The organism is Alkalihalobacillus sp. NPDC127517 (assembly GCF_050276055.1).
Lineage (GTDB): Bacteria > Bacillota > Bacilli > Bacillales > Bacillaceae_D > Alkalicoccobacillus.
In genome coordinates this window covers 205,639-261,184 of record NZ_JBNNQX010000006.1, presented here as the reverse complement: position 1 = coordinate 261,184, position 55,546 = coordinate 205,639, and the positions used below count along the sequence as shown (strand labels likewise).

General features: G+C 40.4%; 61 protein-coding genes, 5 tRNA genes, 1 other RNA gene and 1 riboswitch (1 of these 68 cut by a window edge). Of the genes, 52 read left to right on the top strand and 15 right to left on the bottom strand.

The window, feature by feature from the left end:
* The 6 genes from dnaG to ACQKKO_RS10430 form a co-directional block, all read left to right on the top strand.
* A protein-coding gene (gene dnaG / locus ACQKKO_RS10455; RefSeq protein ID WP_498646880.1) for a DNA primase crosses the window boundary here: on the top strand, positions 1-1,179 show its 3' portion. 624 nt of this gene lie to the left of the window's left edge; the window shows 1,179 of its 1,803 coding nt (coding positions 625-1,803); its start codon lies off the left edge, out of view; it ends in the stop codon at positions 1,177-1,179.
* 49 nt (positions 1,180-1,228) lie between these two features.
* Positions 1,229-2,344: an RNA polymerase sigma factor RpoD gene (rpoD, locus tag ACQKKO_RS10450; protein WP_203086455.1), complete on the top strand. Its 1,116-nt coding sequence runs from the start codon at positions 1,229-1,231 to the stop codon at positions 2,342-2,344.
* A gap of 64 nt (positions 2,345-2,408) precedes the next feature.
* Positions 2,409-2,936 (top strand): hypothetical protein, encoded by a 528-nt coding sequence (locus tag ACQKKO_RS10445; RefSeq protein WP_498646878.1) that lies wholly within the window; start codon positions 2,409-2,411, stop codon positions 2,934-2,936.
* 129 nt (positions 2,937-3,065) lie between these two features.
* On the top strand, positions 3,066-3,449 hold the full coding sequence (locus tag ACQKKO_RS10440; RefSeq protein ID WP_498646876.1) for a c-type cytochrome: 384 nt from the start codon (positions 3,066-3,068) through the stop codon (positions 3,447-3,449).
* Between the two features lie 113 nt (positions 3,450-3,562).
* Positions 3,563-4,276: a tRNA (adenine(22)-N(1))-methyltransferase gene (locus ACQKKO_RS10435; RefSeq protein WP_498646875.1), complete on the top strand. Its 714-nt coding sequence runs from the start codon at positions 3,563-3,565 to the stop codon at positions 4,274-4,276.
* Positions 4,269-5,390, top strand: coding sequence for a Nif3-like dinuclear metal center hexameric protein (locus ACQKKO_RS10430; RefSeq protein ID WP_498646873.1), 1,122 nt, complete (start codon positions 4,269-4,271; stop codon positions 5,388-5,390). Before ACQKKO_RS10435 ends, ACQKKO_RS10430 begins: the two co-directional genes overlap by 8 nt.
* 43 nt (positions 5,391-5,433) lie before the next feature.
* Here the strand turns inward: ACQKKO_RS10430 and ACQKKO_RS10425 are convergent, their stop codons facing one another.
* The 3 genes from ACQKKO_RS10425 to vrrA form a co-directional block, all read right to left on the bottom strand.
* Complete coding sequence (locus tag ACQKKO_RS10425) at positions 5,434-6,375, bottom strand: 4-hydroxy-3-methylbut-2-enyl diphosphate reductase (protein ID WP_498646871.1); 942 nt, start codon at positions 6,373-6,375, stop codon at positions 5,434-5,436.
* Positions 6,376-6,479: 104 nt separating this feature from the next.
* Positions 6,480-6,968, bottom strand: coding sequence for a CarD family transcriptional regulator (locus ACQKKO_RS10420; RefSeq protein WP_498646868.1), 489 nt, complete (start codon positions 6,966-6,968; stop codon positions 6,480-6,482).
* Between the two features lie 131 nt (positions 6,969-7,099).
* On the bottom strand, positions 7,100-7,717 hold the full coding sequence (vrrA, locus tag ACQKKO_RS10415) for a VrrA/YqfQ family protein (protein WP_498646866.1): 618 nt from the start codon (positions 7,715-7,717) through the stop codon (positions 7,100-7,102).
* A 156-nt stretch (positions 7,718-7,873) separates the two neighbouring features.
* Between vrrA and ACQKKO_RS10410 the strand changes: the two genes are divergently transcribed.
* Both ACQKKO_RS10410 and ACQKKO_RS10405 read left to right on the top strand, forming a co-directional pair.
* Positions 7,874-9,193, top strand: coding sequence for a DEAD/DEAH box helicase (locus ACQKKO_RS10410; protein WP_498646864.1), 1,320 nt, complete (start codon positions 7,874-7,876; stop codon positions 9,191-9,193).
* Between the two features lie 23 nt (positions 9,194-9,216).
* Positions 9,217-10,110: a deoxyribonuclease IV gene (locus ACQKKO_RS10405; protein ID WP_498646862.1), complete on the top strand. Its 894-nt coding sequence runs from the start codon at positions 9,217-9,219 to the stop codon at positions 10,108-10,110.
* A 5-nt stretch (positions 10,111-10,115) separates the two neighbouring features.
* Here the strand turns inward: ACQKKO_RS10405 and ACQKKO_RS10400 are convergent, their stop codons facing one another.
* A complete protein-coding gene (locus ACQKKO_RS10400) occupies positions 10,116-10,382 on the bottom strand; it encodes a DUF2624 family protein (RefSeq protein WP_498646860.1) in 267 nt (88 codons plus the stop codon).
* 184 nt (positions 10,383-10,566) lie between these two features.
* Between ACQKKO_RS10400 and ACQKKO_RS10395 the strand changes: the two genes are divergently transcribed.
* The 6 genes from ACQKKO_RS10395 to ACQKKO_RS10370 all read left to right on the top strand — a co-directional run bounded on the left by ACQKKO_RS10395 (position 10,567) and on the right by ACQKKO_RS10370 (position 14,884).
* Entirely contained in the window at positions 10,567-11,712 is a 1,146-nt protein-coding gene (locus ACQKKO_RS10395) for a two-component system sensor histidine kinase NtrB (RefSeq protein ID WP_498646859.1), read from the top strand.
* 145 nt (positions 11,713-11,857) lie between these two features.
* A complete protein-coding gene (locus ACQKKO_RS10390) occupies positions 11,858-12,550 on the top strand; it encodes a lytic transglycosylase domain-containing protein (RefSeq protein WP_498646857.1) in 693 nt (230 codons plus the stop codon).
* Positions 12,525-12,653 (top strand): hypothetical protein, encoded by a 129-nt coding sequence (locus ACQKKO_RS10385; RefSeq protein WP_498646934.1) that lies wholly within the window; start codon positions 12,525-12,527, stop codon positions 12,651-12,653. The genes ACQKKO_RS10390 and ACQKKO_RS10385 overlap by 26 nt, the downstream gene beginning before the upstream one ends.
* Before the next feature lie 115 nt (positions 12,654-12,768).
* Complete coding sequence (locus ACQKKO_RS10380) at positions 12,769-13,512, top strand: metal ABC transporter ATP-binding protein (RefSeq protein WP_498646854.1); 744 nt, start codon at positions 12,769-12,771, stop codon at positions 13,510-13,512.
* The gene (locus tag ACQKKO_RS10375) at positions 13,509-14,384 is read left to right on the top strand and encodes a metal ABC transporter permease (protein WP_498646852.1); all 876 of its coding nucleotides are present in this window, start codon (positions 13,509-13,511) and stop codon (positions 14,382-14,384) included. Before ACQKKO_RS10380 ends, ACQKKO_RS10375 begins: the two co-directional genes overlap by 4 nt.
* Before the next feature lie 71 nt (positions 14,385-14,455).
* Positions 14,456-14,884, top strand: coding sequence for a Fur family transcriptional regulator (locus ACQKKO_RS10370; RefSeq protein WP_479823724.1), 429 nt, complete (start codon positions 14,456-14,458; stop codon positions 14,882-14,884).
* Positions 14,885-15,049: 165 nt separating this feature from the next.
* Here ACQKKO_RS10370 and ACQKKO_RS10365 read toward each other — a convergent pair whose 3' ends face one another.
* Positions 15,050-15,628: a 5' nucleotidase, NT5C type gene (locus tag ACQKKO_RS10365; protein ID WP_498646850.1), complete on the bottom strand. Its 579-nt coding sequence runs from the start codon at positions 15,626-15,628 to the stop codon at positions 15,050-15,052.
* A gap of 142 nt (positions 15,629-15,770) precedes the next feature.
* On the opposite strand from ACQKKO_RS10365, the gene ACQKKO_RS10360 reads away from it, so the two are divergent.
* The gene (locus ACQKKO_RS10360) at positions 15,771-16,169 is read left to right on the top strand and encodes a hypothetical protein (RefSeq protein ID WP_498646848.1); all 399 of its coding nucleotides are present in this window, start codon (positions 15,771-15,773) and stop codon (positions 16,167-16,169) included.
* A gap of 69 nt (positions 16,170-16,238) precedes the next feature.
* On the opposite strand, the gene ispG is transcribed toward ACQKKO_RS10360, so the two are convergent.
* On the bottom strand, positions 16,239-17,351 hold the full coding sequence (gene ispG / locus ACQKKO_RS10355; RefSeq protein ID WP_498646846.1) for a flavodoxin-dependent (E)-4-hydroxy-3-methylbut-2-enyl-diphosphate synthase: 1,113 nt from the start codon (positions 17,349-17,351) through the stop codon (positions 16,239-16,241).
* Positions 17,352-17,459: 108 nt separating this feature from the next.
* Positions 17,460-17,807: a protein YqfZ gene (gene yqfZ / locus ACQKKO_RS10350; RefSeq protein WP_498646845.1), complete on the bottom strand. Its 348-nt coding sequence runs from the start codon at positions 17,805-17,807 to the stop codon at positions 17,460-17,462.
* Positions 17,808-17,896: 89 nt separating this feature from the next.
* Between yqfZ and ACQKKO_RS10345 the strand changes: the two genes are divergently transcribed.
* The 3 genes from ACQKKO_RS10345 to ACQKKO_RS10335 all read left to right on the top strand — a co-directional run bounded on the left by ACQKKO_RS10345 (position 17,897) and on the right by ACQKKO_RS10335 (position 20,859).
* Positions 17,897-19,072: an MFS transporter gene (locus ACQKKO_RS10345; RefSeq protein WP_498646844.1), complete on the top strand. Its 1,176-nt coding sequence runs from the start codon at positions 17,897-17,899 to the stop codon at positions 19,070-19,072.
* A 150-nt stretch (positions 19,073-19,222) separates the two neighbouring features.
* Positions 19,223-20,071 (top strand): DUF1002 domain-containing protein, encoded by an 849-nt coding sequence (locus ACQKKO_RS10340; protein WP_498646927.1) that lies wholly within the window; start codon positions 19,223-19,225, stop codon positions 20,069-20,071.
* A 134-nt stretch (positions 20,072-20,205) separates the two neighbouring features.
* Entirely contained in the window at positions 20,206-20,859 is a 654-nt protein-coding gene (locus ACQKKO_RS10335) for an NfeD family protein (RefSeq protein ID WP_498646842.1), read from the top strand.
* Positions 20,860-20,866: 7 nt separating this feature from the next.
* Here the strand turns inward: ACQKKO_RS10335 and ACQKKO_RS10330 are convergent, their stop codons facing one another.
* Positions 20,867-21,640 (bottom strand): DUF1189 family protein, encoded by a 774-nt coding sequence (locus tag ACQKKO_RS10330; protein WP_498646840.1) that lies wholly within the window; start codon positions 21,638-21,640, stop codon positions 20,867-20,869.
* Between the two features lie 221 nt (positions 21,641-21,861).
* Between ACQKKO_RS10330 and ACQKKO_RS10325 the strand changes: the two genes are divergently transcribed.
* The 6 genes from ACQKKO_RS10325 (at position 21,862) to ACQKKO_RS10300 (ending at position 24,166) form a co-directional block, all read left to right on the top strand.
* Positions 21,862-23,484, top strand: a complete 1,623-nt coding sequence (locus ACQKKO_RS10325; protein WP_498646838.1) for a Na/Pi cotransporter family protein — start codon at positions 21,862-21,864, stop codon at positions 23,482-23,484.
* Positions 23,485-23,704: 220 nt separating this feature from the next.
* Positions 23,705-23,779, top strand: a tRNA-Asn gene (locus ACQKKO_RS10320).
* A gap of 6 nt (positions 23,780-23,785) precedes the next feature.
* Positions 23,786-23,862 (top strand) — tRNA-Met (locus ACQKKO_RS10315).
* Between the two features lie 33 nt (positions 23,863-23,895).
* Positions 23,896-23,971: transfer RNA gene (locus ACQKKO_RS10310), tRNA-His, on the top strand.
* Between the two features lie 4 nt (positions 23,972-23,975).
* Positions 23,976-24,049, top strand: a tRNA-Ile gene (locus ACQKKO_RS10305).
* A 27-nt stretch (positions 24,050-24,076) separates the two neighbouring features.
* Positions 24,077-24,166: transfer RNA gene (locus ACQKKO_RS10300), tRNA-Ser, on the top strand.
* 539 nt (positions 24,167-24,705) lie between these two features.
* On the opposite strand, the gene ACQKKO_RS10295 is transcribed toward ACQKKO_RS10300, so the two are convergent.
* Positions 24,706-24,873 carry a hypothetical protein gene (locus tag ACQKKO_RS10295; RefSeq protein WP_498646837.1) on the bottom strand — a complete coding sequence of 56 codons (168 nt, stop codon included), beginning with the start codon at positions 24,871-24,873 and terminating at the stop codon, positions 24,706-24,708.
* A gap of 224 nt (positions 24,874-25,097) precedes the next feature.
* On the opposite strand from ACQKKO_RS10295, the gene ACQKKO_RS10290 reads away from it, so the two are divergent.
* From ACQKKO_RS10290 to ACQKKO_RS10270, 5 genes are all read left to right on the top strand, one after another.
* Positions 25,098-25,706, top strand: a complete 609-nt coding sequence (locus ACQKKO_RS10290) for a superoxide dismutase (RefSeq protein ID WP_498646835.1) — start codon at positions 25,098-25,100, stop codon at positions 25,704-25,706.
* 113 nt (positions 25,707-25,819) lie between these two features.
* Entirely contained in the window at positions 25,820-27,112 is a 1,293-nt protein-coding gene (locus ACQKKO_RS10285; protein WP_498646833.1) for an MFS transporter, read from the top strand.
* 47 nt (positions 27,113-27,159) lie between these two features.
* Positions 27,160-27,339: non-coding RNA, 6S RNA (ssrS, locus tag ACQKKO_RS10280), on the top strand.
* 97 nt (positions 27,340-27,436) lie between these two features.
* Positions 27,437-29,548 (top strand): peptidoglycan D,D-transpeptidase FtsI family protein, encoded by a 2,112-nt coding sequence (locus ACQKKO_RS10275; RefSeq protein ID WP_498646830.1) that lies wholly within the window; start codon positions 27,437-27,439, stop codon positions 29,546-29,548.
* Positions 29,549-29,741: 193 nt separating this feature from the next.
* Positions 29,742-31,070, top strand: a complete 1,329-nt coding sequence (locus tag ACQKKO_RS10270; protein ID WP_498646829.1) for a CitMHS family transporter — start codon at positions 29,742-29,744, stop codon at positions 31,068-31,070.
* Positions 31,071-31,164: 94 nt separating this feature from the next.
* On the opposite strand, the gene ACQKKO_RS10265 is transcribed toward ACQKKO_RS10270, so the two are convergent.
* Together ACQKKO_RS10265 and ACQKKO_RS10260 are read right to left on the bottom strand one after the other, a co-directional pair.
* Positions 31,165-31,695 (bottom strand): hypothetical protein, encoded by a 531-nt coding sequence (locus ACQKKO_RS10265; protein ID WP_498646828.1) that lies wholly within the window; start codon positions 31,693-31,695, stop codon positions 31,165-31,167.
* On the bottom strand, positions 31,688-32,074 hold the full coding sequence (locus ACQKKO_RS10260; RefSeq protein WP_498646925.1) for a hypothetical protein: 387 nt from the start codon (positions 32,072-32,074) through the stop codon (positions 31,688-31,690). The genes ACQKKO_RS10265 and ACQKKO_RS10260 overlap by 8 nt, the downstream gene beginning before the upstream one ends.
* A gap of 305 nt (positions 32,075-32,379) precedes the next feature.
* On the opposite strand from ACQKKO_RS10260, the gene ACQKKO_RS10255 reads away from it, so the two are divergent.
* The 10 genes from ACQKKO_RS10255 to ACQKKO_RS10210 all read left to right on the top strand — a co-directional run bounded on the left by ACQKKO_RS10255 (position 32,380) and on the right by ACQKKO_RS10210 (position 42,611).
* A complete protein-coding gene (locus ACQKKO_RS10255) occupies positions 32,380-32,928 on the top strand; it encodes a DUF4912 domain-containing protein (protein WP_498646826.1) in 549 nt (182 codons plus the stop codon).
* A gap of 19 nt (positions 32,929-32,947) precedes the next feature.
* The gene (locus ACQKKO_RS10250) at positions 32,948-35,710 is read left to right on the top strand and encodes a 1,4-alpha-glucan branching protein domain-containing protein (RefSeq protein WP_498646824.1); all 2,763 of its coding nucleotides are present in this window, start codon (positions 32,948-32,950) and stop codon (positions 35,708-35,710) included.
* Positions 35,711-35,726: 16 nt separating this feature from the next.
* Positions 35,727-36,488 carry a hypothetical protein gene (locus tag ACQKKO_RS10245; RefSeq protein WP_498646821.1) on the top strand — a complete coding sequence of 254 codons (762 nt, stop codon included), beginning with the start codon at positions 35,727-35,729 and terminating at the stop codon, positions 36,486-36,488.
* 101 nt (positions 36,489-36,589) lie between these two features.
* Positions 36,590-36,739: a 50S ribosomal protein L33 gene (gene rpmG, locus ACQKKO_RS10240; protein ID WP_054712094.1), complete on the top strand. Its 150-nt coding sequence runs from the start codon at positions 36,590-36,592 to the stop codon at positions 36,737-36,739.
* Between the two features lie 59 nt (positions 36,740-36,798).
* Positions 36,799-37,362: a 5-formyltetrahydrofolate cyclo-ligase gene (locus ACQKKO_RS10235; protein ID WP_498646820.1), complete on the top strand. Its 564-nt coding sequence runs from the start codon at positions 36,799-36,801 to the stop codon at positions 37,360-37,362.
* Positions 37,359-38,147, top strand: coding sequence for a DUF92 domain-containing protein (locus ACQKKO_RS10230; RefSeq protein WP_498646818.1), 789 nt, complete (start codon positions 37,359-37,361; stop codon positions 38,145-38,147). The genes ACQKKO_RS10235 and ACQKKO_RS10230 overlap by 4 nt, the downstream gene beginning before the upstream one ends.
* Before the next feature lie 29 nt (positions 38,148-38,176).
* On the top strand, positions 38,177-39,187 hold the full coding sequence (locus ACQKKO_RS10225; protein ID WP_498646923.1) for a ThiF family adenylyltransferase: 1,011 nt from the start codon (positions 38,177-38,179) through the stop codon (positions 39,185-39,187).
* Between the two features lie 8 nt (positions 39,188-39,195).
* Positions 39,196-39,453 (top strand): protein YqgO, encoded by a 258-nt coding sequence (gene yqgO / locus ACQKKO_RS10220; RefSeq protein WP_498646816.1) that lies wholly within the window; start codon positions 39,196-39,198, stop codon positions 39,451-39,453.
* A 116-nt stretch (positions 39,454-39,569) separates the two neighbouring features.
* Positions 39,570-41,081, top strand: a complete 1,512-nt coding sequence (locus ACQKKO_RS10215; protein WP_498646814.1) for a rhomboid family intramembrane serine protease — start codon at positions 39,570-39,572, stop codon at positions 41,079-41,081.
* A 69-nt stretch (positions 41,082-41,150) separates the two neighbouring features.
* Positions 41,151-42,611 carry a spore germination protein gene (locus ACQKKO_RS10210; protein ID WP_498646812.1) on the top strand — a complete coding sequence of 487 codons (1,461 nt, stop codon included), beginning with the start codon at positions 41,151-41,153 and terminating at the stop codon, positions 42,609-42,611.
* On the opposite strand, the gene ACQKKO_RS10205 is transcribed toward ACQKKO_RS10210, so the two are convergent.
* On the bottom strand, positions 42,608-43,015 hold the full coding sequence (locus ACQKKO_RS10205; RefSeq protein ID WP_498646810.1) for a YueI family protein: 408 nt from the start codon (positions 43,013-43,015) through the stop codon (positions 42,608-42,610). The genes ACQKKO_RS10210 and ACQKKO_RS10205 overlap by 4 nt on opposite strands.
* 97 nt (positions 43,016-43,112) lie before the next feature.
* Between ACQKKO_RS10205 and ACQKKO_RS10200 the strand changes: the two genes are divergently transcribed.
* The 12 genes from ACQKKO_RS10200 (at position 43,113) to ACQKKO_RS10145 (ending at position 52,938) form a co-directional block, all read left to right on the top strand.
* On the top strand, positions 43,113-43,625 hold the full coding sequence (locus ACQKKO_RS10200) for a hypothetical protein (RefSeq protein WP_498646806.1): 513 nt from the start codon (positions 43,113-43,115) through the stop codon (positions 43,623-43,625).
* A gap of 17 nt (positions 43,626-43,642) precedes the next feature.
* Positions 43,643-43,834, top strand: a complete 192-nt coding sequence (locus ACQKKO_RS10195) for a YqgQ family protein (RefSeq protein ID WP_498646804.1) — start codon at positions 43,643-43,645, stop codon at positions 43,832-43,834.
* A 5-nt stretch (positions 43,835-43,839) separates the two neighbouring features.
* Complete coding sequence (locus ACQKKO_RS10190) at positions 43,840-44,817, top strand: ROK family glucokinase (protein ID WP_498646802.1); 978 nt, start codon at positions 43,840-43,842, stop codon at positions 44,815-44,817.
* Positions 44,818-44,880: 63 nt separating this feature from the next.
* A complete protein-coding gene (aspA, locus tag ACQKKO_RS10185) occupies positions 44,881-46,293 on the top strand; it encodes an aspartate ammonia-lyase (RefSeq protein ID WP_498646800.1) in 1,413 nt (470 codons plus the stop codon).
* 130 nt (positions 46,294-46,423) lie between these two features.
* Entirely contained in the window at positions 46,424-47,497 is a 1,074-nt protein-coding gene (locus tag ACQKKO_RS10180) for a YqgU-like beta propeller domain-containing protein (protein WP_498646798.1), read from the top strand.
* Positions 47,498-47,552: 55 nt separating this feature from the next.
* Positions 47,553-47,657: riboswitch (TPP riboswitch) on the top strand.
* Between the two features lie 65 nt (positions 47,658-47,722).
* Complete coding sequence (gene thiE / locus ACQKKO_RS10175; RefSeq protein WP_498646795.1) at positions 47,723-48,349, top strand: thiamine phosphate synthase; 627 nt, start codon at positions 47,723-47,725, stop codon at positions 48,347-48,349.
* A complete protein-coding gene (thiS, locus tag ACQKKO_RS10170; RefSeq protein ID WP_498646791.1) occupies positions 48,346-48,543 on the top strand; it encodes a sulfur carrier protein ThiS in 198 nt (65 codons plus the stop codon). Before thiE ends, thiS begins: the two co-directional genes overlap by 4 nt.
* A gap of 1 nt (position 48,544) precedes the next feature.
* Positions 48,545-49,324 carry a thiazole synthase gene (locus ACQKKO_RS10165; protein ID WP_498646789.1) on the top strand — a complete coding sequence of 260 codons (780 nt, stop codon included), beginning with the start codon at positions 48,545-48,547 and terminating at the stop codon, positions 49,322-49,324.
* A 15-nt stretch (positions 49,325-49,339) separates the two neighbouring features.
* Positions 49,340-50,449, top strand: coding sequence for a glycine oxidase ThiO (thiO, locus tag ACQKKO_RS10160; protein ID WP_498646786.1), 1,110 nt, complete (start codon positions 49,340-49,342; stop codon positions 50,447-50,449).
* A gap of 13 nt (positions 50,450-50,462) precedes the next feature.
* Entirely contained in the window at positions 50,463-51,263 is an 801-nt protein-coding gene (thiD, locus tag ACQKKO_RS10155) for a bifunctional hydroxymethylpyrimidine kinase/phosphomethylpyrimidine kinase (protein ID WP_498646785.1), read from the top strand.
* Positions 51,264-51,347: 84 nt separating this feature from the next.
* Positions 51,348-51,917: a hypothetical protein gene (locus ACQKKO_RS10150; RefSeq protein WP_498646783.1), complete on the top strand. Its 570-nt coding sequence runs from the start codon at positions 51,348-51,350 to the stop codon at positions 51,915-51,917.
* A gap of 31 nt (positions 51,918-51,948) precedes the next feature.
* On the top strand, positions 51,949-52,938 hold the full coding sequence (locus ACQKKO_RS10145) for an MTH1187 family thiamine-binding protein (RefSeq protein ID WP_498646779.1): 990 nt from the start codon (positions 51,949-51,951) through the stop codon (positions 52,936-52,938).
* A 160-nt stretch (positions 52,939-53,098) separates the two neighbouring features.
* Here the strand turns inward: ACQKKO_RS10145 and ACQKKO_RS10140 are convergent, their stop codons facing one another.
* The 3 genes from ACQKKO_RS10140 to ACQKKO_RS10130 are packed head-to-tail and all read right to left on the bottom strand — an operon-like array spanning position 53,099 to position 54,831.
* Positions 53,099-53,557 carry a GNAT family N-acetyltransferase gene (locus ACQKKO_RS10140; protein WP_498646777.1) on the bottom strand — a complete coding sequence of 153 codons (459 nt, stop codon included), beginning with the start codon at positions 53,555-53,557 and terminating at the stop codon, positions 53,099-53,101.
* A 5-nt stretch (positions 53,558-53,562) separates the two neighbouring features.
* The gene (locus tag ACQKKO_RS10135) at positions 53,563-54,075 is read right to left on the bottom strand and encodes a 2'-5' RNA ligase family protein (RefSeq protein ID WP_498646776.1); all 513 of its coding nucleotides are present in this window, start codon (positions 54,073-54,075) and stop codon (positions 53,563-53,565) included.
* Positions 54,076-54,102: 27 nt separating this feature from the next.
* Entirely contained in the window at positions 54,103-54,831 is a 729-nt protein-coding gene (locus ACQKKO_RS10130) for an alpha/beta hydrolase (protein ID WP_498646774.1), read from the bottom strand.
* 132 nt (positions 54,832-54,963) lie between these two features.
* Between ACQKKO_RS10130 and ACQKKO_RS10125 the strand changes: the two genes are divergently transcribed.
* Entirely contained in the window at positions 54,964-55,515 is a 552-nt protein-coding gene (locus ACQKKO_RS10125) for a phosphatidylglycerophosphatase A family protein (RefSeq protein WP_203086502.1), read from the top strand.
* The last annotated feature ends 31 nt before the right edge of the window (positions 55,516-55,546 follow it).

Sequence of the window (55,546 nt, the reverse complement as noted above, 5' to 3'; positions counted from 1 at the left end):
CCCATATGGGATGCGCAGGGTAAAGTGGTTGGATTTAGTGGAAGACAAGTAGGCGAAGGAAAGCCGAAGTACTTAAACAGTCCAGAGACACCCATCTTTCAAAAAAACAAGCTTCTGTACGGCCTTCATTTAGCAAGGGCGCATATTCGAAAATCGAATGTAGCTGTTTTATTTGAAGGAGCAGCTGATGTGGTGGCTGCCTGGGGAGCAGGGGTAACAAACGGCGTGGCAACACTTGGTACGGCACTAACGCCAGAACATGCTAAGCTCCTTAGGCGAAATGCAGAAACCGTGTTAATTTGCTACGACTCAGATCAGGCTGGTCAAAGTGCGGCCTTCCGTTCTGCCGGCGTCTTAGAGCAGGCTGGATGTATGGTGAGTATAGCAAACATGCCGGTAGGACTTGATCCCGATGACTACATCAAAAGTTATGGTGCCGAGCAGTTCCAAGCAGATGTAATAGGGAACGGTCAAACAGTGATGGCATTTAAGATGAGGTATCTTCGTCAGGAGAAAAATCTCCAGGATGAAGGAGAACGAATGGTCTATATCGAAGAAGTATTACAAGAGCTTGCAAAACTTCCTCGAGCCATAGAGCGAGATCACTACTTAAGACAGATTGCTGACGAGTTTTCTTTATCCTTAGATGTTCTTAAACAAGAGCAATATCGACTGTATAAGGAATCCAAAACCACGTATACGGCTAATGAGAATCTTGAAAAGCAAGTCATTCGCAAGCCTAGGCAGCTCAAACATAAAAAGCTGTTACCAGCTTATCAAAACGCAGAGCGTATGCTGCTCGTTCATATGATGAATGATGAAGAGCTTGCTTGGCGAATACAGGAGCGTTTAGGTTCTGCATTTAATGTGGATGAACATCAAGCTCTTTACGCGTACTTGCTTGCTTATTATGGAAAAGGGAATGAGGCAAGCCCTAGAGAGTTTCTGCAAAGTATCGAGGATCCTGGGATTGTTCGATTAGCATCGGAGCTTTCAGCCATGACTGTTAATGTCGATTGTTCTGATGAAGAATTGGAAGATTACGTTAAACAGATTGAGAACTATCCAAAAAGGGTATTAATAGAGCAGAAAGAAGTCGAATCAAAGCTTGAACATGATCCGATCGCACAAGCCAGGTTATTAATTGAAATTCAGCAGCTAAAGAGAGAGCTTTCATAGAAAGCCAACAAATGATGTTACGTTTTGAACAATGGAAGGAGGGGATCGCATGGCAGATAAACCATTACGTCCTGTTACGGAAGGTGAATTATCCATCGATCAAGTGAAAGAACAATTAGTGGAGGTAGGCAAAAAGCGTGGAGTTTTAACGTATGCTGAAATCACAGAAAAAATGGCGAGCTTTGAGCAAGATGCTGAACAAATGGATGAGTTTTTTGAGTATCTCGGTGAGCAAGGAATTGATTTGCAAAATGAATCCGATGAAGGTCCAAGTTCTCCTGAAGCAGCCAAAGAAGAAGAGTTTGATCTAAATGACCTAAGTGTGCCTCCTGGCATTAAAATAAATGACCCTGTACGTATGTACTTAAAGGAAATTGGTCGCGTACAGCTCTTATCTGCAGCTGAAGAAATTGAACTAGCTAAACGAATTGAACAAGGTGATGAGGAAGCGAAAAGACGCCTTGCAGAAGCAAACCTTCGTTTAGTTGTTTCCATTGCCAAGCGTTATGTTGGTCGAGGAATGCTTTTCTTGGATTTAATTCAAGAAGGGAATATGGGTCTTATCAAAGCTGTTGAGAAGTTCGATTTCCAAAAAGGCTTTAAGTTTAGTACGTATGCTACGTGGTGGATTCGTCAAGCAATCACTCGTGCTATTGCTGACCAGGCACGTACGATTCGAATTCCTGTTCATATGGTTGAAACCATTAACAAGCTGATTCGAGTTCAAAGACAACTTTTACAGGACTTTGGACGTGAACCAACTCCTGAAGAAGTAGCTGAAGAAATGGAATTAACGCCAGAGAAAGTGCGTGAAATCCTTAAGATTGCTCAAGAGCCAGTTTCGCTTGAGACGCCAATTGGTGAAGAAGATGATTCTCATTTAGGAGATTTTATTGAAGACCAAGAGGCATTAGCTCCTTCTGATGCTGCTGCATATGAACTTCTAAAAGAACAGTTGGAAGACGTTTTAGATACGCTAACAGACAGAGAAGAAAATGTCCTACGTCTGCGTTTTGGACTTGATGACGGACGTACAAGAACGCTTGAAGAAGTAGGAAAAGTCTTTGGTGTTACGCGTGAGCGTATTCGTCAGATTGAAGCAAAAGCCCTGCGTAAGCTTCGTCACCCAAGCAGAAGCAAACGTCTAAAGGACTTTTTAGAATAGGTTGTATCTAAAAAGGGTTTACTCCAATGGGGTAAGCTCTTTTTTTTAATGGTAGGAGGCGTACATGGACAAACAACGAAGAGAAATTATCATCAATGAGATTCACTACTGGCAAAAAACAAAGCTTTTACCAGAACAGCAGTGTCATTATTTACTCGCCTTGTATAGTGAAGGGGAAGATGAACTGCCTAAGCCGCGTGAACCAAAACGAGTAACAATGGTTTTATTCATGATATTTACTCAATTTTGTTTCTTGGCCTCCGTCTTTATTCTATATTTTACTGATTTTGAAAGTCGTTTGCAAATAGGCATCATATTTATGCTGTTCTTTTTAACGATATTCACTTGGTTCAAAAGGCGGAACCATGCAATAGAATCGGTTTTTCACATGCTTATGCTAACGATGATTTTATTTATTTTACTTTTGTATTATTCATTTACAATGTGGTCTGAGATTCCATCACAAGCTGTCATTATCTTATTTACGGGGATTTGGTTCTGGCTTGGATGGAGAAAAAAGCAAAAAGTCTTTTATTTCGTAGCCACTTTTATGCTGTTGTTGACCATGATCATTTTCTTTTTTTATCAATAATGACCAGTTTTTAAAACTTGTCCTTTTCAGATATACGCTTTTCAAGTAAACTATAAGAGACGCATGTGAAAAGGTTGTACATAAGCTAAGCTAGAATTGTAAACGTCATCTTTTGGGAGGGTCCGCATTATGAAAGGAAGTCCACTTATACCTTTTGCACTTATTGCTTTAATCGGTATCGTTTTAATGGCAGTGATGTCGGCTTACGGAGTATTTGAACGAAATGCTCTTGAAGAGGAAGAGAATGGAACAGGTGAACAAGAAACAGTTGAAATTGATGATCCAATCGCTGCAGGGGAAGAGCTTGCTCAGCAATCCTGTATCAACTGTCATGGTGGTGACTTAGCTGGTGGTTCTATTGGACCTGCAATTAATGGTCTTGATGGTGACTATTCAGTTGAGCAAATTTCAGAAATCATTCAAAATGGAATTGGCTCCATGCCACCACAAACGCAATATAGTCCAGAAGAAGCTGATGCGATTTCTGAGTATTTACTATCGATTTCTGAATAATTCTCTTCAAACTTCCTTTCGTGCTGTTCAGGCCGCGTGAGGAAGTTTTTTCGTTAGGATGAAATATGATATGATGGGTAACGGTAAACCAACAATGTAAAGGTGATAAACAGATGAATGAACATAAATTATCAAATCGATTAATGGCCGTAGCAGGCTATGTAAACCACTTAAAAAGCTTTGCTGACATCGGATCAGACCATGCCTATCTTCCAAGTTATCTTTGTCTTTCGAATGCCTCGATTCACGCTATAGCAGGAGAGATTGTTGAGGGACCATTTCAAGCGGCTAAGAAACAAGTGAGAGAAGCCAAATTAGAAAGCCGTATTGATGTACGCAAGGGTTCTGGTTTAGAAGTGATTAAACCGAATGAGGTAGAAGGCATCACGATTGCTGGAATGGGAGGATCGCTGATCGCGTCCATTCTTGAAGATGGAAAAGAGAAGCTCGAAGGCGTGAAACGATTAGTCCTTCAACCTAATAATTCAGCCCGAGCTGTTCGAATCTGGCTACTTGAGAACAACTGGAAATTAATCGAGGAAGACATTTTAGTAGAAAATGAAAAATTCTATGAAATTCTGGTGGCCGAACCTGGGAATGATGAAGAGAGATATGAGGAAAACCGTGAGAAAAAGCTTATGCTTGGACCCCATCTAATTAAAGAACCTAGTGAGGTTTTTATAAAAAAGTGGGCAAGTGAACAAAAAAATTGGGAGCGCGTGTTAAAGGCTTTAAAGCAGGGTAAGGAACAAGAGTCTCTTACTGAAAGAAAAACTCAGATTGAGATGAAAATCAAACATGTACAGGAGGTTTTAGCAAATGTCTAATGCTCCAACAGGTCGTGAGGTAATACGGATTTTTGAAGAATGGTCCCCACCATCATTAGCTGTAGAAGGAGATCGAATTGGGTTAATGGTAGGAAACCTTGATAACCGAGTCAATCGAATTTTAACGGCACTTGATGTAACAGAAGCTGTTCTTGACGAGGCTATTAAACAAAAGGCCAACTTTATTCTGGCTCACCACCCATTGTTATTTCGTCCGCTAAATACCATTGATCTACAAACTACTCATGGACGAATCATCCATAAAGCACTGACGCATGGAATAACTATTTATGCTGCCCATACGAATTTAGATATTGCTCGTGGGGGAGTCAATGATCTACTGGCTGATGCATTATCATTAACCAATCAAGCAGTACTCGCAGAAACATATACTGAGGAGCTTAAAAAGCTTGTTGTTTACGTTCCTAGAACACATGCACGCTCTCTCCGAGAAGCATTGGGAGATGCTGGAGCCGGGCATATAGGCGCATATAGTCATTGTTCGTATAGCTCAGACGGAACAGGGTCATTTAAACCTCTTGAAGGATCAAATCCGTACATAGGTAATAGTGATGTTCAGGAAATTGTCGAAGAAACAAAGATTGAAACGATTGTTCGTGCAACACAACTCACGAATGTAGTTGATGCAATGAAACAGGCACATCCTTACGAAGAGGTAGCCTACGATGTCTATACGCTTAAGCAAAAGGGCGAAAGCTATGGACTTGGCCGTATAGGAGAGCTTTCTCAACAAATGTCGCTGAGAGAACTTGCAGAGCTGGTTAAAAAAGCGTTTGACGTTCCAACTCTACGTTTGATAGGGAATCCAGATAAGATTGTAAGTCGGGTGGCTGTCCTTGGTGGGGATGGGAACAAATACATCCAAACCGCAATGAAGAAGGGTGCAGACGTCTTTATTACTGGAGATATTTATTATCATTCAGCAGTTGACGCAATTGAGGACGGTTTTTCACTATTGGATCCAGGTCATAATATCGAGAAAATCATGAAAAAAGGTGTTTCAAAGAAACTGAACCAGCTTTTAGCAGATTCGGGTCATACCATTGAAACCATTCCATCAGAAGTAAACACAGATCCATACCAATATGTATAAATAAAAAAACGATCGCCCCACTGAGGGACGATCGTTTTTGTTCTTATTTAACTTTTACTTTTGGTAAAAGCTTTTCAAGATTTATTGTACGTTTAAGTGGCCATGTGGTTGGATCATTCTGGTCAAATTGAGTGAGGTAGTTAATAACCTCTTTCGTAATAGGAGTTGGTGTAGAAGCGCCAGATGTAACACCAACGACTTCAACGCCTTTTAACCATTCTAAATCGAGCTCTGTAATATCACCAATGCGATATGCGGTTGTTCCTGCAATTTGTTCAGAAACTTGAGCCAATCGGTTAGAGTTATTACTCTTTGGATCCCCAACTACAACCACTAGATCACATTCTTTTGCTTGTTCTGCAACGGCTTCTTGACGGACTTGAGTAGCTAGGCAGATTTCATTATGAATTTCTGCGTGAGGATAACGTTCCATAGCGCGTTTCATAATATCTGACACATCCCACTGACTCATGGTTGTTTGGTTTGTGATGATAATCTTATCTGTTGTTAAGTTAAGGTTCTCAACGTCCTCAGTGTTTTCAACAAGGTGTACGGCTTCTGGTGCGACACCAATTGCGCCTTCAGGCTCAGGGTGCCCTTTTTTCCCAGCATAGATGAATTCATAGCCTTCGCTATGCTTGTCTCTAATTAAATCATGTGTTCTTGTCACATCTGGGCAAGTGGCATCAACAACAGTTAAGCCTTTTTCTTTTGCAAGAGTACGTACCTCAGGTGAGACACCATGTGCAGTGAAAATAACCGTTCCCTTATCAATTTCTTTTAAGATATCAAGACGGTTCGGTCCATCTAACGAAATAATTCCATCTGTTTCAAATGCATCAGTAACATGCTGATTATGAACAATTTGTCCAAGTATATAAACCGGACGCGGTAGATCAAGGTTTTGCGCAGCCTGCCTTGCTAAAACCATTGCGTCTACAACGCCATAGCAATAACCGCGTGGCGAGATCTTTTTTACATTCATGTAACTTGTCCTCCTAGAGAAATGCTTCCCAACCAAACAAAAGGTGAGAAGCAGTCTGATACCATCATTGTAATGGAGATGGAGGTCGTTGACAATCGTTGTGCTTAAGACAATTCAAGCAAATTGTTATCGATAAACTCATAAGCCTGTTCTTCAGACATATTGTTAACGAGTACAAGCTCACTTGCAATCATCTGTTTTGCCTTTTGAAGGTGGTTTCGATCTTGTATATGAAGACCGTTTGAACGACCAGCCTGTTTCTTGGAAAGGGAAGAAATGAGGTGAGCTGCATCAAAGATGCTCCCGCTCTTTAACAAGTTTTCCGTTTCTTTTGAGAAGTGGCTAGTAGAAGGTGGAAGCTCAGGTCCGTTTTTCAATGCTTCAATTACATTGTCTAATTCATCTTGCTCAATGACCTTACGCAAGCCTGAATTATCAATTTTACTCTCAGGGAGCATTAATTTCACATCTACTAGTGGGAAATGAAGAACAAAATAAGAGTGGGTTTCACCTAAAACGTCTTTCTCTTCAATGTCTCGTATTGTTCCAGCCCCATGATAAGGATAAACAACATGATCACCGACTTTAAACATGAGCATTCCTCCATTCGAGTTGTCAGTATTTAGTATAACACAAATGGAGCAAAATTTGAAATTATACTATTCCACTATAAAGCTTGTCAACTATTTAATTAAAAATCACGAGTATTTTCTCGTGATTTTAATCAAACATATAACTTAGGAGCAGGTGGTCCAACAACAGGCTTTGAAACAGATTGAATTGTTGCCAATTGAGGTTGAATAGGTACACTTGATGCTGGCGCAGATGGTGTAGGAGAAATGGGCTGTGGCGCTACACTTGTATCTTGATCGGTAGGGATGGGGATAGTAGATGCTGTGAGATCGCTTGCTGTTTCTTCTACGTCCGAACTTGGTTGGCTACGCATGATTCTCCACAAAGCCGGCGCATTCCGAATAATCGGTCCGTATTGCTGTACCATTGGCATCACCTGTTGAGTAATCCCCATTATCCGTTGTGTATTTTGAAGAATTGAAGTGAAATTAATGCCAGAAAGAAAGCTTCCGCCACTGGCGCCTGCTGTAGGGAATGCTGCTCCGCTCATTGCACTAGCCCCACCGCCACCACCAAACAGTCTTGCAAGTAAGCCGACTCTACCCCCAGTAGCTTGCATAAAACCAGATGCAGCTTGAGGTCCTGGGCCACCTAGAAAGGCTGATGGGGGAACCATTCCTGCTCCCGGTCCAGGTCCGAACATAAAAGGACTTCTAGCTAACGGTTGAATTGGTGTTGGACCAGCTGGAGGTCCAAAGATTCGTTGCATGGTCGTTCTCCCTTCAATATATGTCCATTTACTTGTTTATATGCAAAATGAATACGTGATGTGAGCCCGGTTTTCCGAAGTACGTCGTGTTTAGTGTCATTCTGTGGTAAAATAAGCTACTGTAAATACCTAAAGTTCAGAGAGTAGGAAATAAACATGATTTCAGAGAATTTCAAACGGTTTGGACTCCATCCGTTTTTATTAGAAGCACTTGATGCACAGGGCTTAAAAAAGCCTACGGAAATACAGGAACGACTTATTCCTGCAATTATTAATGGCAAAGATGTCATTGGTCAATCGCAAACAGGAACAGGAAAAACATTGTCGTTTCTACTTCCGATCTTACAAGTGATCAAACCAGAGAAACAAGAAGTACAAGCCATTATCACAGCACCAACAAGAGAACTTGCCACCCAATTATTTGACGAACTTAAGTTGCTTCTTGAGCACGTTTCAGAAGAGCAACCAATTGTCAGTCAATTGCTTGTTGGTGGAACAGATAAAAGTCGTGCCATTGATCGACTAAAAACGCAACCTCATATTGTTGTAGGTACAGCTGGAAGAATTGCAGACCTTATTAAAGACCAAGCGCTAAAAGCTTACTCAGCAACCATTTTAGTTGTAGATGAAGCGGATCAAATGCTTGATATGGGCTTTATTGATGATGTTGACCGTACGGCGTCTCGCATGGCCGAAAATCTCCAAATGCTTGTCTTTTCAGCAACGATTCCTGAGAAGCTTCAACCTTTCTTAAAGAAATATATGAATGATCCAAGACATGTAAAGGTTGAGCCAGAGCACGCAACGGCCACATTAATTGAACACAAGCTTCTTCCTATAAAACACCGTGATCGTCTAAAGGTTGTTGTGGAAATTGCCGAGTCCATTAATCCATTTCTTGCTGTTATTTTCACGAATACAAAAGATGAGGCAGATGAAGTTTCACAAGCCCTACTAGATGCTGGATTAAACGCTGAGCGAATCCATGGCGGTTTACAACCGAGAGAACGCAAACAAATCATGAAGCAAGTTCGTGACATGAAGATTCAATACCTTGTAGCAACGGATCTAGCAGCAAGAGGAATTGATATTAAAGGGATTACTCATGTTATCAACTATAACCTTCCAAAGGATCTAGACTTCTACGTTCATCGGACAGGTCGCACGGCGCGCGCAGGGATGAGTGGTGACGCGATTACGTTATATGCTCAAACGGATCAGCAGGCGATCGAGCGTTTAGTGAAAAAAGGAATTACCTTTACGTACGTTGACCTGAAAAAAGGAGAGTGGATTAAGCTTGAGAAGCCGCCACTTGGACTTGGCCGTTCACAACATCGTAAGTCTGATTCCTCTGGATCAAAAAAAGCAGTGGCTAAACCGAAAAAAGTAAAGCCGGCGTATAAGAAAAAAGCAAGATATCGTGCAGCAAAAGAAGAACAAAGACAACGCAGAATTAAGGGACGTTCAAAAGGATAATCATTGAGTAACGAGGTGGAATGATGACATTAAAGATAGGTTCACATGTTTCAATGAGCGGAAGTAAAATGCTTCTTGGAGCAAGTGAGGAAGCAGCTAGTTATGGTGCGAATACCTTTATGATCTATACAGGAGCGCCGCAAAATACAAGGCGTAAAGCGATTGAAGATCTAAATATTGAAGCGGGTCAGGAACATATGAAGGCTCACGGAATGTCTGATATTGTCGTCCATGCCCCGTATATCATTAATATTGGAAACACGGAAAAGCCGGCAACGTTCCAATTAGGTGTTGATTTTCTCCAATCTGAAATCGCTCGTACGGAAGCACTTGGAGCAAAACAAATTGTTTTGCATCCGGGTGCACATGTAGGAGCAGGTGCCGAAAAGGGAATTGAGCAGATTATCAGAGGTCTGAATGAAGTTTTAGAAGTTAAGAATGACGTTCAGATTGCACTTGAGACGATGGCTGGTAAAGGAACAGAATGTGGTCGTAGCTTTGAAGAGCTTGCTGCCATTATCGATGGAGTGAAGCATAACGAGCGGTTATCCGTTTGTTTTGATACATGCCATACGCATGATGCCGGTTATAATCTGATTGAGGATTTTGACGGTGTGCTTAACGAATTTGATAAGATCGTTGGTGTGGACCGGATAAAAGTCCTTCATATTAATGATAGCAAAAATGTACAAGGTGCACGTAAAGACAGACATGCGAACATTGGCTTTGGCCACATTGGGTATGAGGCACTTCATTACATTGTGAAACATGATCAGTTAATGGCTGTACCAAAAATCCTTGAAACTCCTTATGTAGGCGAGGATAAAAAAGACAAAAGACCTCCTTATAAGCATGAAATTGCCATGCTGAAAGAAGGCCAGTTTGACGAAGGTTTATTAGAGGGTATTATGCTCTAAATACGTTACGGAAGCAGATGGCTATATTGCTTGAGAAGTTGCTCAATGGTGTTTGCAACGTGGCTATCTGTTTCTGTTTGTAGTTTATGAATGAGTCTTTCTACTTGAGCCGCATTCCCTACATCAATTTTCTCTGTTTTCAAAATAGAAATAACTTGCTCGGCTTGATGATTTGTAATGGAAATATTATTTTTTTCGGCTTGTTTGATTAGTTCAGAAACGGTTAACGAATTAATTTTTTGATTAATTAACTGCTGGATAAAAGCGTTCATGTGTACCCCTCCCAAGACTTTTGCCTATCTACTTATACCTATGAGAAGCGGAAGATTTTGTGCAGAAAAAAAGGAAATACGTAGCAAATCACGAATACGTTTAGTATCTGTAAGTCCTGTGTAAAAGTCATATTGACTTTAGTTATATGTCAGAGCACTCGTATAAATTAAAGGAGGGGCTACTATGTTTGATCATCAACAAGATAACAAATCAGCCTCTGAAAAAGGGAGCCGTAGTATGACGAATAATTCCAGCTCAGCACTACATTCAGCATTCGCCCTACCAACAGCACATTATTCTCAGAACCTACCACAAAGACCATACATAGAAGATTTAGGATTTCCCTTCCTTAAAATGGATTGCCAATATAATGTACTTGGCTGGAATCAAGCGTTTATTAAAACGTGTCAACTTGATGAAAGAGAACTTGAAAACGCCTCCTTTCTAGATTTAAGTGAACGCTACCACGTATTAAAACTAGCTAAAGAAGTGATGGCTGTTACAACACTGACAATGAGTGTGGAGGAACAAATATATGAGGACGAAGATACATTAATACGGGTTTGTGTCTTTCCGTATTCGTACTTCAATTGCCAATATATTGTCTTTGAGGACCTTTCATACCAAAAAAAATTCGAACATTTATTAACGTTTCATCATCAGATGGAGGCCGTTTCTCACATTGCGGCAGGAGTCGCACATGAATTACGCAACCCGCTATCTGTAATTAAGGGGTTTCTTCAGTTAGCTAAGTTAACGGACGATTTTCATAAATACTACGATACGATTTTATCTGAATTAAACCGTATGAATTTAATCATTGAGGATTTTTTATCTGTATCAAGAAAAAAAATGACTCGAAGCTGGCAATCTCCTAATCAAATTATTGAATCTCTTGTACAAATTTTAAAGTCTGAGTGTTTGCTGCATGATGTGAATCTTGATCTTCAACTAACAGCAACAAAATACAATGTAACCGTTCATGTGAATGAATCGATGATTAAGCAAGTAATTTTAAATCTTTTACGAAATTCTGTAGAAGCATATGGTTCGTCTAATGTAGATCGACGTTTTATTGTTAAAACAGAAATAGAAGACGACAGGTTTCTTTTAACTCTAAAAGACAATGGAAAAGGGATGCCTGATGAGGTATTAAACCAATTAGGAAAGCCATTTTTCACAACAAAGGAAAAAGGGAATGGAATAGGCATTCCGCTTTGTAAAAAAATTATAGAGGATCACGGTGGGATCTTTACCATAACAAGTGAATACAACGTCGGAACAGAAGTGAACATTTCATTGCCACTTGACGAATATGCAACTGGATAATATGTCCTGTGTAGGAAACAACAAATAGTAGCTGGTCTAAATCGCTTCATGATACACTCATTAGCGCAAAACGCGTTTAAAAACAATAACTTAGGGTATCCACTAGTTGGGTGGAAACGACGTTATTACAAAGGAGTGTTGACGAATGGTACGACGTTTTCTAGTTGGAAGTTTAGTCGCAATCATCATGCTTGCAGGTTATTTCGCAATTGAAGTCAACAGCTTAAAGCAAGCTGTTAAAGATAGACAGAATGAACTAACTCGTCTCGAAATTGAAAAGGATGGGTTAGAGCTTTCGAGTAATACAGAGCTCTCTGAATCAAGTGTACCGAGCTACTCACAGTGGATACAATCAAGTGAATTGGCCGAGCAATTATACAAAGAGAGTGAAGGACGCTTTAAGCGAGAGTGGGGTTTATTTCTTGGTGAGTTAACTCAACAAAAAGGAATGGATCCTTATATTGTGTATGAGCTGCTTAAAGTAGAGACAGGAGGAAGCTTTGATCCGACCGTAGTAGGACCAGAAACGAGGTTTGGTGTAGCTTACGGAATGGGACAGTTTATGACGAACACGGCGCCCTGGATTGCGGACAGAGCAAACCTTGATTACAAACAGGAGTATCTGTTTGAGCCTCTGTATTCAATCCAGTTATCTGTGGAATATTTAGATTATCTATATGAGGAATATGAAGATTGGGACTATGCGTTAACAGCTTATAACCGAGGAATGACTGGTTTAAAGAAGTACGTTGAAAAGAACGGGAACGCGAAAAGCGAATACGCTGTAACGATTCAGCAAGGCGTTATGCAGCATGATGCGATTGCATTTAACCAATAATCGTATGATAAAACGAGAAAACCGGGTGACTCTTGAAGAGGATTCATTCGGTTTTTTTGTTGTTTTACAAGATATCAAGGTCTTTATCACAACGATTATCTAAGAATTAGGCTACTTGGGTGGACAGATAGATAAAAAGCTTTATAATAGGGTAAGTCAATTAAATCGTAATCATTCTTAAAAAATGATTGAATACAAACGAAAAGGGGAGATCGTCTTTGTCCAATCAGACGATTTTAGCGGAATTAAAAAACGTACATTTCTATTATGATCATCGACATGTATTAGAGAACGTGTCACTTAAGCTTGAAAAAGGATCTTTTCTTGGTTTAGTGGGACCGAACGGCTCAGGTAAATCAACCCTCATCCGATTGCTGCTTGGACTCATTAAACCTGTTCAAGGAGAGGTTGAAATCTTTGGAGAGCGTGTGAGCCAATTTCAAAGATGGGATAAGGTCGGTTTCGTTTCACAAAAAGCGAGTAGCTTTAATTCAGGGTTCCCGGCGACTGTGTTTGAAGTCGTATCCATGGGCTTATGTGGAAAACTCGGTCTATTTCGCTTTATGACAAAGAAAGATAAGCTAAAGGTGCATGAAGCGATTGCACAGGTAGGTATGCAGGAGTATACAAAACAAAACATAGGGGAGCTGTCAGGTGGTCAGCAGCAGCGTGTCTTTATCGCAAGAGCGCTAGTAAGTGAGCCTGAGCTTCTGATCCTAGATGAGCCCACTGTTGGGGTAGATGTGGCTAGTGTGCAGACATTTTATGAATTGCTTAAAACATTAAACGAAGAAAAAGGCTTAACTCTTCTATTAATTACACACGATACAGGTGTGATGACTAAGTATGTAACAGAGGTAGCCTGCCTCAATCAGTCCATACATTTTCATAAGCCAATTGACTTTGAAAAAAATCAAGATTTACTACACGTTTATCGAGTAAATGAGGAAGTGCACGTATGATTGAAACATTTTTAAGGTTTGATTTTCTTCAATATGCATTGTATACCGGCATGATGATTGGTTTATTAGCACCAATACTTGGTGTGTTTCTTGTTGTAAGAAGAATGTCCCTGATTGCCGATGCGCTTTCTCATATTACATTGTCAGGCATTGCATTTAGCCTACTGATGGGCAAGTATGTTGGCTTCTTTGCGGGACTGAACCCATTATATATGGGAATGGTTTTCTCTGTAGGAGGGTCACTACTGATTGAACAGCTGCGCCGAGTGTACACATTCTATAAAGAAATTGCCATTCCAATCATTTTATCTGCCGGAATTGGAATTGGTGTTATCTTCATATCGCTTGCCAATGGCTTTAATAATGATTTGTTTAACTATTTATTTGGTAGTGTAATTGCTGTTACGCAGTCAGACTTCATTACAATTAGCATCATTACAGTCGTTATTATTATTGTTCTTGTACTTTTCTATAAAGAATTATTTTTTCTTTCGTTTGATGAGGAACAAGCCGTTATTTCTGGAGTGAATCGAAAGTTAGTAAATATGATATTTGTTGTACTTGTTGCTTTAGTTATTGCAGCAGCCATGAGAGTCGTAGGAATTCTGCTTGTTTCTGCCTTAATGACCTTGCCTGTTGCTAGTGCAATGAGGTTTGCAAAAGGATTTAAGCAGTTGTTTTTCTTCTCAGTTATACTCGGAGAAATAGCTGTGGTAGGTGGGTTAATCGCAGCATTCCAACTTGATTTAGCACCAGGTGGAACCATCGTCATGATTTCTGTTGTATTATTACTTCTATCGATCTTGTTCGGCCGTAACCGCAAAATGAAATGGATGCGAAAGCCAAAGCCAAGTTCAGTAATTGAACAGTAAGTGACGCAAGTGTTGTGAATCGTTTATAATAAGAGGAACAATTTACTCGGGTGACGGAAGGGTGTCAGCAGATGAACGTATCTGATGCATTAGATGTACTAAAAAAAGAAGGTTACAAATATACAGGTAAACGGGAAATGATGATTCAGTTGTTTGCCGACGAAGATCGCTATATTTCAGCTAAAGAAGTGCTGGAGCATATGCAAAAGGATTATCCGGGGTTAAGCTTTGATACCATCTATCGAAATCTTTCACTATTTCAAGAATTAACGATTCTTGAAGAAACAGAGCTTGAGGGAGAGAAGCGATACCGGATTACATGTCAAACACATTCTCATCACCATCACCTTATTTGCTTAACATGTGGGCGTACGGAGCATTTTCATACATGTCCAGTGAGTGAAGAGGCGATCGCTAAGCAATTCCCTGCTTTCCAAGTAGAGGGTCATAAATTTGAAGTGTACGGAACATGTGAATCGTGTTCCATGCAAAAAGCATGAGCAAAGGGCTCATGCTTTTTTTAGTGCGCGTCTCTCGGCATATTCAAGACATTTCTCGCAAACCTTTATGCGTTTACCTTGATCTGAGAGATAGGTTTGCATAAAAGGGGTTTTCTTATGACAGAAATGACAGCCTTTCTTCTTAAACCAACGGAACACGCGTGATCACCTCTTTTTATCTTGAATCCAACTCTCGACCCATTGTTCAGCAGAAAGCCAGTCCTTCACTCGAATGACGCCTTCTGGATCGTCCCCTTGATTGTACGGAGTATTAAGCAAAAGAACCGGGATCCTACAATGAGTGGCAATCTCTACGGCGTTATCATGTTTATCTTCTAAGAAAAGATCAATCTGGTGCTCCGTAATCGACTCAATCTTATTATGCTGGCCAAGAAGTTCAATATGATGGTGAGGAACGCGGTTTGCTTTAAACCATGTACGAGTGACTTCCTCAAGATAGGAGCCTCGAGCTGTTACATAATAAAGCTCAAATGATTGCTGCCATTTCTCTAAAACGTGGCTGGCATGCTCTGCCATTTCAACATTTGCATAGATTGTTGCTTCATTCGTTTTCATCCACACCATAAATTCGTCGCGTGTAATTCCTAGCACGCCTGTTAAATCATAAGACGTTAAATCGTCTAATGTTAAATTTTTTTGAAATGATTGATTTAAAGCTGGCACAAATGCTGCAGGATCTGTAACAGTTCCATCAATATCTAAACCAATTCGAATCGTGTTCAATGTCATCATCCTCTCACGCTTATTGTAGCATCTAATGGAGACGGATTTAAAACAAAGAACAACTTCTATACTAAACGGGTCATCTAAGGTCATTTGGGTACACTAATAAATGCTCTCTGCAGGATAGAGTGGAGGGATTCACATGGCGATTGATAAACACCCAGAGCAAGAACCCGTACGCTTAGTAGATCCTCGGGATCAAACGGTCTTAGATACGGACTTGGATCTTACTGAACATAAAGCAGATTATAAAGAGGAAACAGCGGCAGAGTTTCATGCTGCCGAGCCAATATCCTTTTCAACTGATGATCGTAACTCTGGTGAGCCTGTCGAACAAATGATGAACGGACGAGCAATGGGAATTTTTTCTCTCGTTTTATCCATTCTGTCTTTGTTTATCTTGCCGATTCTATTAGGCGCTGCGGGCATTATTGTTGGCTTTGTAGCGAGGAAAAGTCTTTCAAAATCGATCGGTAATTGGGGGATCGGCATTGGAATTGTGTCCATTCTTACGTCATTGTTTTTCTCAGCGTTTATTTAACTTCAAGTAATCATCTATGCAGAGAGCAAAAAAAGGATCCCGTAGTCTATTCGACTAACGGGACCTTCTTTACATGCTGCTTTCAAGCTCGGCAGCTTTTTGTTTTTTGTAATGCTCCTCAGCAATGATATCAATTTCTTTTTTCAGTTCTTCAACCATTGTTTCCTCAGGAACCTTACGAACGATCTCTCCGTGACGGAATAGGAGACCTTCTCCGCGTGCTCCGGCAATACCAATATCTGCTTCACGAGCTTCACCAGGTCCATTCACCGCACAACCAAGTACAGCGACTTTAATAGGAGCTTTAATAGAAGCAATGTATTCTTCTACTTCATTGGCAATACTAATCAAATCAATCTCAATTCGACCGCATGTCGGGCATGAGATAAGCGTTGCCGCATTTGCTGCCAGACCAAAGGATTTCAGAAGCTCACGAGCAACCTTTACTTCCTCAACAGGGTCTGCGCTTAACGAGATACGAACCGTATTCCCAATTCCCATATTAAGAATGGCACCTAATCCAGCAGCACTTTTAACTGTACCAGCAAAAAGCGTTCCTGACTCTGTGATTCCTAGGTGAAGTGGGTAGTCAAATGCTTTAGCCGCTTTTTCATACGCTTCAATCGCTAAATGTACATCAGATGCCTTCATGGAGACGATAATGTCATGGAAATCAAGATCTTCTAAGATTTTAATGTGATGAAGAGCACTTTCCACCATACCATCTGCTGTTGGGTATCCGTATTTCTCTAGGATTTTACGTTCAAGTGACCCTGCATTAACACCAATACGAATTGGAATACCTTTAGCTTTAGCAGCTTTAACAACCGCTTCAACCTTTTCGCGACGCCCGATATTACCTGGGTTAATGCGAATTTTGTCTGCTCCATTTTCAATGGCTTTTAATGCCAGCTTGTAATCAAAATGAATATCAACAACTAATGGAATAGAAATTTGCGCTTTAATATCTTTAATTGCTTCTGCAGCTTTCATATCAGGACAAGCTACACGAACAATTTGACACCCTGCTTCAGCAAGTCGATTAATCTCAGCAACCGTCGCTTCGACATCATGCGTTTTTGTTGTTGCCATACTTTGAATGACGACTTCATCATTGCCGCCAATCGTTAAATTACCGACCTTAACCGGACGGGTTTTTGTACGATGAGTAATTTCGGTCATTGACCAATCGCTCCTTTATTCAACAAGTAACGTTCACTAGTTGTCTAGTCTCTCATTTAGAGATACGACTTCATTTTATCAATGACCTCCTCGATTTGGCAAGGAAATTCACTCTTTCTTATAAATTGGGAACAAATACGTCTCACCTGTTTGAATCATATCAGGTTCAAGTGATTGGTTTAAGGATTTAAAGTCGTCTATGATCTGCGCAATACTTACAGGAATAGGGCCTTCGTTTAAATGTTCTACCACGGACAAAACGGTATGACCCGGTTCAACAATGACTTCTTGAGAAGCTAGTGTAGGAGAGGAATCTACAGGTGCTTCAACCTTTTTAGGGGGAGCGGATTGATTTAGTTGTTTAACCGATTGATCTGGAAGTGATCCAGTACGAAGATCTGAAACAATCCCTGCTAAAACTAGGATAAGAGCAACACAAATAAACAAGCGCTTCATAGCTTGTCCTCCTCGCGGAAATCTAGATAGTAAGAGTGTATGCGAGAGTAAGCGAGTTTATGACTATTTTTTTTGAAGGAGAGAATTAGATGAACATGCAAGAGGGCTTGACGAAAATAGGACTAGCCACCTTTACGATGATTATGGTCATTGGAAACGGACTCTTTATCCCAATTATGCCAGCAATTCAAGATGATCTATTATTAACTTCTAACCAAACAAGCCTGTTACTAAGTGTTTTCTCGTACGCAGGAGCATTGATGATTCTTTTAAGCGGGTGGCTCTCAGGGAGATATGGAAGGCGATTCGTTTTAATTGTAAGCTTGTCTGGATTGATTCTTGGCTGTGTTCTTGCATCTTTAGCAGGATTTACAACGGATTCTACCCAAGCTTATTACGTAATCCTGTTAGGGAGGATCCTGCAAGGGATCGGAGCGGGGGCAACAGCTCCGATGGGTATGATTCTAGCTTCTGAACGGTACCCAAAAGAACTGCAGGCGAAGGTGTTTAGCTTCTTGGAGATCGTGAACGGGTTAAGTAAAACGGCAGGCCCAATCCTTGGTGGCTTAATCGTACTATACCACTGGCAAGCGGGATTTGTTTGGTACCTTGCAATCGCACTTGTTGCTCTTGCTGCTACATTCAGTTTGCTAGGAAGCGAGGGTATGCCTGTTCAAAGCCGAACAAATGAAAAGCTTTTTAGATACTTCCGAGTGTTTCTTCCAGTGTTGTCTATTGGCTTTTTAGTGATGTTCTTTTTATATGGACTCCTTTTTGTCATTTCAACGCTTGTTGAAGATTCGTTTACTCGCTCCATGTTCATTTCTTTGCCACTTGCTATTCTAGTACTGATGTCCTATCTTTATGGCAGGTTGTCATTGCAGTCTTTTAAACAAATACAATGTGTATTAAAGGCTGGCATACTTGTCCTTTTTATAGCAACTGTTATTGTAAGCTTCTTTTACATACATGTCTCGCTTCTACTTGTTAGTGCTTGTATTGTTGGAGCGGTGTCTGGTGTGATGCTGCCGGCTTCAACAAGTGCCCTCGTTTATCTTATACCGGAACCAATCAGAGAAAAGGCAATCTCATGGCTATCGATGATCCGCTTTATCGGGGTGGCGAGTGGCCCCATTTTGTTCTCAGCTTGGATGGAAAATTGGACGACCTATCGATTTATTTTTATCTATGTGACAGCGATTATTGGGTTACTTGTGTTTAGTTTATGGAAAGAAAAGGGTGTAATTAAGATAGGAATGAGTTAAAATTAGGTCTAAAGTAACTTTTCATTTATTCGTAAAAAAGGTTACCTAATGTGAAGGGTATTAGAAAAATAGAGGATACCTTACTAAGCAATGTGGTTTTACAACCATAAAAGGGGTCGTTAAAAATTGATAAATACACTTAAAAAATCTATGGTCATTACGTTTATTTTTCTCTTGTTCATTCCAACGATTGCAAAAGCAGATGCAGTCCCAGGTGATGTCATTGTAACACTCGGAGCCGATCTGTCTCCAGCACAGAGAGAAGACCTACTGAAAGAGATGGATGTCACGGATCAGGTTGAAACGTTAGAAGTAACAAATGAAGAGGAACATGTTTATTTAGGAGATTATATTAGTAAGACAAACATCGGAAGTCGAGCATTGTCTTCTTCAAAAATTACAATGACACAGTCTGGTGAAGGCATTAATGTAGAAACAAATAATATTACATGGGTATCAGATAAAATGTATGCGAATGCACTTGTAACAGCTGGAGTTGAGGATGCCGATATCTACGTTACGGCTCCATTTGAAGTGTCAGGGACGGCCGGATTAACTGGTTTAATTAAAGCGTATGAGGTTGCCGCAGGAGTAGATATACCCGAAGAACAGAAGCAAGTGGCAAATGAAGAAATGGTTCGGACAGCAGAATTAAGCGAATCAATCGGTGTTGATGAAGCGACAGAATTAATTAACCGGATTAAAGAGGAGATAGGAGATACACCTGTTGAATCTGAAGAAGACTTACGAGCATTAATTCAACGAATTGCGAACGAACTTGGAATTACTCTATCTGAAGAAGAAATGAATGGACTAGTTTCACTGTTTATGCGAATGAAGGATCTAGATATAAACTGGGATCAAGTACAAGATCAAATTTCAAAGGTTCGTGATAACTTAGGTGAATTTTTAAATAAAGATGAAACACAATCCTTTCTAAGCAGCTTTTTAGATTTTATCAATCAGATAATTGAATCGATTAAAGGTTGGTTTAAATAAGTTTAAGAGAGAAGGAATTTCTTTATTCCTTCTCTCACTTTGTTTTGTGAAATGACACCGTTTTAATTTAAAAAAAGTGAAACCGAGTGGTATGATTATACGTATAGATTATTGTAGAAAGGGGAGATGACGACATGGATTGGCTTGATAGCGCAAGTATCGGCTTTATCGTGATCTTTTTAGGGACATTATTTTTATTCGGTGAATTACTCGTTAAAGCGCGTGGATTATTCGCCTTGCTTGGAGTAGGACTAACGGCTGCCTATTTCTTATATCATCTAACTGGAGATGCAGGATTTTGGATTGTTATTCTTTACTTAATTGGAATCGCACTGATTATCTTGGACGGGAAGCTCTTTTCAGATGGGACGGTTGGATTAATTGGTGTAATCCTAATGGTAGTTGGGCTAGCAATTCCCGCACCAAACTTAGTTTACGGAATTTTAGTAGGGATGGCCTTTATCCTAGGCGCACTTAGCTCATTATTCTTCTTAAAGGTTTTTACACGAAGACAAATGTGGGCAAAGCTTACTTTTAAAGATCGATTAACAAGCGATCGAGGCTACAATTCCATTAATGAAGGCTACAAAGATTTAGTTGGAAAGAAAGGTAAGGCATTAAGTTCACTTAGACCAACGGGTACGATCGTAATAGAAGGCCAGCCATATAGTGCTACAAGTGGAGGTCAATGGATTGAACAAGAAAAAGAAATTGAAGTGTTATCAGTTGATGGAACAAGGATTTTAGTGGCAAAAGTTGAAGGATTACAAGCAACGAAAGAAGAGTAGAAAAACGTTAAACCGTTTTTCTACTCTTCTTTTTTTGTGGAAGTCGAACAACTAAATAACCATATAAAGCAATGACAAGTCCAACCCAAAGTAAGAGCGGAATAAAGTCAGCAATAACAATTGCCCATGCAAAAAGAATGACTGGAAGGGTTATCGTATGGGCTGCTATTTTCCATAAATGCACATATGTAATGGAAGGGTTTTTCCATTGTAGGAATCGACCCACAAATGCAAGAACTGAAACGCCTAAAAAGGCAAGTCCAATCATCACAGTTAAAATAATGATTGAAATAATCACCAGCAAAATAGGTAAAAAGGATTTACTGTCGGACAATTGATCAAGAATATCCGTTTTTGTAAATACACCATCTCCAAGTAATGTATAAGGGAGGGACTGATTTACATTCGCCGTGTGGAACACAACAGATTGTTTTTGCAATAAAATCACTTGGGAATTTAAACGATCAACTGTAAATTCATCGGATGGATCAATGATCAGTTGATGTGATGGATCAAGGTTCACTATATAAGGGCTCGATTCAACAGAAGTGTGAAGGACTCCTTCACGTATGGTGAAATCAATCTCTTCCTCTACCAACGTATGTTCAATGTGTGTAATTCCTGACCAAATGGAGACACTTAAAACAAGACAATAAGGAATAAGAGCAATGAAAATCGTGAAGCAAACATGTCCTAATATATGGATTGTTTGACGAAAACGAGAAGCGAGAATGGATTGCCGATGGTATAAGCTCTTTAGAAACCAATTAAAAAAACGCATAAAGCCTCTCCTGTATGATTTTTATTTTCATGATAGCGGAAGCGGATTCATTCAGCAATAGCAACACACAACGTTCACAAAAAAACGCTTGTGAAATAGATAACTTGTTCTCATTTGTAAATTGTGGTTTACATTTAATTAATAAATGTTTAATAATAGACACGTATGTGCGTGATTCATGTCGAATAAACGTATTTTTGTAGATGAAGGGATGAGATTGTGTGGATGTTCAATCGCTTGTATTTACGTTTCTTGGAGGCATAGGAATCTTTCTATTTGCTGTAAAGTTTATGGGGGATGGCCTTCAAAAAGCAGCCGGCGACCGTTTGAGGGATATGTTAGACAAATTTACAACAAATCCTTTTATGGGTGTTTTAACAGGTATTATAGTTACAGCACTTATTCAAAGCAGTACAGGTACTACAGTTCTCACAATTGGACTTGTTAATGCTGGGTTTATGACGCTCAGACAAGCAATTGGAGTTATTATGGGAGCTAATATTGGTACAACAACAACTGCATTTATTATTAGTATTAATCTGTCTCAGTATGCTCTTCCCGTGATTGCATTAGGGGCGTTTCTACTTTTCTTTTTTAAATCTCCGAAAGTTACTAATATAGGACAAGTAATATTTGGTTTAGGAGCTCTTTTTTACGGATTGAAATTAATGGGGCAAGGACTTGCGCCTCTAAGTGATCTTCCTGCCTTTACAGAATGGACTGTCACATTAAGTAATAATCCTTTATTGGGTGTTCTCATCGGAACTGTGTTAACTGTGTTAATTCAAAGTTCTTCTGCTGCCATTGGAATAATTCAGCAGCTTTATGCTCAAGGGGCTATTGATTTACAAGCAGCACTTCCAGTTTTATTTGGAGATAATATTGGAACAACAATTACGGCTGTTATTTCTGCAATAGGTGCTACTGTGGCAGCAAGACGAGCAGCTTTAACTCATGTTATGTTTAACTTAATTGGTACAACAATTGTGTTATTGATTCTACCCGTATTCACAAGATTTATTGAGTTTCTAGCAGTACAATTCAATCTAAACCCAATGACTCAGATTGCCACTGCTCACGGGGTATTTAACGTGACTAATATGCTGATTCTATTTCCGTGTATTGGAATTTTAGCTTGGATTGTAACTAAGCTGATCCCAGGAGAGGATGCTACAGTTGAATTCACATCTAAGCACCTTGATGCGAGGTTTATTGGTAGTTCTCCGTCGATTGCACTTGGACAGGCTCAACAAGAAGTTCTAAGAATGGCTGAGTATTCATACGAAGGACTAGTTAATGCAGCTAATTATCTTGCAACAGGTGATAAGAAATCAGCAGAAAAGACAGTACAGTACGAGCAAGCAATTAATAATTTGGACAAAGAAATAACAAACTATTTAATACAAGTCTCATCACAATCTCTGTCTGACTTAGATTCCAAAAAGCATTCAACCCTTTTAGACTCCATACGTGACATTGAGCGCATTGGTGATCATATGGAAAATATCGTAGAGTTGAAGGACTATCAGAAATCAAATAAGGTTTCTATGTCCGAAACGGCATTATCGGATTTAAATGAGATGTTTGAATTAACAAAAGAAACATTAGAAGCAGCAATCTCTGCACTTGAACATCATGACGTTGTTAAAGCGAAAGGTGTACTTGAGAAGGAAGAACTAATAGATAAAATGGAACGTAGGTTAAGAAAGCAACATATTGCTCGTATGAACGACGGAAGCTGTTCCGGTGGTTCTGGTGTGGTATTTGTTGATATAGTGAGTAACTTAGAACGTATTGGTGATCACAGTGTGAACATTGCGGAAGCTGTAATAGGAGAATATTAATTTCAATCTGTGCTGGGAGAGAATTCTTATCGAATTCTTATCTCGGCACTTTTCTTTTTAATTATCTCACGTATGTGCTTGTCCACCAAAAACGCATGTGGTAAAGTATTTCTTGCAGGTTTTATTACTCCGAAAAAATAAATAAACTTTTTTTCGTGAAAAGTATTGCGCACTTTAAAATATCGTGATAAGATAGTTCTTGTCTTGAGGGACACAATGTTCCACAGTAGCTCAGTGGTAGAGCAATCGGCTGTTAACCGATCGGTCGTAGGTTCGAGTCCTACCTGTGGAGCCATAATATGGCGGTGTAGCTCAGCTGGCTAGAGCGTACGGTTCATACCCGTGAGGTCGGGGGTTCGATCCCCTCCGCCGCTACCATAATTACATAAGTTGGATTTGATGACTGACATGGCGGTTGTGGCGAAGTGGTTAACGCACCGGATTGTGATTCCGGCATTCGTGGGTTCAATTCCCATCAGCCGCCCCATCTTGGACCCTTAGCTCAGTTGGTTAGAGCACTCGGCTCATAACCGATCGGTCGTAGGTTCGAGTCCTACAGGGTCCACTCTTATCCGCACTTATCTTACAATCTGGAGGAATACCCAAGTCTGGCTGAAGGGATCGGTCTTGAAAACCGACAGGCGGGTCAAACCGCGCGGGGGTTCGAATCCCTCTTCCTCCTTCCAAAAAAGAAAAACTCTGAACGCTTTGTCGTTCAGAGTTTTTTTGTGCGTAGGAAAAGGAGTATTTAGAACAAACCCTCCAACACAAAGAACTCTGAGAAAGGTGTTAAAGGGGATGGGAATTTATCCAAGAACCCCAGCTGTGCCTAGAGGGTGGGGAGGAATACCAAGACCAAGGAGCCCCTCAACCAAGCTAAAATCAATTTTGACCAAGAAACAAGAAGCCTTAACAAGAAAAACGAGCCTTGCACCAAGCCGAGAGCAGGTTCCACCAAGAAACAGGTGCTGATAACAAGGAGAAAGTGATGTGCACCAAGCCCGTAACCTCCAAACTAAGAACAAATCCGCTCTCACTAAGAACCTTGATAGTGGCATCAAGAGGAATAGGCACTCAACCAAGAACCCCAGCTGTGCCTAGAGGATGGGGAGGAATACCAAGAACAAAGAGCTCCCAACCAAGCTAAAATCAATTTTGACCAAGGAACAAGAAGCCTTAGCAAGAAAAACGAGCCGCGTACCAAGCCGAGAGCACATCCCACTAAGAAACAGGTGCTGATAACAAGAAGAAAGCGCCTTGCACCAAGCCCGTTACCTTCAAACCAAGAACAAACCCTCCCACACCAAGAACCTTCAGAGTAGAATCAAGAAGAACAGGGACGTAACCAAGAAACTCCAGTACTAATAACAAAAACGCAGCACGATTCATTCCTCATCCTATGCAACGCAACAATGCCTACCGAAATAATTCAAATGAATTCCACGTTTAGTCCTTCGATACATGTGGAAACTATATGATTAGAACCGTTTTGAGGCAGAGTCGTTTCATTTGCATATATCATTTTTATTTGATAACTTAAAATGGAAGACTTAAGAAACATTTTTGTTTCAAAAGTTCTGAAACTAGGTACTCATTCAAGGAGGAGAATTAACATGGCATACGAATTACCACAATTACCTTACGCAGCAAACGCACTTGAACCTCACATCGATGAGCAAACAATGAACATTCACCATGACAAGCATCATAATACTTATGTAACAAAGCTAAACGCAGCTCTTGAAGGTCATTCTGATCTTGCAAGCAAATCAGTGGACGAGCTAATCAGCGATCTTGACGCTCTTCCTGAATCTGTTCGTACAGCAGTACGTAACAACGGTGGCGGACACGCTAACCACACATTCTTCTGGGAGCTTCTAACTCCAGGTGGAAGCACTGCTCCAACTGGCGAGCTTGCTGACAAAATTACTGGAGAATTTGGTAGCTTTGACAAGTTCAAAGAGGAATTTGCTAATGCAGCAGCTAATCGTTTTGGATCTGGCTGGGCTTGGTTAATTGTTGACGGTGGGAAACTTGCAATTACAAGCACACCAAACCAAGATACTCCTGTAATGGAAGGTAAAACTCCTGTTATCGGATTAGATGTGTGGGAGCACGCATACTACTTAAATTATCAAAATCGTCGTCCTGACTACATCAACGCTTTCTGGAATGTAGTAAACTGGGATGTTGCAGCTAAGAATTACGAAGCAGCAAAATAAGGTATATTTTAAACCATCGCACAATTGTTGTGCGGTGGTTTTTTTATTGCAATTGAAACTTCCTGCATAACCCGAACCGAGAGTGACAAACTATCTCGGAGGGGGGTGACTTCATGCAGAGAAAAACCCTGAATCGCTTTATTGGTCAAATTGATCTTACACGGGACCTCGTCATGCTTCTAGTTATTGGAGGATTGTATGCGTTAAGCATTGCACTCTCAAACACATTTGTGAATGTATACCTCTGGAAGCAGTCAGGTGAATTTCTCCATTTAGCTTTATATAATTTAGCGGCTGTGATTTGTCAGCCTATCGCTTTTTACTTAGCAGGTCGATTATCCAAGAAAATAGACCGAGTGTACGTACTGAGAATTGGTGTGGCTGTTTTGTCACTCTTTTATTTCTCTGTTCTCTTTATTGGAGGAGGATCTATTCCGGCGATTCTCCTTCTTGGGGCACTTGTGGGATTTGGACTCGGCTGTTATTGGCTTGCATTTAATGTGTTAACATTCGAAGTGACTGAGCCAGAAACACGAGATTTCTTCAACGGGTTTCTAGGATTACTCACTTCGTTTGCTGGAATGGTTGGACCGCTTTCTGCGGGTGTGATTATTACAGCAATGAACAAAACAACAGGCTATCACGTGATTTTTAGCATCTCCTTATTTATTTTCATTGTCGCTGTGTTCTTAAGTATGTCATTAAAAAAACGTCATGCGACGGGTCAATTTAATGTTAGGCGTGTTTTGAAAGAAAAGAAAAATAATCATGCATGGGGCCGAATTCTTTACGCGCATTTCTTTCAAGGGTTAAGGGAAGGAACATTTGTATTTGTTATTGTCGTGTGGGTGTACACCGTAACCAGTAGTGAGTTGGCTCTTGGTACGTACGGTTTAGTCACATCAGCAACTCAGTTGATCGTATATTATGCTGCAGGACGACTGATTAAAGAAAAGTTGAGAAAAAAAGCAATTCTCCTCGGTGGATTGCTGTTATATGGAGCGATCTTTTTAATTCTGTTTAACGTAACATTCCCAAAGTTAATCACGTATGGGATCCTGATCTCAATCGCTTATCCAATCTTGCTTGTTCCATATGTATCCCTAACATATGATGTGATTGGAAAAGCGTGGAAAGCTGCAGAGTTGCGTGTAGAATACATGGTTGTTCGTGAGCTTTACTTAAACTTTGGTAGGATCGTTTCGGTCCTTGCCTTTATTGCAGCCATCTCCTTTTTCCCAGAAGCAAAATCGATTCCGATCCTTTTATTAGTATTAGGTGCAGGGCATTCATGTATCTACTGGTTTGTTCGGACAATTTCATTTTCAAATCAACCAGTAAAGCCAGCACCTGGGCTTACCCCACAAACAGAAGAAGAAGGGGGCACAGGTGGATCGAATGCTTAAGGAAGAACTTCCTTTAACACCAAGACTGAATATGTTATAATTAATCTATTCACCTGCCATGTCCGTGAGCTTCATTTTTGTTTTGAACCTTAATCAAGAAAAGGGAGCCTTAAATCGACCTTTGGACAGTATGCCATTTATTGGACACTGGAAAAAGCTCTGCGGGCACCCACCTGCGAAACGTAGGTTCTTGAACGATGGGAGCAACGGCATTACGTGGGGAATTTCTTAAAAATGTGACTAACTTGTGAATGCAGACACCCTAACTAAGGTGTCTATTGGTGTGTGTATACATAGAAATTTGTTTCTAAAAGGAGAGGTACGATGGGGAAAAAGAATAAAAAGCGTAAACATGTTCCAGTTCGGTTAAACGTTCTGTTTATCATTGTCTTTCTACTATTCTCAGCCTTAATTCTTCGTCTGGGAGTTGTTCAAATTGTCCAAGGGGAAGAGTATGAAAAGGAACTAACACAAACAGCTAATCAAACTGCACGTATTGATGCACCACGTGGTGTGATGTATGACAGATTTGGCCATACCGTTGTTGATAACGAGATGGAGCTATCTGTTACCTACACAAACCCAAGCGAACAATCTTCAACAAAGAAAACAGAAGAAATGCTCCGGATTGCAAATGAATTAGTTAAAATGATTGATGTCGATACAGAAAAGATTACAGAACGAGATAAAAAAGATTATTGGTACGAAACCACACCCGCTGAAGAAAGAAAAGAATTACTTAAGAATGTTGAAGGCGATCTAAGTGGGGCGGAAGAATACCAAGCAATTATTGATCAAATTACAGATGAACAAATTAATTATAGTGATGACGAATTGAAGGTCATCGCGATCTACCGCGAAATGACCCGAGGCTATGCAGGATCACCTCAACGCATCAAGCGTGCAATTACTGAAGAAGAGGCACATAAAGTGTCTGAGCATTTAGATAAGCTTCCAGGAGTGGATATTCTTCGTGATTCGCGTCGTAGTTATACCTATGGAGATACATTTAGAAGTATTCTTGGAAATACAAGTACGATTCCGGCTGAAAGTATTGATGCATATTTAGCAAAGGGCTACGACCGTTCCGATTTAATTGGCAGAAGCTTTTTAGAAGCACAATATGAAGATGTTTTGAGAGGCCAAAAAGCAGAAATTAATCGAAGTTCTACCCGTAACGGTTCTCATACAGAAAACACTGTGGACGAGAAGCCGGGAAGTCGTGGAAATGATTTAGTCTTAACCATTGATATGGAAATGCAACAAAAGCTTGGAGAGACACTTGAAACAGCAGTTAAATCGAATTTTGGTGCGTATTTAAAGGAAAGGCAAGCATACGCTGTAATGATGAATCCACAAACAGGCGAAATTATTTCAATGGCTGGTTATAATGATGATCCAGCAAGACCTAAAGCAGGTAAGGTTAATGATGCAGGTGTATTGAACAATCAATTTGAAATGGGGTCATCAGTAAAGGCTGCTTCTGTACTTACTGGATTTCAAACAGGAGTGATGACACCTAACACAGTTATTCAAGATAAAACATTGGAGTTACCAGGTGGAGGTACTAAAAGCTCCGTGGGTAAAGCGATGGGGCCAGTCAATTATTTATCAGCACTTGAAAGATCTTCAAACGTTTATATGTTTTATATTGCAATGAGAATGGCAAATTATGAATACGCTCCTAGAAAATCGTTCAGTAATCTAAATGATATAAATAATGCCTTTGATGAGGCAAGATATCATTTTAGCCAATTTGGGCTGGGCGTAAATCCAGGAATTGATTTACCAAGTGTTGCCACTGGATATGAAGGTGGCTATGGTGATCCTGGTGTTTTACTAGACTTATTTATTGGACAGTATGACACATACACGCCACTTCAAATGGTGCAATACATTTCAACTATTGCTAATGATGGTGCACGTATGAGACCGCATCTAGTGTCAGAAATTCGTGAACCATCCACAAATGGTGAAGAGGGAAATGTAGTCACGCAAGTTTCACCAGAGGTGTTAAATCAAGTTGATATGAGCAAAGAAGATATACAACTCGTTAAGAATGGTTTAAAACGCGTAGTATATGGTGAAAGAGGCACTGCAGCCAGAATGAGACAAGGAAGAGATGGCGTTGAAAAGGTTAACTTTAACTCAGAATTCCCTGACATGGCTGCAAAAACTGGAACAGCACAGGTAAGCATTTATTCAACAAACGACGGAAATAACCAAACTCTTGTTGGCTATATGCCTGCTGACGACCCACAGGTTGCATTTACTGTTGTAGTTCCAGGAGTATCTAAAACGTATAAGACGAATGTTGCTCAGCAGATCGGTTCAAAAATGCTCAATGCATACATCGACATCAACGAAAACCGAGAAGGACCAGAAGACGTAGACACAGTCCTAGAAGATGTAGACACAGATCCAGAATTAGAATAATAGATTAAATGATTCTTAAGAAGCAGACTCCGCGTCTGCTTCTTTTTTCTATCTTTTCCCTGGAGTTAATAACTTTTATGATTTTTATCGGCGTAAATTGTATTAACAATGTGAAATCGGTTACAGTGATACAAAGATTAAATAAAGCGCTTCCATTAAAGTGCAGCTGAGAATGAGAGTAGGAGGGTTTTATATGTTAACTGTAATCGGACTTTTAATTATTATAACGATTGTTGGTTTATTGATGTGGGGAAAAATAAGTCCCGTAGTAGGAATGGTTCTGATTCCAATTATCGGGGCATTTGCAGCTGGTTTTGGACCTGCCGATATTTCGGCATTCTTTGAATCTGGTATTAATTCCGTAATGAATGTTGTCATTATGTTCATTTTTGCCATTTTATTTTTTGGGATTATGCAGGATACGGGTGTATTTAATCCACTTATTTCAGGTCTAATCAAAGTTTCAAAAGGGAATGTTGTGACGGTTGCGGCTTGTACAGCTATTGTTGGTGCTGTGGCCCACTTAGATGGTGCGGGTGCGACGACATTTTTATTCACTATTCCTGCATTGCTTCCTCTATACAAAAAGCTACACATGAGTCGTTATTTATTGCTATTAATTATTGCAACAAGTGCATCTGTAATGAATATGGTGCCTTGGGCTGGTCCGACTGGTCGAGTCGCGTCGGTAATAGGGGGGCAAGCCTCCGATGTCTGGAGACCATTAATCCCTATACAAATTATTGGTTTAGTAATGATTATTCTTTTAGCCATTTTTCTTGGTTTCCGAGAGAAACGTCGAATTGCACGAAAATTTGCGAATGGTGAAATAAAAGAATCGCATTCAAGTGATCTGGCTCTGCAAGAACAAGCTGCTAGTGTAGAGGAAAGCAGTGAAGCATCGTTACTTCGCCCAAAATTAATATTTGTTAATATAGCCATTATGGTACTAACTGTCTTTGCATTGCTTGAGGCGACATGGGAGCCACCACTCATTTTTATGGTCGCTTTAGGTGTAACTCTTTTAATTAACTATCCGAATGTAAAAACACAAATGGAACGAATTAAAGCTCATTCACCTAGTGCGCTTTCCATGGCTTCTGTTATTCTTGCTGCTGGCGTATTCTTAGGTGTCATCAGGGAGTCTGGAATGCTTGAGGCGATCGCTTTATCGTTAATTGATGTCTTACCATCAGCGGTCATTCCGAATTTGCATATTATTATCGGTTTACTTGGTGTACCGTTAGATCTATTAACAAGTACAGATGCTTATTATTTCGCTCTTCTGCCAATTGCTCAAGAGATTACTTCACAATTTGGAGTGTCTGCAGCTTCGACGGCATACGCCATGCTGATTGGTAATGTCATTGGTACTTTTGTTAGTCCTTTTTCACCAGCACTTTGGTTAGGAATTGGGCTCGCTGGTGCAGAAATGGGTAAGCACATCCGGTATTCTTTTTTATGGATGTGGGGTTTTAGTATCGTTCTAGTTTTAGTAGCTGTGGCAATAGGGGTTATTTAATATAAAAAAAGCTAGCGAAGTCATTTCGCTAGCTTTTTTTAGAAAGATAGAGGGATATATAGAACGATGACGAATAATAAGGTATGGTACCGAATTACGTAATAAGATCAAAGATTTCAGCAGTAGACATACCACTTGTAATTTCGTACGCTCCTGGTTTTAAGAAACCTGCTAGGTTTTGTTGCTCAGCTTGTCTGACAAATTCTTGCTTATCGTCAATAATGTTGCCGCGAACGAGTTCATCTGCAACATTAAAGCTTGTCATTCCGTTACGAATAATCAACAGGAATACTTCTTCCGTTTCCTGCTCAGGTTCTTCTTCTTGTTCTTCCTCTTCGGATTCAGGTTCTTCTTCGGATTCCTCTTCCTCTCTGGCAGCATATTCTGCTTCTACCTCAAGTCGAGTCGTATCAATCACCGTATTCACTTCGTTTTCCCATTCCTCTGAGTTTCGAACCAAATATCCTTGTTCTTCTAGTTGTTCAATCATTTCATCATCAGTAAGTAAGGATTCAGCTTGTGCTTCTGCATCCGTTTCATTGGAGGTGTTCGTAAAATAAACCGCTCCACACGCTACGGAGGCTACAATTAAGCCAATTGAGAAACTTCTTAACGAATTAGCCATGGGTATACACCCTCTTACCTTCTTCAGGGCGGTCTAAGAAGGGAGCAAGAACTTGATCAACTTCCATTGCATTTAAACCAGTTTCAGATGCGATTCCTTCTGTTGAATAGCCTCTTTTATGCAAATCAAGAACATCCCTCATAATTTGAACCTGCGTTTCTGAGCGAGTAGCAAGAGGGGTATGCTGCGCTACAATCTCTGCATCTAGTTCTAATGTACGAATTTGCTTTTTTAACTGGTAGATTTCCTGCATGAACGAAATTGACATGTTCTCAATTTGCTGTTCATACTTCGAGTTTCTCTCTTTTCGAAAAAATGAAAGTAGTATAAGTAACACCGCTACGCCAAGTAGGATCGCTAGTGTCCATTCCATTGTCATCAAACAAATGCCTCCTTAATTAAATTGATCGTTTTTTATTATACATGTGTTTTCGAGACATTTCGATCGAATCAACGATTTTTTTAAGGAAAAGAGTGATATTTAGTTGAAATGTCACATATTCATGATGCAAATGAAGGTGTTCTTAAAAGTCATTTACTTTTTTTGTAGACCTAGCTTTACTTACAAGACTTAAGACAAATTAAGACAATTTACCCTTCTTGTACCGAATCCACGCAGGCGATATGATTTAGGAACTACCAATTAAAAAGGTTCGGTTCTTAACGAGAAGGGGGATGGATCGCTTGTCTGGTCAATTCAAACGCTCAGTGTCTTTTTCATTACAATCAACTAGCAAACCCTTCCTATTTAAGCGCAAAGGGACTAACGATTCCTCAAAGAGCAAACCGCTTTTATGGGTTCACTCGGATCAAGCTTTTTTATTAGTACAAAGTCCAACAAGTGTTGTAATGAATTGGGTGATTCAAAAGGAAACAAGAGATATAGTAGCTCTTCATTTTAATGAATCTTGGAGACGACTCCATAAGAAAATCCGATTACATGATGTAACGAAACTTATCTTTTTAAATGGATATTCGAATCGATTTATTGAAATTAAAGTGCCGGAGATGACCGATAACTGGCATTTTCACCAGTTAGACTCGGGGTGCTCCTATTTAGCGGAATTTGGAGTGGGACAAGACGATGAGCAGTTTCTGCCTCTGTTTCGAACCAACACAATTAATACACCCATATTGAGCAAAAACGAGCCAAGCCCACTTGAGTGGAAGCAAGTAAACCTCGGAACTGACCAATGGCAGGATCAATTTAGCGCCTATACAATCTACGAGTAATAAAGAGAGGAGAGCTGCAATGACTAAAGGGTATTATTCACTTATTCTTCATGCCCATTTGCCTTATGTTAGGCATGAAGAGGATCATCGTTTAGAGCAAAATTGGCTATTCGAAGCTATAACTGAATCTTATATTCCACTTATCCATTCAATTGACCAAGCAGGTCATGCTCATGCTGTTACGCTCTCACTCTCGCCACCACTTATGGAGATGCTAGCAGATCCATTATTGCAAAAACGATATCTAAGCTATTTAAAGAATGTAGAGAGATTATTAAAGAAGGAAACTCGTTTTCAGAAGCAGCATCAGGTTCCAGATGACTTATTAGTGTTTTACAAACGTAGATATTCACTTATTCGCGACTTTCTTAAAAAATGGAATGGACAATTACTTAAAGCTTTTAAAGATCTTCACTTCAGAGGACTGATTACATGTATAACATCCTCTGCAACACATACATTCCTTCCATACTTATTAACAGAGGAAGGGGTAAGACTACAGATTCAAGAAGGAATACGTTGTTTTGAAAAGCACTTTCAATTCCGACCTAAAGGATTTTGGGTTCCTGAATGTGCCTTTAATGATCGAGTGGACAAGGTGCTAGCAGAAGAAGGAATTCTATATACGTTTGTTGACGAGCATGCATTAACAGAAGCAAGCCCTCGTCCAGAGAAGGGGAGTGGCGCACCTGTTTTAAGTAAGCAAGGTGTTGCACTCTTTCCAAGGCATACAAGCCTCTCTGCGCAAGTATGGAGCTCCACAGATGGCTATCCAGGGGATGAATGGTACAGAGAGTTCTACAGAGACATTGCTTATGAGCGAGAGTGGTCATACATAAAGCCTCATATGCACCCTGAGGGAATTCGTTTTGATACAGGTCTTAAATTTAGTCGAGTGACCGGTCATGGTGAGACGAAGGCATTCTATTCTCCTAAGACGGCTGATGAGCGAGTGATTGCTCATGCTAACCATTTTATTGAGAAAGTTGCAGAGCAGACTGAGCTTAATAGGGCACAGTGTTTCCCTCCGTATCTTATGCTCACACCATTTGATGCTGAATTATTTGGACATTGGTGGTTTGAAGGGCCGACATGGATTGAGAGTTTAATTAAGCAATCGCATCATCTTATAGAATGGATCACACCGGAGCTTTATTTAGAAGCACATGTAAGAGACTTGGAGACCGTAGATGTCCCATTTACAACCTGGGGAAGAGACGGTTATGGCAGTGTTTGGATCAACGAGAAGAATTCTTGGGTTTATCCGATTTTTCATAAGATGGAAGAGACGTTATGTACGTTAATAGGTCAATATAATGAAGAGGAAGCCACAGATCATGAAAAACGAGTGCTTAACCAGCTTATTCGTGATTGGATGTTAGCGACAAGTAGTGATTGGGCATTCATTATGGACGGAGACACGGCTACTGAGTATGCCATCTCACGTGTAAGGGAGCACGAGAAGCGTTTTAATCAACTTCTTACAGCGTTTTTAAGTGGGACAGTGACGCCAGCTGACATCGTTCGGTATGAAAAAGCCTATCCGTTTCTCATGAATCTAAAAGGAGAGGCCTTTTTAACACAAACGTTTGTAGGTAACCAAGTGGAATTCAAAAAGGCAAATCAACCAGCAGTATTACTTTTAACGTGGGAGTATCCACCAATTACCGCCGGAGGCTTATCGATTCATGTATCAAACCTCGCGGGTGCTTTAACAAAAAAAGATGTGATCGTACACGTGGTAACAAGCTATGTAGGTGGCTTACCTACGTATGAAAAAGTAGAAGGCGTACATGTTCACCGAGTTCAAAGTCTACAGCCACATGCTCCAAGTTTTCATGATTGGATAGGCGGGTTAAACTTTGCCATGGTAAAAGCCGGGGAAGCATTAGCCAAAGAGCATAAGATTGATTTGATTCATGCCCATGATTGGTTAGTCAGTGTGGCGGCTATTGGTTTAAAACAAAAATTACAGATACCAATGATTGCAACCATTCATGCAACAGAGCAAGGACGAATGAAAGGAAATTTGAATCAACGCCAAAGCTTAATTAAAGCTAAAGAAGAGCGACTAATGCATGAAGCCAAGCGAGTCATTGTATGTAGTGAATCAATGAAACAGGAACTACATTCACAATACCGGATTGCAAAGTCTAAGTTGTTTGTTATTCCAAACGCGTCCAGGTTCACTGGAAAACGAGAACGCAACACATTTAATCAGGCAGTCACTCTTTTTAGCTTCGGCAGATTTGTTCCAGAGAAAGGATTTCAGCATTTATTAGAAGCGGTCCAACTGTTGAGAAACGATGGATTGAACATAAAATTGCAGTTGGCGGGGGAAGGCCCTTTCTATGATCGACTCCTTCAAATAACTGAGTCGCTTAAGCTTACAAAGTATGTTTCGTTTACAGGATTTCTAGGGGCATCTGATTGTTTAGTGAAGCTTGAAGGGTCAGACATTGTGGTGGTTCCAAGTTTGTACGAGCCATTTGGACTGTCAGCACTTGAAGCAATGAGTATAGGAAAGCCTGTTGTCGCCTCAAATGTTGGTGGTTTAAAGGAATTAATTACGCATGAAAAGAACGGCTTACTATTTGAACCTGGTAATGTGAAAGAATTAGCAAAACAGTTGCGGATATTGATTAATGAACCGTTAGAAAGAGCTAGATTAGCCGGGCAGGCTGCCCAGAGTGCAGAAGTGTATACGTGGCAACGAACAGCAGATTGCACACTTGAACAAATAAATGAAGTGGTGAATGAGCGAGTCATTACTACTACCTAAAAAGGAGCGCAATGGAATGGACCCAATACGATCTGAACAATTCTTGTGGACGGAAGAAAAGAGGTTGGTTTCTCAAAATCCTGTTCTTCACTCTCCATTTACTCAGTCTACTTTTAGCATGGATGGTCAACTTAAAATTGGTTCAAATCGACAAGCCATGCTCACACATAAAGAGGATCTATTGACTCCAAAGACCAGACTGGGGATTTGGACAGACAAAGGGACCTCGTGGTTTTCAACAAGTGAATGGGATTTGTTTCCCGGTTATTATCAAAAAAATGAACTGCTTGTTAGTCATGCTTACCATCGCGGCATGCATCTGTTAATCACTGCATTTGATCGCTCGAATCAGAATGATCATGGCTTTGTACGAACATTAAGTATAAAGAATCAGTCAGATCAGCATATTTCCTTTAAGCTTCTTATTCATCAGCAGCCGTTGATACCTGATCATGAGGAGGCACTAACCTTTTATGTACCAGAGGAACGGGCCTTGATTCATCATCAGGAGCATATGAGTACGTTAGTTGCCGCAAGGTTTGAGGATGACATTCAAGTTCGTTATGAGGCGGGCTCCTACGAAAAAAACTGGAATGATCAAACAGGAACCGTTTTATTTTCACCTCTTGCCAGTGGTTCAGCTGAAAGTTTAATCGTTATGAATGCAAATATGAAGCCTCATCAAGAGATAAAAGGGAACATGTGGGTGCTACATCATGAGAGTTTAATGGGTCTTGAAGAAGCTCATCATAGCGTACAAACGAATGCCCAAAGATAACCGGGATAAACTGTAAAGAAAAAACACTTGATTCCTGCTCTTTGATTTGCTATCATAATCAAGTATGAAAGAAAGTAAGGAATGTTTGGAGGGATAAATATATGCGTGTACAAGTTACTCTTGCTTGCACGGAAACTGGTGATCGTACGTACATCACTTCTAAAAACAAGCGAACAAACCCTGAACGTATTGAGCTTAAAAAGTATAGCCCGCGCCTCAAGCGCCACACACTTCACCGCGAGACAAAATAAGCAGGCGATTTTCGCCGCTTATTTTTTTTTGACTTTATACGAAAGAGGGCTTGAGATGAATGAATCAAGATAAACGTGAGATTCGTCAGTCCGTTTTACATACCCTTTCTTTGTTTACTCAATCTGAATACGAGCTGCAGTCCAGTCAAATTGCGAGTCACCTGTACAAGGAACCCTTCTGGCAAGAAGCGAATTGCATCGCTCTAACAATATCTAGATTTCCTGAGGTTGATACCTTACCAATCATTCGTGAGGCGTGGGATCAAGGAAAACAAGTTGTCCTTCCTCGAATTAAACAACAAACAAAACAAATGGACTTTTATCATATCCGTGATTTTTCACAACTAGAAGAGACCGTGTTTGGGTTAAAAGAACCTAAGCCTTCTGAAACAACCATTCAGAGTGCTTGTACCATTGATTTAATGATTGTTCCTGGTGTTGCGTATACAAACGAAGGCTACAGAATTGGTTTTGGTGGTGGATACTATGACCGGTATTTGCCGCAATTTAAGGGGACAACGGTTTCTTTGCTTTTTCAAGAGCAGATTGTGTCGCACTTGCCAATCGAGCAACATGATCAAGCGATCTCTCATCTTCTTTATCCGGGAGGTGTATTAAGATGAATTTAATCTTAGCTGTAGTCGTTGTCGTTCTAGCTTGGTCTGCCTATAAATTTAAGAAATTAACGATCTCAGGAGCTGTTACAGCAGTTTTGGTAGGGTTTTGTATTAGTTATGGACTCGGCATAAATGGATTAGTTGTATTGGGTGCTTTTTTTATTAGTTCTTCTGCTTTAAGTTCTATTTTCAAACCGAAACGTGAGGGATTGATTGAGGAAAAGGGCAGTCAACGAGACGCCTATCAGGTTTTGGCAAATGGAGGAGTTGCTGCGTTTATATCAGTACTGCATGCATTTTACCCTTCAGCCATTTATCAGGCAGCTTTTATTGCTAGTTTAGCTGCAGCTAATTCTGATACTTGGGCTTCTGAAATCGGAAAATTAAATAAGTCAAATCCCTTTCACGTGCTCAGCTTTAAACGTGTCCAAGCTGGTACGTCTGGTGCAGTGAGTCTATTAGGGACAATCGCTGCATTAGCTGGAAGTGCCTTTATTGCAGTCAGCGCTATGTTATTTACCTGGGATTCATTTACTTGGCAATTTCCGATCATTTGTGGGATTATTGTGGCAGGATTTGTTGGTAATCTTGCAGATACAATATTTGGTGCAACCATACAGGTAACTTATACATGTGACGTTTGTGGAGAAACAACAGAACGTCTCGTTCATTGTCAGCAAGAAACCATACATAGAAGTGGTTTAAAGTGGGTCACAAATGATACGGTAAATGCTCTATGTACATTAATGGGGGCAGTAACTGGAGCTGGGTTTGCTTATATGATTTTGTAGATTAGAGTGGAGTGAATGGATTGGATAAGATGTATGAACGGTATTCAAGACAAATGCTTTTTTCAGGAATAGGAAAAGAGGGCCAGAATAAGCTGTCTGAGGCATCCATTCTTATTGTTGGGATGGGAGCACTGGGTACAGCTATTGCGAATCATCTTGTTCGTGCGGGAATAGGACACGTACGAATGGTTGATCGCGATTACGTGGAAATGAGTAATTTGCAGAGACAAATGTTATTTGATGAACATGATGTAGAGATGCATGTACCTAAGGCTGAGGCAGCAAAACAAAAGCTTCAAGCAATTAATTCATCTATTCAGCTTGAATCAATAGTAGGGGATGTAAATCCGACAAATGTGATGGAGTTCATGGATGGAATTGATATTGTATTAGATGGAACAGACAATTTCCAAACACGGTTTCTTTTAAATGATGCTTGTTTTAAGATGGGCATTCCGTTTGCCTATGGTGGCGTTGTCGGGGCAAATGGACTAACTAGCTTGTTTATCCCGGGTGAGACGGCTTGTTTGTCTTGTCTAATTCAATCTGATACCTCAACTGGTGATACCTGTGATACCATCGGTGTAATTAGTCCCATCGTTGATATAATAGCTTCTATACAATGTGTAGAAGTATTAAAGTGGGTAACGGGTGAACATGATAAACTTCGCCGCGCTTTAGTTTCAATCGATGTCTGGAATAACCGCCAACATCAGATTTCCATTACAAAACCAAAAGAGAAATGCCCAACTTGTCAGCAAAAGTCATTTGTTCATCTTGAACGTTCATCTGATGAAGCAACAACGATGTGTGGAAGGGAAACAGTTCAGATTAATCGTGGCGTCCCAATGGACTTAGAGGAATGGAGCAAGCGACTAGAGCCTGTAGCTAAAGACGTTAAGCAAACACCTTTTCTGATTCGGATTTCTCTTCATGAGGGCGAACGATTTGTGATATTTCCTGATGGTCGCGTGCTTGTGCAGGGTACGGAAGAAATTAGCAGAGCAAAAAGCTTATTTAGTCGTTATATCGGCAATTAAATCAAGTAATGGATTGGATAAAAAGCCTCTTTTCTTCACAACGTAAGAGAAAGGAGGAGATCCACATCCGAAATGCATTAACAGCCATAACTGTTGTGTTAGCGATCTATCTTACAGTTGCAAACCGATATCGTGTCATTAATCGTGTTTTTAAATACCCTTTCTTACGCAGAATGATTATTCATTTTGCGCTAAAAATTCCATTTGTCCGAAATAAACTTTCAGGAATTGTTTTTCATCAAAGCCAAATTCCTTCTGTTGAATAAGATAAAAGTCCGACAAGTTTAATGTCGGGCTTTTTTAAGTGTTATGAGTGGGAGCTTATCATAATATCTTGATATACTGGATTTATCACCTAAATGCTTAAGTGGGGAGTGCAGCTATGAATGTAATCAAACAAGATGCTTATTTCTGGAAACTAGTCTATACATTTGCGACGAAGCAACATCACCGTGTGATATCCCTGCAAACAAATGAAGTATGGTTAACAAATGAATCAACTAAAAAGGTCATTCGTTTCGTTCGTGCTGACTTTGATTGGTCTAATCAACTAAAACAAAACATGGAAACAACATTCGCAAAGCTAGATGGATTAAGAGCACAGCTACGCTTAAAAACGATAGAAGTAGAAAGTGTATACGTTGCGGTGTTACCTCCCGTTGATGATTGGGAGCATCTTGTTAAACGTAAGATGAGTCATCCGAATGGTAAGGTACATATGAGCTCGTACTTCATTGACCAAGAAGCTAGAGAATCTGACACAATGTCTTTTGAACTTCCAAACGAATATGAGTTAAAAGACGACGAAGAATACGAAAAGGATATAGCCCACTACAAAAAAGCCGTAAGACGTTCTGTTGAACAGAAGCAGGACCAAGAGAAGCAGACTTTTTCAAGAGGAAAGCCGATTGTTTCATATGTCATGCTTGCTGCTATTATTCTCATGTATATCTGGTTAGAATATGCGGGTGGTAGTACAAACACCTTAAATTTGATTCAATGGGGCGCAAAGTACAACCCCCTCATTATGGAAGGGGAATGGTGGCGTCTATTTAGTGCAATGTTTTTGCATATTGGGTTTTTCCATTTAATGATGAATGGATTAGCTCTTTACTTCTTAGGGACGCTAGTTGAACGCATCTATGGGTCAGTCCGATTTCTCATAATTTATATGATTGCCGGTCTGATTGGTTCTCTCGCTAGTTTTGCTTTTATGGGGGCAGTATCTGCTGGAGCATCAGGTGCGATATTTGGTTGTTTTGGTGCTTTGCTATACTTTGGTTTAATCCATCGCGAACTCTTTTTTAGAACCATGGGTCAAAATGTGATGGTGATTCTTGTGATTAACTTAGTATTTGGTTTTGTGGTACAAGGAATTGACATGGGTGCACACTTAGGTGGACTTGCAGGCGGCTTTTTAGCAGCAGCCCTTGTTAAATTGCCATCTCAGAAGGGCTTCTGGATCCGTTACGGTGGGGGAATAGGCGTTATCGTGGTTGCCGTAACATTATGGGTTGTTGGAAATCAGTTTCCTTCAAATCATGCCCAAACCGATCTGCAGATTGCGGCTGAGTATATTAATCAGGGCGACTTAGATGAGGCTGTACCTTTTTTAGAGCGTGCACAGGCTTCTGAAGAAGAGCTACCAGAGGTGCCATTTTATCTAGCTTATATTTATTTAAATCAGAATCAAAACGCGGAGGCTATTCCTTTACTTGAAGAAGCGATACAGATAAGGCCAGAATTTCATGAAGCAATCTATAATCTAGCTCTCGCCTATGCCCTTGAAGGAAACACTGACGAAGCAAAGTCGTTGATTGAAGAAGCGATTACACTTGAACCTGATGAACAAATGTATCTAGATCTTCAAAAACAAATAGAAGAAACTTCGTAATTTGTGCCCTGCTCATACATGTTCTTTGCGACTGTTGCGAATAATGTGTAAGAACAGGGGTGAAGACGTATGGAACGGACGGGCACTAAGTTTTCAACAGACTTTCATAAAAATCTTACGTATCTAAAAAAAGAACTAGCAATTGATGAGAGCTTTGATTTAATTTGTCTAGAAATGAAGCATGCCAATCGGAAAATGGCTCTCATCCTTGTAGATGGGTTCGGTAAGGATGGTGCGATCACCGAAATCCAGAAACAACTCCATTATTTAGATGGACACGAGCAAGAGATAGATCAATTTGAAGATGTCTTAATGGAACAAGTTATTCCATATGTTGAACTATCTAAAGCAGAGGATTTAGATCAAGTGATTGAAGAAGTATTAGCGGGACCATGTGCGTTAATTGTAGAAGGGTTCACTTACGCAATCATAATGGATACACGCGAATATCCGGTTCGCTCACCTGAGGAACCGGATACAGAGCAGGTTATAAGAGGTTCAAAGGATGGTTTTGTTGAGACCATTGTTATGAATGCGGCGCTAATCCGCAGACGAGTTCGAGACAAGACACTGCGCGTTAAGTATGTAAAAGTGGGACGGCGTTCGAAATCTGATCTTGCCATCTTATACATTGAGGATATTGCTGATCCTTCCTACGTTGAACACATCCACACTGCTCTACAAGCCATAGAAACCGATGGCTTACCAATGGCAGATAAATCGATTGAAGAGTACGTTTTTGGTCAGCACTATAACCCATATCCACTTGTACGTTATACAGAGAGACCAGATGTTAGTGCTACGCATCTTTATGAGGGACACCTCATTGTCCTGGTAGATGGGTCGCCTAGCGCTATTATTACCCCAACAAGCTTTTGGCACCATCTTCAGCATGCTGAAGAGTATAGACAAAAACCAATTGTCGGAGCCATTCAGCGACTCGTTCGATTTACAGCTGTATGGTCATCGTTGTTTCTCCTACCTTTGTGGTACATTCTAGCGATTCAGCCTGAGTTACTTCCGCAAGCACTCTCTTTTATAGGGACCGAATCAAATGGTCAAATTCCTTTAATCGTTCAATTTCTCATAGCTGAGGTTGGGATTGAGATGCTACGGATGGCCTCCATTCATACCCCTACGGCACTCGCTACAGCACTTGGTTTAGTTGCTGCTCTATTAATTGGACAAGTGGCTATAGATGTCGGATTATTTTCGCCAGAGGTTGTCCTTTATTTATCGATGGCAGCAATTGGAACATTTGCTACACCAAGCTACGAATTGAGTCTTGCTAACCGTATCATTCGAGTGGCATTTTTGCTTTTAGCTTCTGTATTTGGAGTGAGTGGGTACATACTAGGTATAACACTTTGGGTAATTCTCCTTTGTAAAATGAAAGTCATGAATGTGCCCTATATGTGGCCATTCATTCCCTTTGATTATCGAGCGATGCGCGATGTAGTCTTTAGAGCACCCATGCCATTAAAAAATAGACGTCCAACCGTTTTGCATCCACGTGATCCTGATCGTTAATCTTGATTAAAGGGAGCCATGTCCTTTTCATATAATGAATCCTCGATAAAAACAGATGCATTTGCAGGTTGAATGGCTTGTGACGCATTTGCTACAACTAGCCCAATGGGAGTAGACTCCGTTGGTGTAACGATGGTAAAAGGTACATTGGCTTTTGATGCAAGCTTTGTATAAAGAGAATAAAATTGATAGGAAAGGTGTCCATTGATATACAGGTGGACATCTTTTTGTGTGTTCATTGCGTTAGCTACCTCTGTGTACTCATTTCCTGAAACCACCTGTTTAACAGTAAGAGCAACGTGTATTCGCTCAAGAATCGTTGAGAGAAATAGCTTTCTTTCCTGTGGGCGTATCTCAGGTTTTCCATATATGGCTTCTTCTAGAATGTCATTCACTTTTTTCATGATGAGTAGCCTCCAATAAGATTGATTGTCCTCTTTTTACTTTCGTCTACATAAACATATCATATACGTTTGTACTTTGTGAAAGGAGACACATGCGATGTTCATCTTTTTTACCATAAGTTTATTTGTCTTCTCAATTGGCTTTGCGGTTGGAGGCTTACTTGCGGGTCCAAGAGTCCTTCCACCCTTTGTACAGTTGTTTTTATTAACTGGAATCTTTTTTGTTTGTACGTATGTAGGCATGTTTGTCGGAGCCATTCTACCACCCGTATTCAGCTTTGGTTTTATTGATTTCTTTTTAGCTATTTGCTGTATCCTTGTTGTCATTTCCATCATTACACGCTTTCATCCGATTTATGGATTTTTCCCTCCTAATGACAAAGTAATCGTGCTGTTACTCGGAATGTTGTTTTGCTTAATTGGGTTTCAATGGGGCGTGATAGGGTACAAAACCTTCTTTACTTTGTTGATGGCATTCTTTTTTCTCTGTTCCATGACGGTGGGTCTGATTGTTCAGCAACACATTCGCCAAAAATTATGGAGATTCGCCTATATTTCCTTTGTCCCTCTAATCTGGTTACTATTCGTGACAGTCTTTAAGCTGTTATAATAAAATAGAGGTGGCTTATGAACACGTATTACGATTTATTACAGCAGATGAAAACATATGGAACATTTATATATACAGGTGACCGAGAGCTAGACCTTACTTTATTAATAGAAGAAGTGAAGACTCTCAAATCATCTGGATTGTTTTCAACTCAAGAATTTAGCCAGGCCATGGCCATAATTATGACAGAAAGAAACAAGCTAAACTAAGGGGGATGCACATGAATACTGAACAATGGTTAGCGGGGATTGATATTGGAGGAACAACAGTAAAGCTTTCTTTTATAACTGAAGAAGGAACCATTCTAGAAAAATGGGAGATCCCTACGAATACAGAGCAGGGTGGAGCAATGGTTGTACAGGACATTAGCAAATCCATTCAAGAGAAGCTTCAAACACTTGGCAAAACCATCGATCAATTAGGTGCAGTTGGTGTAGGCGCACCTGGATTTCTAGAAATGGAAACAGGCTTTGTCTATGAAGCGATTAACATAGGCTGGAAAGACTTTGCACTAAAAGATGAGCTAGAGAGTCAGCTTGGCATTCCAGTATCTGTTGATAACGATGCAAATTTGGCCGCTTTAGGTGAGATGTGGCAAGGGGCCGGAGATGGGGCTCAGGATGTCCTTTTCATTACACTTGGAACAGGTGTTGGTGGAGGAGTTATTTCAAATGGTCAAATTCTACATGGAGCGAATGGAATGGCTGGAGAATTAGGTCATATTACATCGATTCCTGAAGGAGGCAGATCGTGCAACTGTGGGAAAACAGGTTGCTTAGAAACGGTATCGTCAGCGACGGGGATTGTACAGCTTGCATTAGAGTTCCTACCAGAGTATCCTGAAAGCGCGCTTCGCTCATTTGAGCAAAAGGGGACACTAACGGCGCGCGAAGTGATTGTTCAAGCTGAGGCAGGAGATCCTTGTGCTACTGCCGTTGTCGAAAAAAGTATGTATTATTTAGGGTTCGCTATCGCGAATTTAGCAAATACTTTAAATCCAAGTCGTATCGTGATCGGCGGCGGTGTTTCAAAAGGTGGACAAACGTTACTTAATCCGTTAAACGATACATACTCGAAGTTTGTCCTCAAACGAGTAAAGGAAGCTGCCGATATTAAGATTGCTGAACTTGGCAATGATGCTGGAATTGTTGGGGCTGCTTGGATCGCCAAAGAGGCAAAGCGGAAAGCATAAAAGCGTGTTACACATAGATTATGTTAAGAAGGTTATCGCAAATTAAAGGAGATTTATACAAATATGGAGTATCGTATTGAACGTGATTTATTAGGTGAAAAAGAAGTTCCAAAGCATGCCTACTACGGAATTCAATCTATGAGAGCAAAAGAGAATTTTCCGATTACAGGCTATCCACCACATCCTGAACTCATTCGCGCATTTGGTTACGTGAAAAAAGCAGCGGCTATGGCGAACCGTGATGTTGGTGTTCTTCAACCGAAGATTGCTGAAGCGATCATCCAAGCATCAGATGAGATCATTAATGGACAATGGGTGGATCAATTCATTGTTGATTCCATTCAGGGTGGGGCAGGTACTTCGTTTAACATGAATGCAAATGAAGTGATTGCAAACCGTGCGATCGAAATTATGGGTGGGGAGAAAGGCGAGTACATCAAAGTGAGTCCCAATACGCATGTAAACATGGCTCAATCAACAAATGATGCCTTCCCTACAGCGATTCATATTGCGAGTTTGCACCTAGCTCATCAGCTTCAAGATTCATTATCACGCTTAATCGGAGCCATGGAAATAAAAGAAAAAGAATTTGATTCTGTGTTAAAAATGGGAAGAACTCATCTGCAGGACGCTGTACCGATTCGATTAGGACAAGAATTTGGTGCATATAAGCGCGTACTCATGAGGGATTTAAGCCGTATCAAACGATCTGTAGGTCATTTGTATGAAGTGAATATGGGAGCAACTGCGGTCGGAACAGGTTTAAATGCGTTGCCTGAGTATATTGATAAGGTCTCTAAGTATTTAGCTGATGTAACAGGACATCCATTTTGTAAAGCGGAGAATTTAATAGATGCCACTCAAAATACTGATGCGTATACGGAGGTTTCCAGTGCGTTAAAAATCCTTGCGATTAACCTTTCGAAGATGGCAAATGATATTCGTTTAATGAGCTCTGGTCCGCGAACTGGATTTAATGAGATTAATCTCCCACCACGTCAACCAGGATCATCCATTATGCCGGGTAAAGTAAATCCAGTGATGTGTGAGGTCATTAATCAATTATCATTCCAAGTGATTGGAAATGATCATACTATTTCACTCGCTTCTGAAGCGGGACAGCTTGAGTTAAATGTAATGGAACCAGTACTAGTATTTAATTTATTACAATCCTTCTCCATTCTTGACAATGGCATGCGTGTCTTTAGAGAATATGCGATTGAAGGAATTACGGCAAACGTTGAGAGATGTTTAGGTCTTGTTGAAGGTAGCGTCGGTATTGTAACAGCCATCAATCCGCACGTGGGGTATGAAGTGGCAACTAGAATTGCAAAAGAGGCCATTCAAACAGGGCGCCCTGTTCGCGAGATCTGCCTTGAGCGAGGAATCTTATCAGAAGAAGAACTAAATGAAATTCTGAATCCGGAAGAAATGACAAATCCGGGTATTGCTGGATCTCGATTTATTTCTATGTAATACCGATATAAGCTGAAGAGGATAAGATGTCCTCTTCAGCTTTTTTTACATTGCTTCTAAAAAGAAGTTGAGAGGAAGAAAGTAGACATGTCATAATAAGGATAGAGATAGATAAAAAGGTGGCCCATTCATGAAAAAGGTATGTACTAGTATCGTATTACTACTTGTAGTAGGTGGCTGTCAAACAGATGAAGCCCCAGCGTCTTCAATTTCACCAGTCGTAATCGATACAATTTATCCAATTGACGTGATAGGGGATCACCAATTGGAAGTGATTGGTTGGTATGATGAACAAACGCTGGTATACCTTTTATCAGAAGGAAATTCATTTGATTTGTTTACCCACGATGTCTTTACTGGTGAGGATGAATTATTTTACGCTAGTATTGAGTCGGAGCAATTTCATCGCTTAGATGTAAATAAGGATCAATCATTGTTCGCTCTGCAAACACTTAATGAACAAGGCCTGGCAGAACTCGTCATATTAAACAAAGCTGGAGACGTCGAGATTAATCCGGATCTTTCAGCAGACGATTATGCAATTTTTTGGAGCCCTTATCATTCAACAGAATTTATTGCTGTTGCCTTTCAGCCAGACTGGGAACAAGAGGTCTACCATGTTGATCTTGAAGCAATGGACGTTGAAAAAACGGGAATTCAAAGTAACTTTATCCAGTGGGTAACTGAAGATACAGTGACCTACTTAAATTGGAGCATGATTCCCTCGGTTGAAGCTCCCCTTCAGCAGTATAATCTCACAACCAATCAAACGAAGGATGGGGTAGGTTCTGCACTTTATTTTTCAAACTTATTTCAAGATCGTTCGATGGTAGTGAAATACAAAGAACTTCAGGCCGATGAGATCATGTATGAATTTACTGATGGCATACATAAACTGGGTTCCTTAACGATACCAATCTTAAATACGTTTTCGGATCATTGGTGGATAACTTCCTATGCATTTGATGGGCTACTTGATCGCTTTTATTACTTAAGTCCAAGGTACTCAGCAGATTATGTATCATATAAGGATGGCTTTGATCTTTTTATGTATGATTTAAAGGAGGATTCATTTAAAAAGCTTGGTCAGCTCGACCAACAAGAACCGCTTGAGCTTTCATCAGATGGGAAGTGGCTTCTCACAGGAAGTGTAAAGAAGAAACTGATTCGTACAGAGGATGGTACTGTCTTTCAATTATATTAAGCTTATCCCTTTGCAAGAAGTCTGGTTTCTGTCATACTTAAATTAAATTGAACATGATAAAGACTAGGGGTGCCTTATTAGGCTGAGAATTAGGAGTAATCCTTTTACCCTTGTACCTGATCTGGGTGATGCCAGCGTAGGAAAGTCGACTAATTAGCACAAGTAAGAGTTAGCCGTATTCCATCGTTGGATACGGTTTTTTATTGTGTATAGGAGGAATTAAACATGAAAGAGTTTCGTTTATATGCTATTACAGGAGAAGAATTTCATCCCGGTAAGGATCTTGTTGACGTCATGGAACAAGCGATTCAAGGTGGCGTAGATATTATTCAGCTTCGAGATAAAAAGAGCAGTAAGGTAGACGTTTTAAATAAAGCAAAAAAGCTACGTGCGCTTACGAAAAAGTATGATGTTCCATTTATCGTTAATGATCACATTGATGTTGCGTTAGCAGTTGAGGCGGATGGGATTCATGTTGGACAGGATGATTTACCTCTCGCAGACGTCAGAAAAATTGTCGGTCCTGATATGATAATCGGTATTTCGACTCATCAGATTGAAGAAGCAAAGCAGGCAGAAGAAGGTGGAGCTGATTACATCGGTGTCGGTCCCATTTTCCCGACAAACAGCAAAGAAGATGTCGTTGATCCAGTTACAACAGCTTATATTCAACAGATTGAAGCAGACATCACGATTCCTTATGTCGCGATTGGTGGAATTAAACGCCATAATCTAAAAGAAGTCTTGGCTGCAGGTGCGAAGCGAGTATGTATGATTACTGAAATTGTCGAAGCGGATGATGTGAAAGCACGCTGTGAGGAGATCATTACTATGATGGAGGATCCATCATGACCATTGTTGTAAATGGGCAAACCATAAGCTTTAAGCAGCAAACACTCGAAGAACTTGTGAATCAATACAAACTAGAGCCTGAGCTTGTTGTGACGGAAGTAGATGGAGCGATTATTTCAAGAGAAGAGCGAGCGGAAAAGCAGCTTGAAGATGGGATGAAAATAGAATTGGTTCATTTTGTAGGAGGCGGTTGAATTGAAAAAAGACACACTTGTGATAGCTGGTCGTGAGTTTTCATCTCGATTTCTATTAGGGACGGGTAGATATCCAAACCCATTTGTTCAAAATGAGGCAATTCGAGCGGCTGAAGCCGAGATTCTTACATTCGCCATTCGTCGTGTGAATCTTGAAAATCCCGAAGAAGATGCGATCTTACAGCATTTAGATCAATCCTCGTTCACTTATTTACCGAATACATCCGGTGCTAGTAACGCCGAAGAAGCGATTCGAATCGCACGGCTTGCCCGTGCTTCAGGAATCAGTGACTGGATTAAGGTTGAAATTAGTGCGAATGAAAAAACCTTATTACCAGATCCGATTGAAACATTAAAAGCAACAGAAACTCTTGTAAAAGAAGGGTTTACGGTACTCCCGTATACTTCGGATGATCCAATTCTAGCGAAGCACCTAGAGGAAGCTGGAGCGGCAGCAGTTATGCCAGGGGGCTCACCTATCGGAACAGGACTCGGAATCCTCAATCCTTATAACATTGGATTAATCGTCGCAGAGGCAAATGTACCGATTATCGTTGATGCAGGGCTTGGGTCTGCAAGTGATATTACTCAAGCGATGGAACTAGGTGTGGACGGGGTTTTAATGAATACACCAGTTGCTCGTGCCAAAGATCCTGTGCGCATGGCAGAGGCGATGAAGCTTGCTATTCAGGCTGGCAGAATGTCATTTAAAGCAGGTCGTATTCCTAAGAAACCATATGCAACAGCAAGTAGTCAATTTGAGGAGTATATCGTTAAATAGAGAGTGTGAGAATCTATGGCAGAACGCATCATTGTATTAGGTGGAGGCGTCATTGGGCTTGCGACAGCCTTTGAGCTACGCATGCGAGGATTAGATGTATCGGTTCTTGAAGTTCAGGAGTTTGGTGGTCAAGCATCAGGTGCTGCTGCCGGCATGCTTGCGCCCTATTCGGAAATTGGGGAAGATCCGGATGACTTTTTTAAACTCTGCCTTGCAAGCTTAAGGATGTTTCCAAAGTGGCAACAAGAGGTAAAAGCAGCGTCTGAATCTACATTTGAATTTACAGAATCGGGTAGTCTGCATTGTGTGTATCATGAAGCCGACCTATTATCGTTATCAACTCGTAAAGGCTGGCAAAAAGAATTTGGAGTAGAAGCTCATATTTTAACCGGATCTCAAACAAAAAAGCTAGAACCAGAGTTATCCGATGAAGTGATAGGTGCAATTCACTACCCAGAGGAGAGTCATGTATATGCCCCAGACTATGTGAAGGCACTAGAGAAAGCATGTGAGCGAACAGGTGTGGCTCTTTACAATCACCTTGAGGGGCTTACACTCGATGAATGGGATGCAGGCGTGCGAGTCCGTTCTGAGGACGGGCAGGTGTTTGAAGCAGATCAGCTTGTCATTTCATCAGGCGCTTGGGCAAAGGAATTTGAAGAGCTACTTTCTTTGAACATTCCAATCTATCCAATCCGTGGACAAATATGTGCCTACAAGCTTACACCCGAGCGAATCAGACATATCATCTACTCTAGTCAAGGCTACTTGGTAGCAAAGGCAGATGGAACACTTGTTAATGGTGCCTCAGAAGACATTGCGGGGTTTGTTACAAGTGTTACTGAAAAGGGGATTAATCGTTTAACAAACTGGAATCACCGGATGCTTCCATTCTTAAAAGAAGAATCACCGTTTCACCAATGGGCGGGTCTGAGACCAGCAACTCAGGACGGCTATCCATTAATAGGTCGGTTGCAGCAAACTAGCCGCATTATCTTTTCTGCAGGGCATTATCGGAATGGAATTCTACTAAGTGCTGCGACAGCAAAAGTAGTCGCAGATCTAGCTGTTAGACAGACGCCGAGTATTTCATTGGAACGCTTTACACCAGAACGTTTTTCATAAAGGAAGTGTCTTAATGACTTTACCAAAGGTATTGACCATCGCCGGTTCTGATAGTGGGGGTGGAGCCGGCATACAAGCAGATTTAAAAACATTGCAAGAACTGGATACATACGGTTTAAGTGTGATCACGGCAATTACCGCTCAGAACACTGTTGGTGTTCAAGCCGTGCATCCGGTCTCACTACACGTTCTTACTGATCAATTAGAATCGGTTTTTAGTGATATTAAAGTAGATGCAGTCAAAACAGGAATGCTTGTATCGGCTGACTATATCCAATCCATCAGCAGGTATGTCAGTGAGTACAACGTGCACAGCTTAGTAATTGATCCCGTGCTTGGATCAACAACTGGTTCTGAATTGACGAAAGTCGAAGCAATTGAAGAGTTAAAGAACAGTTTATGGCCTTTGGCAACAGTTGTTACACCAAACTTAATTGAAGCGTCACAAATGCTTGGCTGGGATTCCATTAACACTGTTGGGGAGATGGAGAAAGCCATCTACGAGTTGCATAACTTTGGAGCGAAAAGTATTTTATTAAAGGGTGGACATCTGCCAGGTGGGGAATCAGTTGATCTCTTATATGATGGTCATACACTTACCCATTTTCCTATGAAACGAATTGATCAGCCTCATACGCATGGAACAGGGTGTACGCTCGCGTCTGCCATTGCCGCGGGACTTGCAAAGGGTGATTCAATTATTGAAGCGGTAAGCACGGCGAAAGAATTTGTGACATGTGCGATCAGAGAAGGGTTTTCGATTGGGCATGGTTCTGGTCCACTTAATCATTCAGCGTATCGCCATCGCCAGTAAACTGGCGATTTTTTATTCTTGTTGCTTTCTCTAAGCTATCTGTTCATGGTAACGTAGAGGAGATCACAACAATGGAGGAAAAAGATGAAAACGAAGAGTAATCATTTGATCGTTTTTCTATTACCTGTCGTATTAATGCTTGTTATGGCCATTGGAGGATATGTATTCCTTCAATCAGATGAGGCAAACGAATGGACCAATGAAGAGTTACAAGAAGAGATAGAGTGGAGGGGGACTCAGTCTGGATCAACCGTTGAATTATCCTGGGAATGGCCTGCTATGCCTGTAGATGGCATGTTTGGAGATGACTACATAGGTGTGGCTGGACCCGTAAAAGGGCTTAAGGTAGTGCTTCATGCATCTGACGGAGTCCTGCTAGAGGAAGAAGGTACAGAAGTAGAGAATGGTTGGATTGTCGCGTTTCCTACAGAGCTTGTTGAAAATAAAAGCTACGGGAATAGAGGGACTCTTTCAATTGAACTTGAATCAAATGAAGTCTCTCTAGACGAACTGACTGTACAATTGCTACATACATGGATGCAGCATGCGCCACTTGAGCAAAACGATGCCACATTTGAGGACCCATCATTTGGAGAAGCAACAAACGTTCCATATTGGGTTGAGACCATTCAGGTAGATCAATATGTTCGTTAGAGGCATGTCCTTTCAATCTGGTGTGTTTTTTATGACGAGCCAATATGTTTCCTGTGCTAGTCATCGTAAAGGAGTTCTACATAGTTGGGTTGAGCCTGTGTCTTTGCGTACAACCTTAAAGATGGCCAAAGAGCTGTTTGTGGGCATCCCTGCTCGTTTTATCATTTTGCCCATTCTATGTATCTTAGGCATCTTGATTCCACCCATCTTTCTAAACGAAAGCGGATTACCTGTCTATTCGTTGTTGTACCTTGCTTTTGGCATGCATTTCTTATTTCCTAAAAGCCTTCGCCAATATCATGGGGCTGAACATAAAGTATTCAGCTATAAAGGGCTCATTTCTAAAGTAAGAATAAGAGCAATTAATCGAGCTTCGATCGTAAACAGAGGCTGTTCTACAAATATTGTGGTTGTTTATTTTACAAGCGTTTGTCTTGGGGCGCTTCTTCTTATTGCAGCACAAGTAAATGGATCAACAGCATTAATGGTTTCTTCGTATGCAAGTATCATACCTGCAATACTTACGGAAAAGTTAATAAAAGCTTGGCCGAAGAGCTATATTACAAAGGTGTCAGCTTTCCTGCAACGAACGATCACCACAACTGAACCAGATCGGCATCATTTGCTGGCGGCTATTACATCCTATAGGCAGCTTGCTGAAATTGAGTTTCCACATCGAATCAGACGAATCAAAAAGGAGAGAAAAACAAAGATGGCTATTGTTGACGTAACAATTATACCAATTGGAACAGAAGGACCAAGTGTGAGTGACTATGTGGTAAATATACAACGAGTATTAGAATCCTTTGGAGAGCAGATTACATTTCAGTTAACCCCCATGAGTACACTGATTGAAGGGGAGCTTCCTGTGCTCTTTAAAGTGCTAGAAGCGATTCATGAAGTACCATTTGAACATGGGATTAAACGAGTTGCTACAAACATTCGAATTGATGATCGAAGAGACAAAAAGCAAACGATGGCCAGTAAGCTAGATTCTGTTCAAAGTAAGCTACAATCTTAATGATAATGAGGCAGAGTCATAACATTAATGTGGATAGCAAAACAACAGCATAGCACTATATCCGCTGCAGGAGAATCCCTCCGCTCATTTTGTGAAAAACCGAACGGCGAATGATTCGATCGAATCATTCGCCGTTTTCACGTTGATTTTAAGTTTTGGCTCAGCCTCTTTCTGACTTCATTAGTTGTTTTTTCATGGTGACATGTGGAATGCCGGCATCCATAAATTCTTCAGAGCAGATTGTGTAACCTAGATTTTCGTAAAAAATAACAGCATGTACCTGAGCATTTAGCTTAGCAGTTGGTATATGCTGATCCATTAGTACTTGCTCAATATGATTCATTAGTGCAACTCCGGCACCTTGCCCTCTAAGCTCTTTCGAGATACATACTCGTTCAAGTTTAGCATACGTATCTATATGACGAGTTCTTGCAGCTCCGGCTGGTTGGCCCGTCTCATCGTATAACACATAGTGAGTAGCTGTCGCGTCTAACTCATCCTTTTCAAGGTCACTTGATACGCCTTGCTCTTCGATAAAAACCTTTTCTCTCACTGAAAATGCATCATTTCGTTCAGAAGCATTCGTTACGGTGAGGATGTTCCACGTACGTTGGTTCATTTGTGTTACTCTCCCTTTAAGTAAAACGACTTTACGGTTTCCCATTTTTCGTCTTTTTCCTGTTTTATAAGGTGAAATTCGGTTATCTCTTCAAGATGCGTATAAGGATTCATTTGAAGTTGACCAATTAAATCATCATGTTCAGCTTCAGGTAAATCCTGAGCAATTGTAATATGAGGAACAAACGTTTGAGAATCTTCCTTATGAGTGTTGATCAGCTGATGAATCTTTTGGTATAAGGAATCCAATGTCTCATGCTTACGCACTTTAAAGAAAACCTTATGAGAAAGTGGTCTGAACGAATCAGCCTTGTAGATCTCAACTACAACTGGTGATAGATCAAGTGCAAGCTGATTAAGTGACTGAATGAATGTCTGTTGTTCATTCTCCTTACAATCAAATGTACCGGTTAGATTTATATGAGGAGGAATAAGCGCATACTGAGAGTCAAATCTTTTTCTAAACGAATTGGCTTCATCTTGTACAGATGGGGATGGAAAAAGGATCACACGATACATGGTTTCATTCCTCCTATAAGTTAGATATTAATAGGGAAGCATTGTTTTTAAAGCAGTTGGTAAATCTTTTTGCCAATAGGTCCACGTATGATTTCCTTCAAAGACCCGAAAACTGTAAGTCACAGGAGTTTCTTTTAGAATGTGTGATAAGTCTAGATTAGGTGTAAGAAAATCAGCTTCTTCACCATTTGTCATTTGAACAACCGTTTCCTCGGAACCGATCACATGGTAAATTGATAAACTATTCGTATACGAGTGATTTTGAGCTGCCTGAATCACATGTTGATCCACGTATGGTGAATGCATCATTACTTGACCAAAAAGTGTTGGATACTCTAAAGCCGTAAGTAAAGAAATGGTTCCGGCTAGCGAATCACCGGCGAGTGTTCGGGCTGATGCCAATGGGTGAGTAGGGTAATGCTCATCTACGTATGGAAGTAATTCAAACGCTAGAAATCTTCGATATGCTTCTGAACGTTTGCCTTCTGGATGGTAACGCTCTCTTCTCTCAGGTACACTAGGGTAAGGCACACCGATGATGATCGTTTCACGAACGTCGTATTCTGCCATAAGCTTTTCCATTTGACGAGGAATTCTCCCTAATTGAAAATAGTCCTTTCCATCTTGACAAATTAATACATCATAAGAAGAGAGTGGAGTATAGTTAGGTGGCAAATAGATAAGTAGCTGCACGTCGTCGTCCAGATATTGACTATGAATCACCGTGTCTTCTAAAGTTCCATGAAGTGTGGCCATGATGATATCACCTTTCTTTATCAAATAATAACTTTATTCAGAATGTATCGTACTCATTAGTTTATCATAACTTCTCTAAAAAGCGATGATTCTGCCCATGTGGTAGAATAGAATACAAGGGAGGCGGTTACAATGTTAGAAAGAGTCCCGTGTCAAACGGTTGAAAAGGCTGCTAGGCAGAAACTTATAGATCGTGGTGTGACAATAGAAGCAATTGCTGAAATTGTCTTTGATCTTCAGAAGCCCTATGCTGAAAATTTAGATATGGCTTCATGTATTGAAAGTACAGATGCAGTTCTCAGAAAAAGAGAGATCCAACATGCAATATTAGTTGGGGTTGAATTAGATGAACTAGCTGAAAAGGGCCTCTTAAGTGAACCTTTATTAAGCATGGTGAAACAAGATGAAGGACTATTTGGAGTGGATGAAACGATTGCTCTCGGATCTGTTTTTGGCTTTGGTAGTATTGCTGTAACAACATTCGGTTATCTAGATAAACAAAAGGTAGGAATTATACATGAGTTGGACAAGAGAAAAGAACATGTGAACACATTTTTAGATGATCTTGTAGCAAGTATCGCTGCGAGTGCTTCAGCAAGACTTGCACATCGCATTCGTGATTTAGAAGAAAATCGTCGATTAGTTGATATTAGAAAAAGAGAAGAAGAAGATTTAATTGGATAAAGGTTAAAGAATGAAATGCTTACCATACGAT

What these genes read in the sequence shown, in the direction of transcription:
- rpoD (WP_203086455.1), top strand. Translation starts at nt 1,229, where the DNA reads ATGGCAGATAAACCATTACGTCCTGTTACGGAAGGTGAATTATCCATC.
- ACQKKO_RS10445 (WP_498646878.1), top strand. Translation starts at nt 2,409, where the DNA reads ATGGACAAACAACGAAGAGAAATTATCATCAATGAGATTCACTACTGG.
- ACQKKO_RS10440 (WP_498646876.1), top strand. Translation starts at nt 3,066, where the DNA reads ATGAAAGGAAGTCCACTTATACCTTTTGCACTTATTGCTTTAATCGGT.
- ACQKKO_RS10435 (WP_498646875.1), top strand. Translation starts at nt 3,563, where the DNA reads ATGAATGAACATAAATTATCAAATCGATTAATGGCCGTAGCAGGCTAT.
- ACQKKO_RS10430 (WP_498646873.1), top strand. Translation starts at nt 4,269, where the DNA reads ATGTCTAATGCTCCAACAGGTCGTGAGGTAATACGGATTTTTGAAGAA.
- ACQKKO_RS10425 (WP_498646871.1), bottom strand. Translation starts at nt 6,375, where the DNA reads ATGAATGTAAAAAAGATCTCGCCACGCGGTTATTGCTATGGCGTTGTA.
- ACQKKO_RS10420 (WP_498646868.1), bottom strand. Translation starts at nt 6,968, where the DNA reads ATGTTTAAAGTCGGTGATCATGTTGTTTATCCTTATCATGGGGCTGGA.
- vrrA (WP_498646866.1), bottom strand. Translation starts at nt 7,717, where the DNA reads ATGCAACGAATCTTTGGACCTCCAGCTGGTCCAACACCAATTCAACCG.
- ACQKKO_RS10410 (WP_498646864.1), top strand. Translation starts at nt 7,874, where the DNA reads ATGATTTCAGAGAATTTCAAACGGTTTGGACTCCATCCGTTTTTATTA.
- ACQKKO_RS10405 (WP_498646862.1), top strand. Translation starts at nt 9,217, where the DNA reads ATGACATTAAAGATAGGTTCACATGTTTCAATGAGCGGAAGTAAAATG.
- ACQKKO_RS10400 (WP_498646860.1), bottom strand. Translation starts at nt 10,382, where the DNA reads ATGAACGCTTTTATCCAGCAGTTAATTAATCAAAAAATTAATTCGTTA.
- ACQKKO_RS10395 (WP_498646859.1), top strand. Translation starts at nt 10,567, where the DNA reads ATGTTTGATCATCAACAAGATAACAAATCAGCCTCTGAAAAAGGGAGC.
- ACQKKO_RS10390 (WP_498646857.1), top strand. Translation starts at nt 11,858, where the DNA reads ATGGTACGACGTTTTCTAGTTGGAAGTTTAGTCGCAATCATCATGCTT.
- ACQKKO_RS10385 (WP_498646934.1), top strand. Translation starts at nt 12,525, where the DNA reads ATGATGCGATTGCATTTAACCAATAATCGTATGATAAAACGAGAAAAC.
- ACQKKO_RS10375 (WP_498646852.1), top strand. Translation starts at nt 13,509, where the DNA reads ATGATTGAAACATTTTTAAGGTTTGATTTTCTTCAATATGCATTGTAT.
- ACQKKO_RS10370 (WP_479823724.1), top strand. Translation starts at nt 14,456, where the DNA reads ATGAACGTATCTGATGCATTAGATGTACTAAAAAAAGAAGGTTACAAA.
- ACQKKO_RS10360 (WP_498646848.1), top strand. Translation starts at nt 15,771, where the DNA reads ATGGCGATTGATAAACACCCAGAGCAAGAACCCGTACGCTTAGTAGAT.
- ispG (WP_498646846.1), bottom strand. Translation starts at nt 17,351, where the DNA reads ATGACCGAAATTACTCATCGTACAAAAACCCGTCCGGTTAAGGTCGGT.
- yqfZ (WP_498646845.1), bottom strand. Translation starts at nt 17,807, where the DNA reads ATGAAGCGCTTGTTTATTTGTGTTGCTCTTATCCTAGTTTTAGCAGGG.
- ACQKKO_RS10345 (WP_498646844.1), top strand. Translation starts at nt 17,897, where the DNA reads ATGAACATGCAAGAGGGCTTGACGAAAATAGGACTAGCCACCTTTACG.
- ACQKKO_RS10340 (WP_498646927.1), top strand. Translation starts at nt 19,223, where the DNA reads ATGGTCATTACGTTTATTTTTCTCTTGTTCATTCCAACGATTGCAAAA.
- ACQKKO_RS10335 (WP_498646842.1), top strand. Translation starts at nt 20,206, where the DNA reads ATGGATTGGCTTGATAGCGCAAGTATCGGCTTTATCGTGATCTTTTTA.
- ACQKKO_RS10330 (WP_498646840.1), bottom strand. Translation starts at nt 21,640, where the DNA reads ATGCGTTTTTTTAATTGGTTTCTAAAGAGCTTATACCATCGGCAATCC.
- ACQKKO_RS10295 (WP_498646837.1), bottom strand. Translation starts at nt 24,873, where the DNA reads ATGAATCGTGCTGCGTTTTTGTTATTAGTACTGGAGTTTCTTGGTTAC.
- ACQKKO_RS10290 (WP_498646835.1), top strand. Translation starts at nt 25,098, where the DNA reads ATGGCATACGAATTACCACAATTACCTTACGCAGCAAACGCACTTGAA.
- ACQKKO_RS10285 (WP_498646833.1), top strand. Translation starts at nt 25,820, where the DNA reads ATGCAGAGAAAAACCCTGAATCGCTTTATTGGTCAAATTGATCTTACA.
- ACQKKO_RS10275 (WP_498646830.1), top strand. Translation starts at nt 27,437, where the DNA reads ATGGGGAAAAAGAATAAAAAGCGTAAACATGTTCCAGTTCGGTTAAAC.
- ACQKKO_RS10270 (WP_498646829.1), top strand. Translation starts at nt 29,742, where the DNA reads ATGTTAACTGTAATCGGACTTTTAATTATTATAACGATTGTTGGTTTA.
- ACQKKO_RS10265 (WP_498646828.1), bottom strand. Translation starts at nt 31,695, where the DNA reads ATGGCTAATTCGTTAAGAAGTTTCTCAATTGGCTTAATTGTAGCCTCC.
- ACQKKO_RS10260 (WP_498646925.1), bottom strand. Translation starts at nt 32,074, where the DNA reads ATGACAATGGAATGGACACTAGCGATCCTACTTGGCGTAGCGGTGTTA.
- ACQKKO_RS10250 (WP_498646824.1), top strand. Translation starts at nt 32,948, where the DNA reads ATGACTAAAGGGTATTATTCACTTATTCTTCATGCCCATTTGCCTTAT.
- ACQKKO_RS10245 (WP_498646821.1), top strand. Translation starts at nt 35,727, where the DNA reads ATGGACCCAATACGATCTGAACAATTCTTGTGGACGGAAGAAAAGAGG.
- rpmG (WP_054712094.1), top strand. Translation starts at nt 36,590, where the DNA reads ATGCGTGTACAAGTTACTCTTGCTTGCACGGAAACTGGTGATCGTACG.
- ACQKKO_RS10235 (WP_498646820.1), top strand. Translation starts at nt 36,799, where the DNA reads ATGAATCAAGATAAACGTGAGATTCGTCAGTCCGTTTTACATACCCTT.
- ACQKKO_RS10230 (WP_498646818.1), top strand. Translation starts at nt 37,359, where the DNA reads ATGAATTTAATCTTAGCTGTAGTCGTTGTCGTTCTAGCTTGGTCTGCC.
- ACQKKO_RS10225 (WP_498646923.1), top strand. Translation starts at nt 38,177, where the DNA reads ATGTATGAACGGTATTCAAGACAAATGCTTTTTTCAGGAATAGGAAAA.
- yqgO (WP_498646816.1), top strand. Translation starts at nt 39,196, where the DNA reads ATGGATTGGATAAAAAGCCTCTTTTCTTCACAACGTAAGAGAAAGGAG.
- ACQKKO_RS10215 (WP_498646814.1), top strand. Translation starts at nt 39,570, where the DNA reads ATGAATGTAATCAAACAAGATGCTTATTTCTGGAAACTAGTCTATACA.
- ACQKKO_RS10210 (WP_498646812.1), top strand. Translation starts at nt 41,151, where the DNA reads ATGGAACGGACGGGCACTAAGTTTTCAACAGACTTTCATAAAAATCTT.
- ACQKKO_RS10205 (WP_498646810.1), bottom strand. Translation starts at nt 43,015, where the DNA reads ATGAAAAAAGTGAATGACATTCTAGAAGAAGCCATATATGGAAAACCT.
- ACQKKO_RS10200 (WP_498646806.1), top strand. Translation starts at nt 43,113, where the DNA reads ATGTTCATCTTTTTTACCATAAGTTTATTTGTCTTCTCAATTGGCTTT.
- ACQKKO_RS10195 (WP_498646804.1), top strand. Translation starts at nt 43,643, where the DNA reads ATGAACACGTATTACGATTTATTACAGCAGATGAAAACATATGGAACA.
- ACQKKO_RS10190 (WP_498646802.1), top strand. Translation starts at nt 43,840, where the DNA reads ATGCACATGAATACTGAACAATGGTTAGCGGGGATTGATATTGGAGGA.
- aspA (WP_498646800.1), top strand. Translation starts at nt 44,881, where the DNA reads ATGGAGTATCGTATTGAACGTGATTTATTAGGTGAAAAAGAAGTTCCA.
- ACQKKO_RS10180 (WP_498646798.1), top strand. Translation starts at nt 46,424, where the DNA reads ATGAAAAAGGTATGTACTAGTATCGTATTACTACTTGTAGTAGGTGGC.
- thiE (WP_498646795.1), top strand. Translation starts at nt 47,723, where the DNA reads ATGAAAGAGTTTCGTTTATATGCTATTACAGGAGAAGAATTTCATCCC.
- thiS (WP_498646791.1), top strand. Translation starts at nt 48,346, where the DNA reads ATGACCATTGTTGTAAATGGGCAAACCATAAGCTTTAAGCAGCAAACA.
- thiO (WP_498646786.1), top strand. Translation starts at nt 49,340, where the DNA reads ATGGCAGAACGCATCATTGTATTAGGTGGAGGCGTCATTGGGCTTGCG.
- thiD (WP_498646785.1), top strand. Translation starts at nt 50,463, where the DNA reads ATGACTTTACCAAAGGTATTGACCATCGCCGGTTCTGATAGTGGGGGT.
- ACQKKO_RS10150 (WP_498646783.1), top strand. Translation starts at nt 51,348, where the DNA reads ATGAAAACGAAGAGTAATCATTTGATCGTTTTTCTATTACCTGTCGTA.
- ACQKKO_RS10145 (WP_498646779.1), top strand. Translation starts at nt 51,949, where the DNA reads ATGACGAGCCAATATGTTTCCTGTGCTAGTCATCGTAAAGGAGTTCTA.
- ACQKKO_RS10140 (WP_498646777.1), bottom strand. Translation starts at nt 53,557, where the DNA reads ATGAACCAACGTACGTGGAACATCCTCACCGTAACGAATGCTTCTGAA.
- ACQKKO_RS10135 (WP_498646776.1), bottom strand. Translation starts at nt 54,075, where the DNA reads ATGTATCGTGTGATCCTTTTTCCATCCCCATCTGTACAAGATGAAGCC.
- ACQKKO_RS10130 (WP_498646774.1), bottom strand. Translation starts at nt 54,831, where the DNA reads ATGGCCACACTTCATGGAACTTTAGAAGACACGGTGATTCATAGTCAA.
- ACQKKO_RS10125 (WP_203086502.1), top strand. Translation starts at nt 54,964, where the DNA reads ATGTTAGAAAGAGTCCCGTGTCAAACGGTTGAAAAGGCTGCTAGGCAG.